The organism is Rhizobium leguminosarum (genome assembly GCF_001679785.1).
GTDB lineage: Bacteria > Pseudomonadota > Alphaproteobacteria > Rhizobiales > Rhizobiaceae > Rhizobium > Rhizobium leguminosarum_R.
The window spans coordinates 1,007,218-1,063,736 of record NZ_CP016286.1 but is presented as its reverse complement, the minus strand read 5'-3'; the positions used below and the strand labels follow the sequence as shown (position 1 = coordinate 1,063,736).

Below are 56,519 nucleotides of genomic sequence, written 5' to 3'. Positions count from 1 at the left end.
TAGAACCTTCAAGGACGATGCTGTTGACGAAGCCCGTTTCCTCAAGAGTCTGCCGCGATGTCGGCGCAGCAAGCGAATTGCTGAAGCTGATCGCCAACGCCAACCGCCTGGCGATCGTCTGCTACCTCATGGAGACGGAAGCCTCGGTCTCTGGGATGGAGGACGAACTCGGTATCCGCCAGCCGACGCTTTCCCAGCAGTTGAGCGAGCTTCGCGAGGCCGGTGTGATCGAAGGACGCCGCGACGGCAAAGCGATCGTCTATCGCGTCATCGATCCTCGTATCGAAACGATCGTGCAAACTCTGCGGGACATGTTCTCCGGCCTCGACGATGTCACCGGGCGCTTCGGAATGACGAAGCTGCCGGTCGACGAAATGATGTTCGATTGAACCCCCGATGATCGACCTTTACACCTGGATCACGCCGAACGGGCTCAAAGTATCCATCGCGCTCGAAGAGTTTGGCCTCTCCTACCGCCCCCACACGATCGATATTACCAAGGGCGATCAATTCCAGCAGGACTATCTCGCCATCAATCCGGGCGGCAAGATTCCTGTTATCGTCGATCACGAGACCGGGATCACGCTTGCCGAATCCGGCGCCATCCTGCTCTATCTTGCCGAAAAGACCGGCCGCTTCCTGCCCCGGCAGGGCGCTGCCCGGCATCACACGATCGAATGGCTGATGTGGCAGATGGGCGGCTTCGGGCCGACGCTCGGCAACGCCCATTATTTCCTGACTTACAATGCAGGCGAGGCACCGTTCGCAGAGGATCTCTTTCGCAGGGACACTCGCCGCCTCTATGAGACGTTGAACGCGCGGCTCGAAGGCCGCGACTATCTCGTCGACGATTATTCCATCGCCGATATGGCGGTCTGGCCCTGGGTTTCTCGCTTTAAACGCCACGAGATCGACCTGAATGCGTTTGCGAACGTCAAACGATGGTATCTCAGGCTTGCGGCGCGGCCACAGGTCAAGCGCGGCTATGAGGTTCCCCATTTCACATCCGAAATACCGCAGCCCTGAAGACCTTGCCGCGACGCTGTATATTGATCCCGCTCGAATTTTCGGCAATTTGATTATTTTTTATGCATATCTATTCTTGCACATTTTTCAGGCGGAGCCTTGCTAAATTTGTTGCACTGCGCCATGAATAGAGCAATGACGCATCTCGATCTGACAATTCTGGTGATCGACGAAAATGCCATTCGCGCCTCCATCATCGAAGAAGGCCTGCGCGAGGCAGGGCATACGCGCGTCACCGTCGTGCATGAGGTCAATGGCATCGCGCGAATCATCGAAACGCTGGTGCCCGATGTGATCATCATCGATATCGAAAATCCCAACCGCGACATGATGGAGCACCTGTTCCAGCTGACGCGTACGGTCAGCCGCCCGATCGCCATGTTCGTCGATCGGTCCGACACGGCCTCGATCGAGGCAGCTGTCGATGCCGGGGTCTCGGCCTATATCGTCGACGGATTGAAGAAGGAACGCGTCAAACCGATCCTCGATATGGCCGTCAGCCGCTTCAATGCCTTCAGCCGGCTGCGGCGGGAGCTTGCCGATGCCCGCTCCGCGCTGGAGGAGCGCAAGCTCATCGAGCGCGCCAAGGGCATATTGATGAAGATGCGCGGCCTCTCCGAGGAAGAGGCTTTCGCCCTGCTGCGCCAGACAGCGATGAACGAAAAGAAGAAGATGTCGGAAATCGCCCAGAGCGTCGTCACTGCCGCGGGGCTGTTGATGTAATGGCCGAGCTGATGAATTTCCGGAGGAAACCGGAGTGGATATGATGACAACGACCTCCAACGCCGGCGGCGAGCTGCCCTCACCCGTACGGGTGAACACCGAAGGACCGAAAGTGCTGCGGGCCGGTTTCATTCCGCTCGTCGATGCATCGGTACTGATTGCGGCGGCGGAATTCGGCTTCGCGCGGAAGGAAGGCCTGACGCTCGATCTCGTCAAGGACGTCTCCTGGGCGAATGTGCGCGACCGCCTGGCATTCCGCCAGTTCGACATTGCCCACATGCTGTCGCCGATGCCCGTCGCCTCCATGCTCGGTCTCGGCTCCAATCCCTCGCCGACGATCACGCCATTTTCGCTGGGGCGTGGCGGCAACGCGATCACGCTGTCGACACGGCTCTTCGACAGGATGCGGAATGACGCGGGATTGCCGGAAACGGCAAGCGCGCTCGACAATGCCGGCGCCCTGGCAAAAACATTGGCGGCAATGAAGGCCCGCGGCGAGCCGCTGCCGACTTTCGGGGTCACCTACCCCTTCTCCTCGCATAATTACGAATTCCGCTACTGGCTGGCAGCCGGCGGCATCGATCCCGACAAGGATGTCAAGCTCGTCGTCGTGCCTCCGCCCATGACTTCGGATGCGCTGGCAGCCGGTGCGATCGACGGTTTCTGCGTCGGCGCGCCGTGGAACATGGTCGCTTCAGAGCGCGGCGTCGGCCGCATCGTCGCCGCCAAACAGGATATCTGGCCGTCGGCACCGGAAAAGGTGATCGGCATGCGGCCGGACTGGGCGGAAAGCCATCCGGAAACCGTTTCCCGGCTGATCGTGGCGCTCGACGCGGCAGCCGAGTGGTGCGACCGGCCGGAAAATCACGACGCGCTGGCGGCGGCTCTTGCCGACCCGCGCTATATCGCTGCCCCCGTCGAAATCATTCGCCGTGTGCTCGCCGGCGAATTCAGCCTCGACGCAAAGGGTAACCGCCGCATCATCGCCGATTATTTCATGTTCCATTCCGGCTTCGCCAATTATCCCCGGCCGAGCCAGGCGCTTTGGATCTACAGCCAGATGATCCGCTGGGGACAGGCCGAGATCAGCCTTAACATGGCAAGGGCCGCAGCATCCGCCTACCGCCCGGATCTCTATCGCACGGCTCTCGGTGACGACAACGCACCCGAAGATGCCGATATCCGCATCGAGGGCAGTGGTGAGGGCGACCGTTTTATGGACGGCCACGTCTTCGACCCGGCGAGGCTGCCGGACTATGTCGCAGGTTTTGCCGTCAAAAGCGCCCTCCCCTTCGTTTCCGACGACGAGGTCTAACCGATGCCGGCCTGCACAAAACGCCAGCAAGCATCTGCCCGCCTCACGACAAGCGCACAAAATATTGGCATGAGCGGGTGCCGGCCCGAAAAACAAGCAGGCGGCGCGTTTCGGAAAATATCATTTGCATTCAGTGATTTGAACGTAGATCACAAAACTGGCACGCAGCTTGCATGGTCTTTGTGGCACCGGTCAATGACGATCAGCGCGGAGTGAGCGCGCGATAGACGCTCACGGAAGACACAGAGATTGCTCTTCGGATTGAAGAGGTAGGTTTTAGCTTGAGCAATTCGGCCAACGGATTGCCTCCAGGCAAATGGGCCAGAAGGCCCAAGAATTCGGCGTCCAACGGCGGGCGCCACCAGCAAAGCCGCTGATCAGGATATTTCGCGCGCCTCGTGTATGCGCGTCCTGACCAGCGGCTTTTTGTTTTAACCCTCAGCGATGGATCGGCACGACCTTGTCGGGCCTCGGAGAAGTTATGTCTGTCATCGAGAAATCACAGTCTATGTCCGCCGGCGAACCAGCCAAGGCATTGTGGATCTCCACTGTAGCCTTCACCCTCTGTTTTGCCGTCTGGACGATCTTCGCGATCATCGGCATTCGCATCAAGCAGGATCTCGGCCTGAACGAGGCCGAGTTCGGATTGCTGGTCGGTACCCCCGTGCTCACCGGTTCGCTGGTGCGCATCGTCCTCGGCATCTGGACGGGGCGTTACGGCGGCCGTCTCGTTTACACGCTCACCATGCTGGCCGCTGCATTGGCGACCTTTCTGCTCTCTTACGCCCAGACCTATACGCAGATGTTGATCGCCGGCCTCGGCGTCGGCCTTGCCGGCGGCTCCTTTGCAGTCGGTGTCGCCTATGTCTCGCCTTTCTTCCCGGCGGAGAAGCAGGGAACCGCGCTCGGCATCTTCGGTGCCGGCAACGTTGGCGCGGCCGTAACCAAATTCGCAGCCCCCTTCGTGCTGATCGCATGGGGCTGGCAGGCGGTTGCGGAGATCTGGGCCGTCGGCCTGGCGCTGATGGCAATCGTCTTCTGGTTCACCACGACCGATGATCCAGCCTTCCGTCTCCGCCGCGAACGCCGCGTTGCCACCAAGAGTTTCGTCGAGGAATTCGCGCCACTCCAGAACGTTCAGGTCTGGCGCTTCTCGCTTTACTATTTCTTCGCCTTCGGCGGCTTCGTCGCCCTGTCGCTGTGGCTGCCGCGCTATCTGGTCGGCGTCTACGGCTTCAATCTGGAAACCGCCGGCATGATCGCGGCCGCCTACTCCATCCCGGGCAGCATCTTCCGCGCCTTCGGCGGCGTGCTGTCGGACAAGAAGGGCGCGCGCAGCGTGATGTATACGATGTTTGCCGTGTCGGCCGTCGCCACCCTCATCCTTTCGCTGCCGGCCGCCGACGCCTCCGGGACGGGTCCGGCGTTCGGTATCACCCCTGTCATCTTCATCGTCGTCATCTTCGTGCTCGGCTTCTTCATGAGCCTCGGCAAGGCTGCCGTCTACAAGCACATTCCGGCCTACTACCCCGAAAACGTCGGCGCAGTCGGCGGCGTCGTCGGGATGATGGGCGGCCTTGGCGGCTTCATCCTTCCGATTGCCTTTGGCCTTCTCAAGGACATGACCGGCCTTTGGTCCAGCTGTTTCCTGCTGCTCTTTGCGATCGTCGTGATCTCTCTCATCTGGATGCACCTGTCCGTAAAGCAACTGTCGCGCCAAGGGCACTCGGCGCCCGTGGCTGCAACCTGATCTAAGGACCTGGAAATATGACCGAAAAACTTGTCATCATCGGCAATGGCATGGCGCCCGGGCGCATGCTGGAGCACCTCTTCGAGCAGGCGCCCGGACGCTATGAAGTTACGATCTTCAATGCCGAGCCGCGCGTCAATTACGACCGCATCATGCTATCGCCGGTTCTCTCCGGAGAAAAGGACTACGAGCAGATCATCATTCACGGCGATGGCTGGTATATCAAGCACGGCATCATGCTCTACAAGGGCCACAAGATCGTCAACATCGATCGCGCCGCCAAGACCGTCACCTCCGACCACGGCGTCACCGAAAGCTACGATAAGCTGGTGATCGCAACGGGGTCCGTGCCCTTCATCATCCCTGTTCCCGGCAAGGATCTGCCCGGCGTCATCACCTATCGCGATCTCGACGACGTGCAGGCGATGCTGCTTGCCGCCCAGTCGCGCGAAAAGGCTGTCGTCATCGGCGGCGGCCTGCTTGGCCTGGAAGCGGCGGCCGGCCTTGCCCAGCGCGGCATGGACGTCACCGTGCTGCACGTCATGCCGACGCTGATGGAGCGCCAGCTCGATCCCGCCGCCGGTTACCTGCTGCAGAAGGCGGTCGAGGAACGCGGTATCAAGGTCATCTGCAAGGCCAATACCAAGGCGATCGTCGGCAATGGCAAGGTCGAGGGCATCGAGCTTGACGACGGCCGTATCATCCCGGCAACGCTGGTTGTGATGGCCGTCGGCATTCGTCCGAGTGTGGGCTTGGCGAAGGACGCCGGCATTGCGGTCAATCGCGGCATCGTCGTCGATGCCGGCATGCAGACCTCGGACGGCGATATTCTCGCGCTCGGCGAATGCGCCGAGGTGGGCGGCATGGTCTATGGCCTCGTTGCGCCGCTCTATGAAATGGCCCGTATCGCCGCCTCGCATCTTTCCGGCGATCGCTCGCCCGCCTTCGTTCATGCGGATACGCCGACCAAGCTCAAGGTCACCGGCATCGAGCTTTATTCACTCGGCGATTTCGCCGACGGCGACGACCGCGAGGAGATCGTGCTGCGCGATGCCAGCGCCGGCGTCTACAAGCGTCTGGTGCTCAAGGACAATAAGATTATCGGCACCGTCCTTTACGGCGAAACCGCCGATGGTGCCTGGTTCAATGACCTGAAGAAGAAGGCAACCGATATTTCGGAGATGCGCGAGACGCTGATCTTCGGACAGGCCTATCAGGGAGGGTCGCCGCTGGACCCTATGGCGGCCGTTGCAGCCTTGCCGGATGACGCGGAGATTTGTGGCTGCAACGGCGTATGCAAGGGCAAGATCACTTCGACGATTTCAGGCAAGGGGCTGACGTCGCTCGACGACGTACGCGCCCACACGAAGGCATCCGCCTCGTGCGGTTCCTGCACCGGCCTCGTCGAACAACTCATGGCGCTGACGCTCGGCGACAGCTACAATCCGACTGCCGTCCAGCCGATGTGTACCTGCACCGAACTCGGCCATGACGACGTTCGCCGGCTGATCAAGGCGAAGGGGTTGAAGAGCATCCCTGCCGTCATGCAGGAGCTCGAATGGAAGACCTCCTGCGGCTGCGCCAAATGTCGGCCGGCGCTCAACTATTACCTCGTCTGCGACTGGCCGGATGAATATGCCGACGACTACCAGTCGCGTTTCATCAATGAACGCGTGCATGCCAACATCCAGAAGGACGGCACCTATTCCGTCGTTCCGCGCATGTGGGGCGGCGTCACCAATTCGAACGAGCTGCGCGCCATCGCCGATGTCGTCGACAAGTTCGAGATCCCGATGGTGAAGGTGACGGGCGGCCAGCGCATCGACCTTCTCGGCATCGAGAAGGAAGACCTGCCCGCCGTCTGGGCCGATCTCGGCAAGGCCGGCTTCGTCTCCGGCCAGGCTTATGCCAAGGGTCTGCGCACCGTGAAGACCTGTGTCGGCTCGGACTGGTGTCGCTTCGGCACACAGGATTCCACCGGCCTCGGTATCCGGATCGAAAGGTTCATGTGGGGCTCCTGGACGCCGGCCAAGTTGAAGATGGCCGTCTCCGGCTGCCCGCGCAACTGCGCGGAAGCAACCTGCAAGGATATCGGCGTGATCTGCGTGGATTCCGGTTTCGAGATCCATTTCGCCGGTGCGGCCGGTCTCGACATCAAGGGCACGGAGGTCCTTGGGCTTGTCCGAACCGAGGACGAGGCACTGGAGCATATCGTGGCCCTGACGCAGATGTACCGCGAACAGGCCCGCTACCTCGAGCGCATCTACAAATGGGCTAAGCGCGTCGGCCTGGATGAAATCCGCCGCCAGATCATGGGTGATGCCGAAAAGCGCAAAGCGTATTACGAGCGCTTCGTCTTCTCCCAGAAATTTGCTCAGGTCGATCCCTGGTCGGAGCGTGTTTCCGGCAAGGACAAGCATGAGTTCAAGCCGATGGCGACGATCGGCTATCCGCAGGCTGCAGAGTAAGGAGATGGACATGAACTGGATCGCAATCGGTGACATCTCCGACATCCCGTTGCGCGGCGCGCGCTGCGTGAAGACGCCACAAGGCAAGATCGCTGTCTTCCGCACGGCCGAAAACGAGGTCTTCGCCATCGAAGATCACTGCCCGCATAAGGGCGGCCCGCTCTCCCAAGGCATCGTCCACGCCAAGTCAGTCACCTGCCCGCTGCACAACTGGGTGATCTCGCTGGAAACAGGCAAGGCGCTCGGCGCGGACGAAGGCGAGGTCCGGACGATACAGGTGCTGAACGAAGACGGCAGGCTGTTCATCGCTCTGGAAAGCCTGATGATGGCGGCGGAATAGATGGCGGCTGAGGTCAAGACCACCTGTCCCTACTGCGGTGTAGGCTGCGGCGTTATCGCCACGGTCGACGAGGCAGGCGCAGTCAGCGTCAAAGGAGATCCCGAGCATCCGTCGAATTTCGGCCGGCTCTGCTCGAAGGGTTCAGCGCTTGCCGAAACCATCGATCTCGATGGCCGGCTTCTCTATCCCGAGATCGAAGGCAAACAGAGCGGCTGGGACGAGGCTCTTGACTTGGTCGCCCGCCGTTTTTCTGCAACGATCGCGGAACACGGGCCTGACGCCGTTGCCTTCTACGTCTCGGGCCAGTTGCTGACCGAGGATTACTATGTCGCCAACAAGCTGATGAAGGGCTTCATCGGCTCCGGTAATATCGACACCAATTCAAGGCTCTGCATGTCCTCTTCCGTGGCGGGGCATCGCCGCGCCTTCGGCGCCGATACGGTTCCCGGGACCTATGAGGACATCGAACTTGCGGATCTGGTGATCCTGACCGGCTCCAACCTCGCCTGGTGTCATCCCGTCATCTACCAGCGGCTTGCCGCCGCAAAGACGGCGCGGCCAAACATGCGGATCGTCGTCATCGATCCGCGCCGGACGATGACCTGCGACATCGCCGACCTGCATCTCGCCATCCGTCCTGATGGCGACGTTGCGCTGTTCATGGGACTGCTTGCCCATCTCGCGACCAGTTCGGCAATCGACCAGAATTATATCGGCGCTCATACCGAAGGTTTCGGCGACGCTTTTGCGGCTGCAGCCGCGCTCGATATCAACGATCTCCTGGAACGGACCGGCCTGCCGGCCATGCAGATCAGGGAGTTCTTCCGCCTGTTCGAGACGACGCCGAAGGTCGTGACCTGCTACAGCCAGGGCGTCAACCAATCCTCCTCCGGCACCGACAAGGTCAATGCCATCCTCAACTGCCACCTCGCGACCGGCCGCATCGGCCGTCCCGGCATGGGACCGTTTTCGCTGACCGGACAGCCGAACGCCATGGGCGGGCGTGAGGTCGGCGGCCTCGCCAATATGCTTGCCGCCCATATGGCGATCGAGAATGCCGAAGACCGAGACCGCGTGCAGCGCTTCTGGGACTCGCCCGTCATCGCCGCAAAGCCCGGCCTGAAGGCGGTCGACATGTTCCAAGCCGTGGCCGACGGGCGCATCAAGGCGCTGTGGATCATGGCGACCAATCCCGTCGTCTCGATGCCGGATGCCGACAGTGTCGAAAACGCGATCGCCGCCTGTCCCTTCGTCGTCGTCTCGGACATCCTCAAAGAGACGGATACGACCCGGCACGCAGATGTGCTTTTGCCCTCGCTCGGCTGGGGCGAGAAGGATGGCACCGTCACCAATTCCGAACGGCGCATTTCAAGGCAGCGACCGTTTCTCGCCGTCCCCGGCGATGCAAGGGCCGACTGGTGGCAGCTTGCGGAGGTCGGACGCCGCATGGGATTTGCCGCCGCCTTCGATTTTGATGCGCCGGCGGCAATCTTCGCCGAGCACGCGGCGCTTTCCGCCTTCGAAAATAACGGCAGCCGCGATTTCGACATCGGCGCGCGCGCCGGCATGAGCGGCGGGGCCTATAACGAACTGTCGCCCTTCCAGTGGCCGCAGGCGGCAGGGACAGAACCGAGCAAAACCCGCTTCTTCGCCGAGGGCGGTTTCTTCCATCCCGATCGCAAGGCGCGCTTCGTCGCGGTCAAACCGCCCGCAACCGATCGCACCAATGCCGAGTACCCCTTCACGCTGAATACCGGGCGCATCCGCGACCAGTGGCACACGATGACGCGAACAGGAAAGAGCGCGCGGCTTTCCGCGCATATCGCCGAACCCTTTGCCGAGATCCATCCGCGCGACGCGATCGAGACCGGTATATCAAGCGCCGGCCTCGTCGAGATCGACAGCCCGCACGGCAAGGCAATCGTGCGGGCGCTGGTGACCGATCGCCAGGCGCGCGGCGGCATCTTTGCGCCGATGCACTGGAACGACCAGTTCGCCGCAAGAGCACGGATCGACGCCGTGGTCGCGCCGGTAACGGACCCCATTTCCGGTCAACCGGCGTCGAAGAACGTCGCCGTCGCCATCCGGCCCTTCCGCGCCGCCCATTACGGCTTCGCCGTCTCCGCCACAAAACCCGCCACGCCCGACGCCGCCTATTGGGCGCTGGCAAAAGCCGCCGGCGGGTGGCGGCTGGAGCTTGCCTTCGGCGACAACGTCGAAGACTGGACGGCCTGGTGCCGGGCGGTTTTCGCCATTCCAGCCGAGATCGAACCGCTTGGTTATGCCGACCGGCAATCCGGCGACCTCAGGCTCGCCTTCTTCGATGGCGAGGTCCTGCTTGCGGCGCTGTTTCTCGCCCGCGAACCCGTCGCTGTCGCGCGCAACTGGGCGATATCGCAGCTCTCAGCCTCGCATGGCGACCTCAGGAAACGCTTTGCGCTCGTTGCGGGTCGTCCCGGCGCAGGCAGGCCGGATCCGGGCGCCACCGTCTGCTCCTGCTTCAGTGTCGGGGTCAACCAGATCGCTGCTGCCGTGCGCGGCGGATGTCACAGCGTCGAGGCGGTCGGCAAGGAAACCAGCGCTGGAACCAATTGCGGCTCCTGCCGTAGCGAAATCGGCAGCATCATCGATCGCTGTCTTGCCGCAGCCGCGGAGTGAACCGCGCAGAAGCAAGCAGGACGCAGCCGGAGCACTGTCAGGCCGCGTTCGGGACGATCAGCATCCTGTGATCGGGGGAGATGCGGACCGAGATCTCGTCATAGGATGAAAGCGTCGGGTGCGGCGTCTCCATCTTTTGGTGATGTGTTGCCGAGATGACCATGACATCGGCGCCCGCCGCCTCGCCGGCGGTAATGCCGGCTGCGACATCCTCGAACACCAGGCAATCCTGCGTACTGACGCCGAGGCGCTCGGCGCCGAGAATATAACATTGCGGGTCGGGTTTTCCCACCTTCACGTCCTCCGCCGTCACCATGAATCTCGGCACCGGCAAGCCTGCCGCCTCGAGCCGCCGGTGAGCAAGGCGCAACGGCGAGGAGGTGACGATCGCCCAGCGATCCGGGGGCAGTGAACTCAGAAAGGTCGCGGCGCCGGGAATGGCCACGACGTCGCTGACATCGGCGATCTCGGCCTCGGTCACCAGCTTCGATTCATGTTCGGGATCGACTCCAGGCAGGTTCAGCCGGGTGATCGTGTCAATGCCGCGCGATCCATGCATCTTCGGTAAAAAGGTGGCGACATCGAGCCCCTGACGCCTCGCCCAGTCGCTCCATACACGCTCGGCCGCACGGATCGAATTGAGGATGGTGCCGTCCATATCGAACAGGAAGGCGGCATAGGGCTTCTCGAAGCCGCGGGGCATCGGCATAGACAAAAGGCTGATCCTTCAGGGAAAGAGCCGAACGGTGGTCGCTATCGCGATGAAACGGCAAATCATAGGGTTTTGCAAGCTTTCGGGAATGGCGGTGACGCCTCCCAACCGCCTTCACCTAAAAAGCCGCAGTGCCAGAGGTGACGATCAAGTGGCAGGAAAGCCGGAGGCCGATCGGGTCGTGGCAGAGGTCATCGGCACCATCGGCGAGTTCCAGTGCGGCCGGAGCGTCGGCGCGCAGGGAGGCCTGCGTAGCCGGATCAACGCGCATCGGAGCGGCGGTCCAGAGTGAGGGACGGCTGACGTCGATTGCGGAAATTTTAGCCTTGTCATTCCTGACGGCGTAGGAGGCGACCGCCATGCCACTCATCGTCAAGGTGAGTGCAAGTGCGATCTGGAGACCGAGATCTGCGGCTTCGCGAAAGGAGATGAACATAGCGGCCTCATGCCACGGTTTTTTAGTATCTCCGCATGCAAGTAGGACATGCGCTGGCGCCGATCCAGCGACATCGCCCGTTAAGGTTTACGCCTAACCATGCCGGGCACGCCGCAGAGCTTGAATGCAGGTTTTCTGCAAATTTCGGAACAATGATTCCATCAGGCAGTTACCCCAGGGTCATCCAAGATGAAAATCAAAGGAGGATATCCTATGACTAAATCCCTCATCGCCGCTTCGCTGTTTGCCATCGGCATGGCGTCGTCGGCCTTTGCCCAATCTAACCCGAGTCCGATCGGGCCAACGAACGGCGGTTCGACCGATCCGAGTTCCGGCACCTATTCGTCCGATTACACCAATAGTGACAACGGCATTCGTCCGGTACCGGTCTCGCCGGTCGATCCGACGACGACACAGAGCATCGGCCGACCGCAGACGATGGAGTGCCCCGGCATGCCGCAACAGATGTCCGGCGTCGATACGCGCGGCGGACAGAGCGGCGCATCGATCAGCGAAGCCTGCCGCGAATACGACAACTAATCAGGCGGTTCTCCGCTCCCGGAAAAGGCCGGTTCACGCCGGCCTTATCCATGTCATGGCAGCGATGAACGCTTTTCGTTCGCAATGAAATTTTTGATCGGGCGTTCCGTACATCCCTAGCAGGTTGAAGAACACAGTCAGGGAACGCTTCATTGGCAAGGGACGCGGCAAACCGGTTATCCTTTGGTTTCGCAAGGATTTGCGCCCCTTGACGACAACGAGGCTCTCAACGCAGCCCATCTCTCCGGGCGGCAGATCATCCCGTGAATTGCGGCTGAAGGCTCACGCCACGTCAGGCGTCCGGCGCCTCCGCCTGAAGTCGGCGTCCGGCCGCTTGCAGACGTGGCGGAATGACATATCAGCACGCGCGTTTTTCACACGCGCGAAGCGCGTTGCAGCACTTTCAGCTGCTGCAAAATCTTATCCTCAAATCGGTTCCGATTTCAGGAATTATGCGGTAGCCTTTCATGCAATGGCCGGAGGCCGCCCGAGCACATCGTAGCGGATGTATCGTCGTCCCGAACCGGCAAAAAATGCCGGAGGAGGAAAGATGAGCAAGGCGCAGGACTGGAATCTGATGGCTCGTGACGCGGTGACGCTGACGGGGGAAAACATATCCCGTCTGGTGAAGGGTCTGCCCTTCAAGGCGAAGTTGGCGCTGCGCGGGCTACTGCGCATGCAGCATGGTTCGCTTGCCGTCACCCTTCCCGACGGCCGCAGGCTGCTGATCGAGGGAAAGCAGCCCGGGCCGAAGGCGGCGCTCAGCCTCAACAATTGGAACCTTGCCTATCGGGCGCTGACGAGCGGCACGATCGGGGTCGCCGAAACCTATATGGACGGCGATTGGGACAGTCCCGACATCACCGCCTTCCTTGAACTCTTCCTCGTCAACGGCGAGGCAGCACACAGCTATGCGCACGGCAAGGGCGGCGTCGGCCGCCTCTTCGAGCGCGTCCGCCATTGGATGAACGCCAATACCAAAACGGGCTCGAAGCGCAACATTTCCGCCCATTACGATCTCGGCAACGATTTCTACAGGGAATGGCTCGATCCGAGCATGACCTATTCCTCAGCACTCTATTCGACCGGCGCCAATGATCTGCAATCGGCCCAGAACGCCAAATACCGGGCGCTTGCCGAGGCGACGGGCATCGGGCCTGGCGATCATGTGCTGGAGATCGGCTGCGGCTGGGGCGGTTTTGCCGAATTTGCCGCAAGTGAGCTGAACTGCAAGGTGACGGGGCTGACGATCAGCCGCGAGCAGCTCGCCTTTGCCGAGGCGCGCATTCACAAGGCCGGCCTCGATGACCGCGTGGAATTCCGCTTCCAGGACTACCGCGATGAAGCAGGGCTCTACGACCGGATCGTCTCGATCGAGATGTTCGAAGCGGTCGGCGAAAAATACTGGCCGTCCTATTTCTCCAAGCTCCGGCAATGTCTGAAGCCGGGCGGCAAGGCTGGGCTGCAGATCATCACCATCCGGCCGGAATCCTTCGACCAGTATCGCAGCAACCCCGACTTCATCCAGAAATACGTCTTTCCCGGCGGCATGCTGCCGACGCGCAACCATCTGGCCGAACTTGCCGGCAAGGTCGATCTGTCGCTGGTCAAGGATTTCGGCTTCGGGCTCGACTACGCCCGCACGCTCGCCGAATGGCGCGAGCGTTTCTGGTCGGTCTGGGAACGCATCCGCCCGATGGGCTTCGACGAGCGCTTCAAGCGGCTCTGGGAATTCTATCTGTTCTATTGCGAGGCCGGCTTCCGTGCCCGCAATATCGATGTGCGCCAGGTCGTGTTCTCGCGCCGTTGATCATTCCGCCGCATGCGGTGTCACCGGGTGGCGACCAGCCGACGGCGGCCGCTCCCGCCAGCCGGTCACGCGGTTCACCAGCGTGAAATAGGCGCCATAGGGGAGCAGGCGCGCGAGCTTCAGCATAGCGGTGAAGCGCTTCGGGAAGGTGATCTCGAAGGCCTGCGATTTCAACCCGGCGGCAATCTCCCGGGCGGCCTCCTCGACCGATACCAGCGATGGCATCGGAAAGGCATTCTTCCTCGTTGCCGGCGTATCGACGAAGCCCGGGCTGACGAGCTGGATGCGGATGCCCATCTTGTCGAGATCGAATTTCAGGCTTTCGGCCATATTGATCAGCGCCGCCTTGGTGGCGCCATAGGCAGCTCCCGTCGGCAGGCCGCCATAGCCGGTGACGGAGGAAACGATGGCGATCTGTCCCTGCCCCTTCGCCTTCATATGGCGGATCGCCGGCAGCAGACAGTTGACGACGCCGGAAAGATTGACGGCAAAGCTCTTCTCGAAATCGGTGCGGTTCAGATCCTCGGCATGGACGGGCAGGTTGACGCCGGCATTGAGGATCGCCATGGCGAGCGTGCCGTGCTCATATTCGATGGAGGCCATGACATGTTCCATGTCCTCGGCATTGGTGACGTCGCCGTCGAGCACAATGATACTGCCCGAGAGGCCATTGGCTTCGGCTTGCAGTTCGACCAGCTTTTCATGGCTTCTGGCCGTGACGGCGACCTTGTATCCTTCGCCGGCGAGCCTCAGTGCAAGCGCCCGGCCGATGCCTGAACTCGCGCCCGAAATCCAGACGATTCCATGTTCGGGATGGGCAATGAAATCACGCATGACATGTTCCTCCGGGCTGCCTGATCAATGCGAAAACAGGTCCGGAAGTTCCTCAACCCCTCCGGATTTACGGCTCTATCACACTATTGTGGCTGCTTTCAGCCGATCAGGTCGCCGATCATCTGGCGGAAGGATCCGGTGAGCTTGACCGGTCCGTCCGAGACGGCAAAGGCGATGCACGGCCTGTCCTTTTCGGCGACCGGCCGGTGGTCGACCGTCTCGTCGGCAATGGAGATATCACCGGGACCGAAACGACCGCGTTCATCGTTGAAGGCACCGTCGAGAATGAGAATCAGCTCCATGCCTTTGTGGGTGTGCGCCGGCAAGGCGCGGCCCGGCCGGATCCACATCAGGCTGACGTCGCAGCCGTCCATGTCGAGCGAATATTCCTTAAAACCGGGCAACCGACGGCGCCAGGGCACATCTTCGGCCTCGAAGCCCAAGAGGGCGCGCAACGCTTGCGGAAACAGCGCGTTTTCCGGCCGCGCGGCCGTCCGTGGCGCCGGGACGGGAGACGCAGAGGAAAAGATTGCCGCAAGCCGCGCGTCGCGATCGGCAATAGCCGCTTCAGGCGCGTTTTCCAGGGCCTCCGCGGCCAGCAGCTCGAGGCTGTTCACCAGGCTGCGATTTTCCGGTTTCATTTCGAGATGAGACTGCACCAGCACACGCGCCGGCTCGGGCAAGGAGCCGGCGACATAATGCGCCATCAATGCATCGATCGTGTCGATCTGCTCGTGAACCATGTCGGTTTCGGTCACGCCCTGTTGCCGCGCTCCGTTTTCGCTTTGTCGTCATCCGTACGGGGAAAGTCAATCTTCGGATCACCCCTTACACGGCGGGATTGCGGGCCATGCGTCATTTCGGAGGAGGAAAGCCAAATTTTATCGCGGCCGACAGAGGTGTGGAATAGCTTTTCTTGCCAACTCAGCCTTGTGAAGGGAAAAGACCGTTCCTAAAGTAAGAATTCGAATAGAGGCAGATTCCATGACCTTCCACCCCTCCGTCCTCGACGCCATCGGCAACACGCCCCTGATCAAACTCAAGGGTGCCTCAGAGGCGACCGGCTGCACCATTCTCGGCAAGGCGGAGTTCCTGAACCCCGGCCAGTCGGTCAAGGATCGCGCCGCGCTCTACATCATCCGCGACGCAGAGCGGAAGGGGTTGCTTCGTCCGGGCGGCGTCATCGTCGAGGGTACGGCCGGCAATACCGGCATCGGGCTGACGCTGGTCGCCAAGGCGCTCGGTTATCGCACCGTCATCGTCATCCCGGAAACGCAGAGCCAGGAAAAGAAGGACGCGCTGAAGCTGCTCGGCGCCGAACTCATCGAAGTGCCCGCCGTTCCCTACAAGAACCCGAACAACTACGTGAAGGTATCCGGGCGGTTGGCGGAGCAGCTGGCGAAGACCGAGCCGAACGGGGCGATCTGGGCAAACCAGTTCGACAACGTCGCCAACCGCCAGGCGCATGTCGAAACGACGGCAAAAGAAATCTGGAAAGACACCGACGGCAAGGTCGACGGCTTTATCTGCTCGGTCGGTTCCGGCGGCACGCTGGCAGGTGTCGCCGCCGGCCTCAAGGCTTTCAAGGCAGACGTCAAGATCGGCATCGCCGATCCCGATGGCGCCGCACTCTATGAATTCTACCAGAACGGCGCGCTGAAATCCGAGGGATCCTCGATCACCGAGGGCATCGGCCAAGGCCGCATCACCGCCAATCTCGAGGGTTTCGCACCTGACTATGCCTATCGGATCCCGGATGCCGAAGCGCTTCCTTATCTCTTCGACCTCGTCGAGAACGAGGGCCTCTGCCTCGGCGGATCGACAGCGATCAACATTGCCGGCGCGGTCAATCTTGCCCGGGATCTCGGGCCTGGTCACACGGTGGTGACGATCCTCTGCGATTACGGCAACCGCTATCAGTCAAAACTCTTCAACCCGGATTTCCTGACCTCGAAGGGGCTGCCCGTTCCGGGCTGGATGGCCAAGTCGCCCGATATCCACGTTCCCTACGAGCCCGTGTGAGACCCCATGCCCGTCAATGCCCTCTATCGTGACGACTTCTATCTCTCGACGTGCGAGGCGGTCGTCACTGCCGTTCATGAAGACGGGGGCATCGAACTGGACCAGACCTGCTTCTATGCGACATCAGGCGGCCAGCCCGGCGACACCGGCGAGCTCGAGCGCGCCGACGGCAGCAAGATCGCGCTCGGCCAGACGAAGCATGGTCCCAGCAAAGATGTCATCATCCACGTGCCGCTCGAAGGTGCGCCGCGGCCCGTGGTCGGCGAGATGCTGGTGCTGCATGTCGACTGGCCGCGCCGCTACAGGCTGATGCGCATGCACACGGCCTGCCACCTGCTTTCCGTCGTCTGCTCCTATCCGATCACCGGCGCTGCCGTCGGAGAGGAGGAAAGCCGCGTCGACTTCGACATGGCCGAAACGATCGACAAGGACGAGGTGACGGCCGAGCTGATGGAACTGGTCGAGCAGAACCATCCGGTCACTCTGCAATGGATCACCGACGAGGAGCTTGTGGCCAATCCCGACATCGTCAAATCGAAGAACGTACGCCCGCCGATCGGGCTCGGGCGCGTCAGCCTCGTCTGCATCGGCGAGAACTCCTCGATTGACAGCCAACCCTGCGGTGGCACACATGTTTCCGAGACTCAGGAAGTCGGCCGGATCCATATCGCCAAGATCGAGAAGAAGGGCAAAGAGAACCGGCGCTTCCGCATTCGCTTCGGCACGCCCGGCGACGAAGCCTGACCATCAAGGGAGACCATCATGAGTGAGACCAAGAGCCGTTTCGTCGTTTCGGCCGACTGGCTGCAGTCCGAGCTCGGGAAAGCTGATCTGCGGGTGCTGGACGCTTCCTTCTATCTGCCGGCGCAGAAGCGCGATGCCGATGCCGAATATGCGGCCGGCCATATTCCCGGCGCCATCCGCTTCGACCAGGACAAGATCGCCGACCATTCGACGTCGCTGCCGCACACGATCCCCTCGCCCGATTATTTCGCCGCCGAAGTCGGCCGGCTCGGCATCAGCGAGAATGATCGGATCGTCGTCTATGACGGTATCGGCCTGTTCGCCTCGCCGCGCGTCTGGTGGCTGTTCCGGGTGATGGGCGCGAAAAACGTCTTCGTTCTCGACGGCGGCCTCGACGGCTGGAAGGCCGAGGGCCGTCCACTTGAAACCGAAACACCCAATCCTGTGCCGGCGACCTTTACGCCTGACTTCGACGAAAGCCGCGTGGTGACGTTCGATACGATGCGCGATATCGTCTCCAGTGGCGCGATGCAGATCGCCGATGCCCGCAGCGCCGGCCGCTTCGCCGCCGTCGAACCTGAACCGCGTGCCGGCATGCGTTCCGGCCATATGCCCGGCGCCCGCAGCCTGCCCTCCGGCGTCTTCGCCAGCCAGGGCCGTTTCAAATCGCTGCCCGAACTCAGGCAGACGATCGAGGATGCCGGCATCGATCTTTCAAAGCCTGTCGTCACCTCCTGCGGCTCGGGAATCACCGCCGCGATCATCACGCTGGCGTTGGAATCGCTCGGCCATCACGACAACAAGCTTTATGACGGCTCGTGGAGCGAATGGGGCAGCCGTGACGATACGCCCATCGTCGCCGGTCCGCCGACGCCGGTCAAAGTCTGATCGCCATGGGAAAGGCACCCGCTTCGCTGAAAGCTCACATCACCCGGCTCGAAATGACGGCGCCGCCGAAGGCGAGCATGCCGGTGCCCGTCAATATCCAGACGGCGATCATGCGGGCTCCCGAGATCCCATTACCCTTCTACCGCTATCTCTACCGGCAGGTGGGCGCGCGCTGGCAATGGGTGGACCGGTTGCGTATGAGCGACGAGCAGCTTGCCGAGACGCTGAACGACAAGCGTAACAATATCAGCGTTCTCTACGTGAACGGCGCGCCCGCCGGCTTCTACGAATATTTCTGCGAAGACGAGGATATGATCGAGCTCAGCCATTTCGGCCTGATCGAACATGCGCTCGGTCTCGGCATCGGCAAATGGTTCCTGCTGCAGGCGCTCTATGCCATCTGGTCGCTCAATCCCAAGCGGGTTACCACCACCACCAACAACCTCGACCATCCGCGTGCGCTGCAGCTCTACCAGATGTACGGCTTCTCCCCCGTTTCGACAGGCACCGGCATCGTCCGGCCGCTCAGTGACAAGGAACTTCTGGAGCTTGCGCGGAAAAGCTGACGCTCTTCCCGACGTAGCTAACGCTGCGTTAGGCTATTCGGGCGGCGCGGATCATTGCGGCGCTCGAAATCGAGTGTGCGGCCCGATTGTTCCTTCAGCTCTGCCACCTCCCGCCGCAGAGCCCTGAGCTCTTCCAGTATTTCCGCATTCTGTTGCGCCAGCAGCGCGAGATCGACATCGGGCATGGGCTTTTTCCTTTTCGTCATGCAGTTTTGCGGAATCCGATAGCAAATGCCAGCCATGTCGGCTTGGCCCAAAGCCGACATTCACGCTGAGCGGAAATCACCGATAAGGCACGGGGGACTGTCGCCGTGCCGGCGGCCGGTGATGAGCCATGCGCGCGAATCGAATTGAATACCGTGGGGTGTCTGGTGCTCCTCCAGCATGTCGAGCAGCCGCGCCCGTATTTCGGCTGTCGTGGCGGGACGATCGAGGGCGTTCTTCACATTTTCAAATGTCTGAATCGTCGCCAATGCAGTCTCGGGATCCGGACCGTAGAATACAGGCTCGTTGATTTCACGAAACTCAATGGCGGTGAATCCTGCCGTTTCGAGCAGTCCAGACGTTACCGAGGGTTCGCTCAGCGAAAAGGCTTTGCTGGCCGCAACCGGACCGGTTGAATCCGGATCAAGCGCCTTATGTATAGCGGTCGCCCACTCATTGTGGTCTCTGCCCTGCCAGACCATGAAAATGAAACGCCCACCGGGGCGTACGGCGTTGGCGATGTTGGCGAAAGCCACCGCCGGATCGGCGAAGAACATGACGCCAAATCGACTGATACAAAGGTCGAATTCCCCTTTTGCGAAGACATGGTTCTGTGCGTCCGCCAGTTCGAACGTCGCATTCGGTAATCCCTCCTCGGCGCTGCGTCGACGGGCAATCTCCAGCATCGTGGCGGACAGGTCTATCCCGTGCGCCCGTCCTGCTTCCGCAGCGCGAGCGGCGTCACGTGTGGTTTGTCCGGCGCCGCAACCGATATCGAGAACACGATCAGACCGCCCGACCGCAGCGGCGACCCGAAAATGCGCGTTGTGGCGAGCAAGCTCGGCATCATAGAAGTCCGCGAAGTTCAATGCCGCTTCCTCAGCCATCATCTGTCCCTCCAAACCGAAATTCATGACGCCGCCAGCCAGCGCACCCTCTCAAAACCGAGCAGCGGCCCGACCCTGTGCCACCCGATCGTGTACCACGATATGAAGACGCCAGACATACCCGGCGCGGCGACGAGAGACACGATCGAGCCGACGAGCAGCGAGAAGAAAGCTGGTCCATGACAGGCGTCGACCCGCTTGGGGGCGACCCGTGGTGACCTGCTTTTGGCGCACTCCCGCAGTGTCTGAGGTTACGCGGAGGGTGGAAGCGTGCGCTTTGAGGAAGAAGCATATTCCGCGTTTCACTCGATCGCTCAATTGCTTGCGGCGCGCAAGAATCGGGTGGCTTGTACACTCGTCCGGGTGCATTTCATGACAATCACAAAGGAGATCTGCCATGACCGCCATTCGTTTTGTCGCAATGCCGACGACCGACGCCGAACACCTCTGGAACGGCGGCCGCGACGCCTATGACAGGCTGCCCGAGACGATCGTTTCCGATGGTCCCGGTCATCCCTGCCGCCATTGCCTCGAAAATATCGATGCGGGCGAGGCGTTGCTGGTCTTCGCTTACCGGCCCTTCCCCGAGCTGCAGCCCTATGCCGAAACCGGCCCGGTCTTCCTGCACAAGCAGCCTTGTGCACGCTATGCCGCCGAAGAGATCATGCCGCCGGTGCTGACGACGAGCCGTGACTTCATCGTCCGCGGCTATAACGAAAATGACCGCATCGTCTACGGCACCGGCGCGGTGACTGCTATCGGCGATATTCCAGCCTATTGCGAAGAGCTGCTGGGACGATCTGATATCGCCTATGTGCATGTGCGCTCCGCGCGCAACAACTGCTTCCAATGCCGGATCGACAAGGTAAAGGCGCCGCCCCTGGTGGAGGCCGGCGCTTCTATCTGACCTATAGTCAGGTCTCTCACGCTACGTTCAGCACGCTTTCCGGCGCGAAAGCCTCGTAGCCCAGCGCGTCGGCGACCGGCTTGCTGGTGATGCGGCCCTTGTGGACGTTGAGGCCGTTCCTCAGATGCTTGTCTTCGGCGATGGCGCGCAGGCCGCGATCGGCAAGCGCCAGGCCATGAACCAATGTGGCGTTGTTCAGCGCGTGCGCCGAGGTGACCGGCACGGCGCCCGGCATGTTGGCGACGCAATAATGCACGACGCCGTCGACTTCATAGGTCGGATCGGAATGGGTCGTCGCATGCGAGGTCTCGAAACAGCCGCCCTGGTCGATGGCGACGTCGACGATGACGGAGCCCTTCTTCATGCCGGACAGCATCTCGCGGGTGACGAGCTTCGGAGCGGCAGCGCCGGGGATCAGTACGGCGCCGATAATGAGATCGGCTGAGAAGACTTCCTCCTCCAGCGCCTGGATGCTGGAACAGCGGGTGTGGATGCGGCCTGCGAAGATATCGTCGAGCTGGCGCAGGCGCGGCAGCGACCTGTCGAGGATGCTGACATCGGCGCCAAGGCCGGCAGCCATCCTGGCCGCATGCAGGCCGACGACGCCGCCGCCGATGACCGCGACCTTGGCCGGCAACACGCCGGGCACGCCGCCGAGCAGGACGCCGAGGCCGCCATTGGCCTTCTGCAGGGCGGTCGCTCCTGCCTGGATCGACAGGCGTCCGGCGACCTCCGACATCGGCGCCAGCAACGGCAGGCCGCCGCGCTCGTCGGTCACCGTCTCATAGGCGATCGCGGTGACGCCCGAGGCGATGAGACCCTTGGTCTGTTCGGGATCCGGCGCCAGATGCAGGTAGGTGTAGAGAAGCTGACCGTCGCGGAGCTGCGTCCATTCGGCGGGCTGCGGCTCCTTCACCTTGACGATCATGTCGCACTTTTCGAAGATATCCTTGGCGGAGGCGGCGATTTTGGCACCGGCCGCGGCATAGGCGGCATCATCAGCGCCGATACCGACGCCCGCCTTGGTCTCCACCCAGACCTCGTGGCCGTGGGCAACATATTCGCGCACCGAGGCCGGCGTCAGGCCGACGCGATATTCATGATTCTTGATTTCCTTCGGGCAACCGACACGCATGCGCGTTCCTCTCATTTTATCTCCGCAGCCGCGGATTTTTCAGATGAGGAATCCAACCATCAAGGCAGTGAAATGTCCTTGCAAAGACGATTTGCGAAGACGTGATTTTTCGGCGATTATTGCGCCTCTCCTATCTTTCTTCGAAGGTTCTTCGAATGGCCGATCTCGATACCATCGATCTTGCGATTCTCCGGGCATTGCAGGCAAACGCCCGCATCACCAATGCCGAGCTTGCCGAAAGGATCGGATTGTCGCCTTCGGCCTGTTCGCGCCGGCTCGACATCTTGGAAAGAAGCGGCGTCATCGGCGGCTACCATGCGCGGCTTTCACACAAGGCGCTCGACTACAAGATGATCGCCATCGTGCATATCTCGCTCTCCGGCCAGTTCGCCAAGACGCTGGCGGAATTCGAGGCAGCGGTGAAGCTCTGCCCAAACGTGCTCGTCTGCTACCTGATGTCGGGCGAATACGACTATATCTTGCGCGTCGCCGCCCGCGACCTCGATGACTATGAGCGGATCCACCGGGACTGGCTGTCGGCCCTGCCCCACGTCGTCAAAATCAATTCGAGCTTCGCGCTCAGAGAAATCATCGACAAGCCGAATGTCGGCCTTTGAGGCCTTGCATCTTTGCCGAAAGCCTGCCCAGACTTTCGATGCGCGTAAGCGCCTCCCCACTACAGCGCCGCGCGTCTTTTCAGACGCGCAGAGGACGCTGTAACACTTTGGACTTCTGCAAAATTTCACCCTTAAATCGGAATCGATTAAGGGTGAAATTATGCAGTAATGGCAAATCATGACATCGAAGACCCAAGGCTATATTTTCGCGCTGCTGGCGATCACCATCTTCTCCCTGCAAGATGCCATCTCGAAACATCTGGCGACGGCTTATCCGCCAGTCTTCGTGACGATGATCCGTTACTGGGCCTTTGCGCTTTTCACGATCATCCTCGCTGCGAAGATGCGCGGCGGCATCAAGGCGACGGCCCGCACCAAGCGCCCTCTCCTGCAGGTGACCCGCGGCGTGCTGCTTGCCGTCCAGGTGGTCCTCGCCATCACCTGCTTTGCAATAATCGGTCTTGCCCGTTCACAGGCGATCTTTTCCGCGACGCCGATCCTGATCGCGCTGCTGGCGATGCCGATCCTCGGCGAGCGGGTCGGGTGGCGGCGGTGGGCAGCGATCGGTGCCGGACTTTTCGGGGTGCTGCTGATCCTCAAGCCGGAAGGCGAATTTTTCGACGTGAAGCTGCTTCTCGCCGTCATTTCCTGCTTCAACTTCGCCTTCTACGTCATCGCCACCCGTCTGGTCAGCCGCGACGATTCGTCGATGACCAGCTTCTTCTATACCGGCGTCGTCGGCGGCGTCACGATGACGCTCATCGGACCGTTCTACTGGAGCTGGATGTCGTCGGGTGACTGGGGCTGGATGGCGCTCGTCTGCGTCACCAGCATTTCCAGCCACTATTTCCTGATCCGCGCCTATGATGTTCTCGATGCCGCCGCCGTCCAGCCGCTGACCTATCTGTCACTTGTCTACGCCTCGGTCATCGGCATGGCGGTCTATGACGAAACGCTCAGTCTCAACACGATCATCGGTTCGATCATCGTGGTTGCCGCCGGCATTTTCACGGTCTGGCGCGAGCATGTGGTCGGAAGCAGGGCCACCGCCGCCAATTGATGTTTCACTGCAATTTTAGCCAAGCCCCTAAAACCATTTCAATTTTCCGGCGCTATGCTCCCTCGCAATACCAAGGGAGACAGTATGACCCGCAACTTGAAAATCACGGCCCGGAAGACTGATCGGAAAAACTGCCGCGTTTTCGGCCATGTCAAATACCTGAACAGCCAGGTGGATGCCCGCATCCTCGACCTATCGCTGACCGGTGCCGCCCTGGAGATGAAGGGGCCGCTCCATGCCGCCTCCGGCAGCAAGGTGCGCATCGAGGCTGAAAACCTCGGGCTGCTCGAAGGCATCATCCGCTGGAAGCATAATGGCCGCGTCGGCATCCAGTTCGACGTGAATTCGAATGCGCGGGCGCAGATTTCCTCCTATTTCCGGTTTTTCCACAAGGAGATGCGACCGGTGCTGGCGGTACGCCAGCTGGCCAAAGCCAGCACTAATAGTGACCGGATGCCTCATTTGGCAACGTCGACGCTGAAATCGTAAGGCTGCACGGCCTTTGCGCCGAATGACCGGCTGAGATCGTTCCAGTAGCTGCGGTTGACGTTGACGTCTAGGGTGACCGAACCTTGCGTTTGCGGCAGCCTGGCGCCGAGGTTCCTGACGTCGACGGTGGCGGTATTGGTGTTGGCGCCGGACAGCAGGATCGTTTCCGTGCCGAGCGGCACGTTGACCGCGCCGGGCGCCTGGCTGCTGGAGAGCGGCTCGCTTGATATGATCTGGCCGTCTCCGCCGAGGAACTTGATATCGCAGGTCTGGCATTCGCCCTGCGTCCAGCCGGGATTGACCTTCAATTCGACCCGCGGCGGCAGGGAGCGAGTGCCATCCTGAGCATGGGCGACGCCGACGATGCCGAACAGGCTGGCGGCCGAGCTGACCTCGATCGGCCGCGGGTTGGCTGCACTCCCCTGTGCAGCGGCCATGATGAGAGCCGGTGCGCCGATGCCAAGAAGAAGCGCCTTCTGCAACTGCTGTTCGCGATAGATCAGCGCGATAGCGCCGCCGATAATGAAGAAGACGACGATGGCGGCAAGCGCGCAGGCAACTGAGATCCAAGGGTTTGCCGTCGTCGTCAGCCATTTCTCGACATCGCCGCTGTAGAGCGCCTGCGCCTTGTCGACCAGACTGGGTGCGATGCCTCCGAAACCTCCGACCAAAGCGATAACGATCTTGTTCATAATCCCATCTCCCCAATGGTTCCAACCGCCGCCACTGTACCATAAATTGTATTTCACGACCATGCCGCTATCCCGCTGGATTGTTTTGACGTCCTGTCATTTTCGCAGTGTACTCCTCGTCAAATCGTCCTAATTCTGACGGGCCGGACGATGCATGATCTTTGAAGGAGAGTTTCCATGTCTTCCATTTTCGATGTTGGTGTAATGAGCCGCCGTTCCCTGCTCGGCGGCCTTGCCGCCACTTCCGCCCTGGTGCTGCTGCACCCTTTCAGCGCGCGCGCCAGCGTCAACCAGGCCCATCTCAGGCTGATGGAAACGACCGACATCCACGTCAATGTCTTCCCCTATGACTATTATGCCGACAAGCCGAACGACACGATGGGCCTGTCGCGCACCGGGACGATCATCGACGCGATCCGCGCAGAGGCCGTCAACTCGCTGCTGATCGACAATGGCGACGTGCTGCAGGGCAATCCGATGGGCGACTACATGGCCTATCAGCACGGCATGAAGGACGGCGACGTCCACCCGGTGATCAAGGCGATGAACACGCTCGGCTATACGGTCGGCACGCTCGGCAATCACGAGTTCAACTACGGCCTCGACTTCATGTTCAAGGTGCTAGCAGGCGCGAACTTCCCCTTCGTCTGCGCTAACTTGACCAAGGGCCAGCTCGCCTCGAACCCGAAGCAGGACGATCTCTTCTTCAAGCCCTACATCATCGTCGAAAAACAGATCAAGGATGGCGCCGGCAATGAGAGCCCCGTCAAGATCGGCTTCATCGGCTTTGTACCGCCGCAGATCATGCTCTGGGACATCAAGAACCTCGAAGGCAAGGCGCAAACGCGCGACATCGTCGAGGCCGCCAAGGCCTGGGTTCCCGCCATGAAGGAAGCCGGCGCCGATATCGTCATTGCGCTCTCGCATTCCGGCATCGACGGCAGCGCACCGTCCGAAAAGATGGAAAACGCCTCGCTGCATCTCGCCGCCGTCGACGGGATCGACGCGATCTTCACCGGCCACCAGCACCTCGTCTTCCCCGGCCCGAAGAGCTGGGACGGTGTGGCCAATGCCGACCCCGTCAAGGGCACGCTGCACGGCAAGCCCGCCGTGATGGCCGGCTTCTGGGGCTCACATCTCGGCCTTATCGACCTGCTGCTCGAAAAGGACGGCAATAGCTGGAAGATCGTCGATTTCACCTCGGAAGCACGTCCGATCTATCACCGCGACGACAAGAAGAAGGTGGTTGCCGACTACGCCGACAAGAAGGATGTGGTCGAGGCCGCCAAGGCCGAGCATGAGGCGACGCTTGCCTATGTCCGCACTCCGGTCGGCAAAACCTCCGCCCCGCTCTATTCCTACTTCGCGCTGGTTGCCGACGATCCCTCGGTGCAGGTCGTCAGCCAAGCCCAGACCTGGTACATCAAGCAGATGCTCGCCGACACCGAGTTCAAGGATCTGCCGGTGCTTTCGGCGGCGGCCCCCTTCAAGGCCGGCGGTCGCGGCGGCGCCGACTACTATACCGATGTTCCGGCCGGCGATATCGCCATCAAGAACGTCGCCGACCTCTATCTCTACCCGAACACGGTGCAGGCCGTTGCCATTACCGGCGCCCAAGTGAAGAACTGGCTCGAAATGTCGGCCGGCATGTTCAATCACATCGAGGCTGGCTCGAAGGATGCGGCGCTGCTCAACAATGATTTTCCGTCCTACAATTTCGACGTGATCGACGGCGTCACCTACCAGATCGACCTGTCGCAGCCGCCGAAATATGATTCATCCGGCAAACCGATCCATCCGGACGCCAACCGCATCCAGAACCTCGCCTTCAACGGCAAGCCGATCGATCCGGCGCAGAAGTTCGTCGTCGTCTCGAACAACTACCGCGCCGGCGGCGGCGGCAATTTCCCCGAGATTACCGCGGACAAGGTGATCTTCCAGGCACCGGACACCAATCGCGACGTGATCGTCCGCTATATTCATGATCAGGGCACGATCAATCCGTCGGCCGACGCAAACTGGACCTTCAAGCCGCTCCCCGGCACGACCGCGACCTTCGAAAGCGGCCCGAAGGCGAAACAGTTCCTAGCCGAGGTCAAGAGCGTCAAGATCGAGGATGCCGGCGAAGGGGCCGACGGTTTCTCGAAATTCAGGCTGGTTCTTTAGGCGGAAGACAATATCAGCGAAGGCGCGGCACCCCCGCCTTCGTCATTCGGCCGCGAGCGGCGTACCAGCGTCCTGCAGTTCCGCTATCTGAGCATGGAAATCGGCTTGGCTCGGGCAGGCGGAAAGCCGCGTGCGGAACGCGTCGATCATCCAGGTGGCGGCAGGTCCGGGCGGGTTGGCGAGCTGACGGACCGAATATATGGGATACTCCCCTGTTCGTAGGCATCCAGATCGAGATGAACGAGCCTGCCGCTCGTCAGATCGTCATGAATCACGGAAGCCGGAAGGCCGCCCCAGCCAAGGCCGGCCGTGATGAGCTGGTGCTTCGTCGCAATATCGCTGACACGCCACGTCTTGTAGGAGAGAACGTTGAAATCGCGCCCCTTCGTCCGTCCCGACGCATCGGTGACGACGAGTTGCACTTCCTCGCGGACGTCGCCGAGCGTCAGTGGCCGGCCGATCCCGGCAAGCGGGTGGTTATGCGCGGCAACCGGCAACATGAAGGAATGACCGATCCGCTCCGTGACGATCGAATCGTCCTGCTTGACGACCGCGCCGCCAATCCCGATCGTCGCCTTGCCGCTGAGGACGAGATCCATGACCATTCCGAGCTCACCGACATTGAGGCTTAACGAAACGGATGGAAACATCTCGCGGAATTCGCGGAGGACGTCCACCAGGGCTCGCGAAGGCACCATGACACTGATGGCGACGGAAACCTCCGCTTCGAGCCCTTCCCTCAGGCTCTTGACGCGCGCGCGCATGACTTGCAGATCGCCCAGAATGCGCCGCGCATCCTCCAGCATCGCCTTGCCCGCCTCCGTCAGCTTCGGCTGGCGCGCGCCGGAACGCTCAAAAAGCGGCACTTCGAGCTGCGCCTCCAGATTGGCGATCGTATAGCTCACGACCGACTGTGCACGGTTCAGCGCCCGCGAAGCGGCCGAGAAGCTGCCGGTCTCGGCAACGGTCAGAAACACCTGCAATTGGTCCAGAGTGGGGTTTGGCAGCATCTTCTATCCATTCCATCGATAGTTTCGATCGACATTATCACCGTTTTTTCGATAGCAGGCCAGACCTATTTTCCTCATCGAGACTGCGGCTCACCTCCCAGCAACGGGCCGTCAAATCCCATTCGAAAGGAAATGCACCATGTCGTCCATCCTTCTTCTGACGTCCAGCCCGCGTGCCGAATCGCTCTCGACGCCGATCGCCGTCGATCTCGCCGAAAAGCTGAAGAGCCAGAATCCAGGCAGCGTCGTCGTTCGCCGCGACCTTGCCGCCAACCCGCTGCCGCATATCGATGACCTCTTCACCGGCGCAATCCGCAAGCCGGCCGAGGCCCGCACCGCTGAGGAAGCCGCAGCCGTCAAGATTTCCGACGAACTCGTCAACGAACTGCTCGCCGCCGACACGATCGTCATCAGCACCGGCCTCATCAACTTCAACATCTATTCGTCGCTGAAGACCTGGATCGACAACGTTGCCCGCGCCGGCCTGACCTTCAAGTACACGGAAAGCGGCCCGGTCGGCCTCGCAACCGGCAAGAAGGTTTATGTCGTGCTCGCCTCGGGCGGCGTCTACTCGCAGGGCCCGGCCGCTCCCCTGAACCATGCCGTGCCGTACCTGAAGTCGGTTCTCGGCTTCCTCGGCATCAGCGATATCGAGACCATCTATGTCGAAGGCCTGGCCTTCGGTCCGGAAGCTGCCGAAAAGGCCATCGACGCCGCCAAGTCGCGCGTCCAGGAAATCGCGCTGGCCGCCTGATCGGCTCCTAAACGCTCCGCGGAACGGCCGGTCTTCGCCGGCCGTTTTTCATTTGTCGATCGGCGACAAAACCACCGGCATCGAGATCACCATCGACGGCGGCATGACGAGCGCGCCATCCGGCGCCAAGATCTTCCTCGCTGCCTGAATGAGTTTCAGCTGAGTTTCACCACGCCGGTGCGGCCGACGACACAGTTGCGGCCGCTCTTCTTAGCTGCGTAGAGCCTGCCGTCGGCAGCCGTCAGCACGGCGGTGAAATCGACGCCGTCCTCGTCGGCGGTCGCAACGCCGATGCTGACCGTGATCGGCCTGTCATCCGGCGTCTTGACGCTGGTTGCGATCGTCCAGCGCAGGCGCTCGGCAAGCAGCAGGCCTTCCTCGTGGTCGGTGCCTGGACAGACGGCAACGAATTCCTCGCCGCCGAAGCGGAAGACGCGATCGTTCGAGCGCAGCGTCGTGCCCAATCGGGCGGCGATCGCCTTCAGCACCTCGTCGCCCTGGAGATGGCCGTAGCCGTCGTTGACATCCTTGAAGTGATCGGCGTCGAGAATGAGAACGGTGGCGTATAGCCCCTGCCTCAGCGCCTCACGCAGCATCAGCGGCGCTTCAACCTCCATGCGCGTCCGATCGTAGACGCCGGTGAGCATATCGCGGCCGGTGCGCTCCAGAAGATCGTTGTAGCGCTCGCGGAACGTCAGGTCGCCGAACACGTCGCTGATGGAGCGTGCGGACCCGGCTGCTCCGCCGCGGCGAATACGATATTCATAGAATGCGAACATCGCCGTGTAGAGGCAGACGGCAAGCATTTTCGCCTTCCATCCGCCCCAGAATGCGGCGATCGGCACATCCAGGAAGTAATGCAGCGCGGCGAAGAAACCGATCTGGTCGAAGGTCAGCAGCACGAAGCCCGAAATCAGGAAGCGCAGGACGACGCGGCGGCGGAAGAAATCGCCGAGTTTTTCGTAAAGCAGGATGATGCCGAGCGAATCGACATAGAGCAGCGCCGTGCCCCAGACCATCAGCCAGCCCATCTCCTTGAGGAAATCGACGTCGGGCGTGTGGTTGGGCGACATCTGCAGCGGCTGGTGCAGCTGCAGCACCCAGGCAATACCGACGGTGAGCAGGTTGCCGAGGAAAAGACCATAGATCGGCTGGCGCACCGTCGCGGCATCTTCCTGAAGGTAAAGCATCAGGATCATCATCAGCTTGCCGGAAAAGAAGACGGATGAGCCCGGCGACACATCCCCGAACGGCAGCGAGACATAGAAGACCGCCGCCAGATAGGTCTCCATGAAATGCATGACGCCGAGGGCCGTCAGGAAAACCCCGAGACCGAGCCGGTGACGGAAATGCAGAAGCGTCACCATCAGCACGAAATAGGCGATGGCTTCGACGACGAAGAGAGCGAGGTTGAGTGTCTCCATCATGAGACCTCGGCTCCGGACGTTCGGCCTCCTGCTGGCGCGGTGATCGCGACAGCGGATTCTTTGGTCAATCGTCCGAAACAGTCAAACACGGGGGTGTCCTGCAAATCCTGCAGGCGATACCTTTCACCGCAATCCTTTAAGATTGCGTGAGTGAGATTGCGCCCGCCGGAGGGCACCCGGGTCACACACAGGAATAGTTGCAGCCGGTATCAAGGACCTATCCTCGGATCCCGATTCAAACCTGACGAAGCTTCTCGCCGTCGCCAAAGAGCGACGAACCATGCTGATCGATGATCTGCTGCGCCTTGCGCACCGTGCATTCGAGCGCGTCATCGGATGAGGAAAACAGATCGGCGCGGATGAAATTGCGCACCAGTACCTCGTCGCCGACCTTCTTTTCGATGCGACCGGCAAGACGATACTGGCCGCCTTCCTTGCGCGGCTCGGCATAGATCGTGCAATCGCCGTAAAGCTGCGGCTCGCCGGAAGGCCCTGCCGCCTCCGCAGCCGGTTTGCCGCCGCCGGAGAACATCGAAAAGATATTTGAAATGAACGAAGCCATGCTCCGCCTTTAGCACGACCGTATCGCTGTCGCCAAGTCAAATGATCAGATTGGCGAGGATCTCGTTTTCGGTAATATCCTCGTAACCCATGCCGGCTGCTTCGAAATTTCCGATCAGCCGAGCGAAATTCTCAGGCGCCTTGGTTTCGATGCCAATCAGGATCGAGCCGAAGTTACGCGCCGATTTCTTCAGATATTCGAAGCGGGCGATATCGTCGTCGGGGCCGAGCAGATTGAGGAAATCCCGAAGCGCGCCCGGGCGCTGGGCGAGCCGCAGGATGAAGTATTTCTTCAGCCCTGCATAACGCATGGCTCTTTCCTTTACGTCAGGCAGACGCTCGAAATCGAAATTGCCGCCGGAGACGACAGCGACGATGGTCTTGCCGCGGATCGCTTGGCCGTCCATCGCGGCAATCGCCGTCAGCGACAATGCGCCGGCCGGCTCCAGCACGACGCCCTCGACATTCAGCATTTCCTGAATGGTGACGCAGATGGCGTTCTCCGGCATCAGTTGCACTTGGCTTGCCGGGAACTCGCGAAGAGCGGCGAAATTCAGGTCGCCGATCCGGGCGACCGCAGCGCCATCGACGAAATTGTCGACCTTAGCAAGCGTCGTCACCTTGCCCGCCTCGATGCTGCGCTTGAGACTCGGCGCGCCGGCGGGCTCGGTGAAGACGAAAGCCGATTTCGGCACGGTGCCGTCGAGATAGCCGGTGATGCCGGCGGCCAGTCCGCCACCGCCAACCGGCAGGACGACCATGTCGGGCACCGTTCCTTCCGGCAGCTGCTGCATGATTTCGGCGGCGACGGTTGCCTGGCCTTCGATGATGTCGGCATGGTCGAAGGGCGGCACCATGACGCCGCCGACCGCCTCCACATGTTCGCGGGCGGCCTGGTAGCACTGGTCGAAGAAGTCACCGAACAGCCGGATGGTGATGAATTCGGCGCCGAACATGCGGGTCTTGTCGATCTTCTGTTGCGGTGTCGTCACCGGCATGAAGACGACGCCCGGAACGCCGAAATGGCGGCAGACGAAAGCAAAGCCCTGGGCGTGGTTGCCGGCCGAGGCGCAGACGAAGGTCTTGCCGGCGGCACCCTGCCCGATCGCCTTGCGGAAGAAATTGAAGGCGCCGCGGATCTTGTAGGAGCGCACCGGCGACAGATCCTCGCGCTTCAGCCAGATATCGGCCTCGTAGCGGGCCGACAGATGATCGTTGAGCTGTAGCGGCGTTGCCGGAAACAGGCTGCGCATTGCCTCTTCGGCGCTTTCGACATCAAGTCTCGTCACGGGCGTGGTCCATTCTCATGAGTAGCCGCTGCCGCTATGGCACAGGCCAACCGGCAAAAGAAAGCCCGTTTCGGCCATTTCCGGTTCTCTCCCGGGAAAGCCTTTCTTAAGCCAATCGCGAAATCGGCGGCAGATGAACTGATTTTAACTGTCAATGAAAAGCCAAGCCACTAATATGAAACCATGATGATCTTCAAATTTGCAAGGCCGCTCGCCTGGCTGCTGCTCGCCCTCATCCTCTTCGTCACGGTTTCGCCGATCGGGCTGAGGCCGGAAACGGTCACTACGGTCGACACCGACCGCGGGGGCGCCTATGTTCTCGTTGGCCTCGCCTTCGCGCTCGCCTATCCGAAACAGTGGAAGATGGTGGCGGTGCTGCTGATTGCCGGTGCAGTCGCCATCGAATATCTGCAGTATCTCACACCAACACGCCATCCACGCCTGCACGATGCCGGCATCAAGGCCGCCGGCGCAGCCCTCGGGCTGCTGGCTGGCTGGCTGATCAACAGGTGGCGCGAGACCAAAGCGCCAAACGCGCTTCCGCTCACAGAGCGATGATTATCTCGAGTTAGAAATCGCGCAACTGCACTGCCCAGAAGAACAGTGGTATCGCAGCTATCGCAGTTCCGAGAACAAGTGCGACACTGGTCTTGAAGATCCGGATGCGCCGAACCCTAGTCCCACTCCAATCGTAAACCATCGTCTTACTCCCACAAGACAACACTTACTCAACCGTCGCGGCGCAATCCTTGCACCGAAAATGTCATTGTCAATCAATAACGCGCTTTTACACACAATATACAGCATATTCAAACAGGATTATGAAGGTGGTGCGGGCGACGGTAATCGAACCCGTACAGCCAACGCCGAGGGATTTTAAAGCCACCGCCAGTACCGCATCGTGCAAGAGCGACCCTTCGACCTGTCGGATACCGATGCCGCCAAAGCGTTGGAGGAATGGCTCGACCTGGAGCAATTCCACTACATTTGGCGCCCAACCTTCATCCAAATGGACTCTCCTCGCCCGTCAACTATCACGGAATATCCCAAGTTGCTGATCTCGTGGTGAGCCGTGATCGTCCTCGCCATCCTGGCACTGCTGGTTGTGATTCAGGCGCGGCTGGTCAGGCTCATCGTCCGAGTGTTGTGCGGCATCTGGGCTTGGCCCTGCTTTAAACCTCGATCATGCAGATCACAGGTGGTCCGCTATTCCGCCCCTGAAAGCTACGTTCTGATTTCTGTGAAACGACAACACAAAACCAAGTAGAACGACACTGTGACAACTGCTACCTTGAGTAATCAGACTCGTAGGAGGTGAACTTGGTCGAGAAGTTTATAGTTGCGATGCACGGAATGGGACCGAGACAGCCCACCGCGTCACATGAAGAACGCGGCATGGGACCTAGGCAGCCTGCCCCGCAGACAGGGCCTGGGCCACGACAGCCAGTTGCTCCGTCCAGGCCCTCACCAGTTCCAGCGCCGCCGCCAGTCAAGCGATGACAATCGAACGCAGCCGCGAAAACATTCATTTCAATGTTCTGAGAAACGCCCTCTACCACACGGCGCGACGTATGACGCTGGATCGTTGGAACCGTTGGTGCAGCTTCCTGGTGATCGTATTGGGTGCGGCGGCAATGGCGGACGCCTTGAAAATTTATGGTGTAGATATCCAACGCGGTTGGGTCGGTGCAGCAGTAGCGGTAGTGGGCGCAGCGCAACTGGTCTTTGATTTCGGCGGCAGAGCGAGGGATCATCAAACGCTGCAGCGCGAATATTACCATTTGCTATCTAACATCGAAGCCGAAGCCCAACCTTCTGAAGAGAGGGTGGCTGGCTGGTACAGTCAAATGATCCGGATTGCAGGCGACGAGCCGCCGATGATGCGGGCGCTCGATGCAAAGGCTTACAATGACGCCATCGATGCCAGTGGTTACTACGACCGTAGTCAGCGATTGATAATCCCCGTCACCCATAAGCTTCTCGGCCAGTTCCTTTCTTTTGAAGGCGTGCCTTATGACACGGTGGCCGAAGTCGAAGAACGTAAAAAAATCGCGGCTTGAGTCGAGATCGTTCCAAATGAAATGGATGGGAAAGGCTCGTTAGGACCCATCTTCGTCATCGCCCGCCCGAAACAGGGCCTCATAGTCTCTGCCGCCGTAGAACACATTGACGATCTCAACCGCGTCGGTGACGTGATAGGCGATCACGGCGGAATGCTCAAACGGCACCGTTCGCAAGCCGGGCGCCAGATCATCCCGAGGACGACCGCCGTTCGGGGCATCGCCGATCTTGCGGCACCTCGTCATGATGCGTTTCACGAAGCCATTGGCAATGACGTGGCTCCGACTCATATCGGCAATGTCGATATAAATTTGCCGAAGGTCGCTCAGTGCCTCGGGCCGATAGATGACCTTAGCGCGCCGCATTGCGCGACGCTTTTTCCTGACCTTTCATGAAGCGGTCCATTTCCACTTCCGCCTCTTCTGCTGTCAAACTCGGGCGCGGATCATCAAGAGAACGGCGAATACGAGCCCGCATCGCGTTGAGGCGTTCGGCATCCTCGAGCCGCTGGCGCTGCCACACCCGCACAGCATCCCGCATCGCCTCACTCGTGGTCGCAAATTCACCGGCCTCGACCGTATCGCGAACGCTCCGCAACATATCGGCCGTGAGGGTAATGGTCACCTTTTCCGCGTTTCGCATCGTCGTACACTTTCCTTGATTGCTTATAAAGTATGATAAAATCATACCTGACACCAGAGAAATTGCGATGCCATCCGCATCAGAAACGATGGTGGCGAATACACCCGGGACCGACGGCAGTTTGCGTGATGGGCTGTGCCGAGATCGCTGGACGGGTTACTTCCCGGACCATTCTGCAAATACCTTCAACAACCGATGGATATCAGTTGAGAATACCGTTTCTCTTTGTTAGCAGAAGGAACCACGCGGACGTGGTGGAATCGGTAGACACAAGGGACTTAAACAAAATTGAGTGCACCGGCGGAAACGCCGGCTGTAGAACTGCTCAAAGTCGGGGAAACCTGTCAGATGGCAATCCCGAGCCAAGCCCCGCCAGGGGAAGGTGTAGAGACTAGACGGGCAGCACCTAAGGCAAAGCTAGGGTGAAGGTATAGTCCAGACCACAAACGCCGGAAGGCGGCGGTGAAAGCCGTAGCGGTAAGAAAATCCCTCGGCCTAGGCTATGCGGGTTCGACCCCCGCCGTCCGCACCATTTTCCCCGTAACCCGGCAGGAATCATCCCTTGTCACCTGAGAGAAAACGGAAAAGGCGCGACGAGCCCCATGCCCGCCGCGCCTTTATCATTCCAGCGTCAAAGATCAGGCGAGCTTAGCAGCAAGCTTGGCGACGTGGGCGCCCTGGTATTTCGCGCCTTCCAGCTCGATCTCGGAAGGCTGGCGCGAGCCGTCACCGTTGGTGATGGTGGAGGCGCCGTAGGGCGAGCCGCCCTTGACTTCCTCGGTACCCATCTGGCCCTGGAAGGCATAAGGCAGGCCGGCAACGACCATGCCCTGGTGCAGGAAGGTCGGGATGAAGCCGAGGATGGTCGATTCCTGGCCGCCGTGCTGAGTTGCCGAAGAGGTGAAGACCGAACCGAGTTTGCCGGCGAGTTTGCCGGCGAACCAGAGACCGCCCGTCTGATCCCAGAAATTGCGCATCTGCGAAGCGACCGTGCCGAAGCGGGTGCCGGCGCCGACGATGATCGCGTCATAGTCCGCCAGTTCGTCAACGGTGGCGATCGGAGCCGCCTGGTCGACCTTGTAATAGGAAGCCTTGGCGACGTCTTCCGGAACCAGTTCCGGAACGCGCTTGACGGTGACCTCGGCGCCGGCCGACTTCGCGCCTTCGGCAACCGCATAGGCCATGGTTTCGATATGGCCGTAAGCCGAATAATAAAGGACGAGAACCTTCGCCATCTTCTATCTTCCTTGAAACATCGGGTTGAATTTCGTGTCCGACGCGATTTCTATCAGCGCGCCTGTTTGAACAAAGCCCCGTGCTAAAGAACTCAGTGCTCACCACGCGGAGACGAAAATTCGCTTGCGGTTTTCATTTCGGCAAAAATGACGCATCGCCCGAGTTAAAGAGTTAGCGCATGATGTCGTCCGAAAACCGCCTGCACTTTTCGGCATCATGCTCTGGTGTTTGCAAAGCGACTGAACGACGCTACCTATTCCCCAGCCTCACATCACGGAACATCCCATGAGCCAAGACATCGTCGTCACCGCCGCCATGCTCGCCATCGGCGACGAACTTCTCTCCGGCCGCACCAAGGATAAAAATATCGGCCACCTCGCCGATTTGCTGACGCTTTCCGGCATCGACCTCAAGGAAGTGCGCATCGTCGCCGACGATGAGGACGCGATCGTCGAGGCGCTGAACGCGCTTCGCGGCAAGTATGATTACGTCTTCACATCAGGCGGCATCGGGCCGACGCATGACGACATCACCGCCGATGCCATCTCCAAGGCTTTCGGCGTGCCCTGCGAATATGACGAAACAGCAATGACGCTGCTTGCCGAGATGTACCGCCGCCGCGAGATGGAATTCACCGAGGCGCGCCAGCGCATGGCGCGCATGCCGCGCGGGGCTGCGCATATCGCCAATCCGGTCTCGACGGCGCCGGGCTTCATCATCGGCAACGTCCATGTCATGGCCGGCGTGCCGCAGGTCTTCCAGGCGATGGTCGACAATGTGCTGCCGATGCTTCGAACCGGCACGCCGGTGCTTTCGCTCGCTATCGCCTGCCCTTACGGAGAAGGCGAGATCGGCACGCCGCTGACCGCGATCCAGAAGGCACATTCGGAAACCAGCATCGGTTCGTACCCGCGTTATATCGGCCAGAAATTCTCGACCGAGATCGTCGTACGCGGCCGCTCCCAGGCGGCAATCGATGCGGCCGGCGCCGAGGTGCAGGCGATGATCGACGCCATCCGCCAAAGGAAGGACATCGCCGAAAACCATTCCGCCGAGGCTTGAGGGCAACGCCGGAACTGGAAGCCATCCTTGATCCCGATCAAGGAACAGGAGAACGGTCTGGCGCATTCCTTCCCTCGCGCAAGCCATTTCAGCGCAAGGAGAATTGATATGTCTTACAAAACCATTCTCGCCATTCTCGATACATCAGACAATAGTTCTGCGGTTGCCGATTTCGCCTTTGCCATCGCCGCTGAAAGCGGCGCCCATGTGATCGGCCTGCATGCCGAAATCATTTCCGCCGTGCCGCTGGTGGCGCCGATGGAAATCCCCGATCCCGTTGCCGTGCAGGCGCTGCAGGACATGGCGCATAGCGAAACGATTGCCGTCGAGCGCATCTTCAGGGCGAAAGCGGAGGCATCCGGTGCCTCCTTCGAATGGCGCAGCTTTGCCACATCAACCGGTTATGGCTCCGCCCCGCTGATCGAAAGTGCGCGCAGCGCCGACCTCCTGATCGCCTCGCAGGCCGACCCGGCCAAACCTTCCGACAGCCACGTCGACGTCGACAGTTTCCTTTTCGAAACCGGCCGGCCGGTGCTGATGATCCCCTATATCATCCGCAAGCCGAAGCCGATCAAACGCGTATTGATCGCCTGGAACGGCTCGAAGGAGGCGGCGCGCGCAACCTTCGACGCGCTGCCGATCCTCAAAGCCGCCGACGAGGTGGAGATCTTTTCAGTCGATCCGGCCGACACGGCGCTGCAATCGCCGCTGACCGCCGGCGCCGACATTGCCGCGACGCTGGCGCGTCATGGCGTCAAGGCGACGCTTTCGACGGCGCAAAGTGCGGACAAGAGCGCATCGCATGTCATCGAGAACCGGCTTTCGGACAGCAGCATCGATCTTCTCGTCATGGGCGCCTATACGCATTCGTGGCTCTGGCAGATGATCTTCGGCGGCACGACGAAGACCTTGCTGCAGTCGATGACGGCGCTCACCCTGTTATCGCGTTGATTGGCTGCTCTTGCCTTTTGCCGGCAAATCCCGCTAATTGCGGCGACCGATGACAGCTTCGAGCCTCGGCCCATCTCGCGCAGTTCCGGCTGCGCGATTTGCGTTTTGCCAATCGCCGCTTCAAGCCCATCCGGTCGCCGGCAAACGGCGTGTCGTTTTTTCATGCCGCGGAGAGCAGCCCGATGTCCCTTCCCGATAAAGCCTTTCCCGTTTCCTGGGATCAGTTCCACCGCGATGCGCGCGCCCTTGCCTGGCGGCTTGCCGGCTTGAATCAGACGTTCAAGGCGATCGTCTGCATCACCCGCGGCGGCCTCGTTCCGGCTGCGATCATCTCGCGCGAACTGAACATCCGGCTGATCGAGACCGTCTGCGTCGCGTCCTATCATGACTATGTGAACCAAGGCGATATGGTGCTGCTCAAGGGAATAGCGCCCGAACTTATGGAGAATGGCGGCGAAACCGTGCTGGTCGTCGATGATCTGACAGATACCGGCAAGACCGCCGCACAGGTGCGCACAATGCTGCCGAGGGCACATTTCGCCTGCGTCTATGCCAAGCCGAAGGGCGTGCCGACCGTCGACACCTTCATCACCGAGGTGAGCCAGGATACCTGGATCTACTTCCCGTGGGACATGGGCTTCACCTATCAGGAGCCGATCGCCAAGGGTGCCGGCTGATCGCCGCCAATCAAAGCGCGCCACCCTTATATTTACCACTTGAAAATTGTTCCAGATTTTGTCGGCGAGGTTTGCTGAATCCGCTATCGGGATCTGCACATCTATTTTATCTGTTGCTTATAGACTGCTGCCTAATTCCTTCAATCGGAATCGATTCAAGGATGAAATTATGCAGCAATTCAAATGATACAGCGTCCTTTGCGGCTCTCGAAAAGACGCGCGGCGCTGAAGGGCGTGCGAATCGTATCAAATTGCGCTTAAAGCGTGCAACGATCGATACGGTACAAGGAAACAAGATGGCACGGTGGGGGCATATAAGAGCGGTTGTGACCGTCGGGCTGGCGGCCTTTCTGTTGCCGCTGGCGCCTGTCCGCGCTGAACCTGCCTATATTCCCCTCGTGCGCGACTATGTCGAGAAGCGGGTCCGGCCAATTGTGGAAACGCCATTGGTGCTGAAAGCCATTGCCGAGCAGAACGCAAAATTCGGCAATGTCAGCGAAATGGATATGCGAGTGCTCGACGAGACCTACCGGTCTGAGGTCGATCAGCACCACCTGCAGATGGTCAAGCTGCTGCTCGACAAATCCGTGTCGCATTACCTGAAAGCCAAGCAGGACGCCTCGCAGGGCGCGATCATCGAATTTTTCGTCACCGACAGCCACGGGCTGAATGTCGGGCAGAGCACCATCACCGCCGACTATTGGCAGGGCGACGAGGAGAAATATCTCAGAACCTTCGCCAACAGCTCCCGCGAGATCTTCATCGACCGGGCCGAACGCAATGAATCCACGCAGAATCTCGAGACGCAGGCGAGCTTTGTCGTCATGGACGAAGAGAACAGGCCGATTGGCGTCGCCATCGTCACCATCGCCATTGATGCGCTTTAAGAGCGCTGATCTCACCGACGAATCGGCATGCGCATTTGCGCCGGAAATGCCATCATAAGATTTGTCGCAGGACGCTTTTTTGCCATTCTAAGGTTTTCCTTAGCCGGCAACGCCTGCAAGCCATTGTAATATCAGCGCTCCCCGCCTTTCCCCAATCTCCACAGGCGCATCCACAACATGTTGTGGTTAGCAATCAATTAAAAGCCAGCCCTTGACGGAATCAGCTGTTTCAAACTTTACTGATCCTGATGTTGCGGCGGCGACAGGACCGGCGGTAACGAGCCCGGTTCCCTTTTGAAAATTAGGACGCGGAATCAGGGCGATGGACCGGGAACGGTTCAGGCCCGACGGGATTTTTGCGCGGTTTTCAGCCTCCAAAAAAAGTGACATCGGGGCTGGCGATAATAAGCTGTTAATACTATATTTAGTGTTTGCAGCCACCATCACCACAAGATACAGGAAGGACATCTCCGGATGACACCCCTGTCACAATACGGAAACGAGACTGGCTGCGCGACGACAAAGTGCCGCCGGATAGGAATTTTGCGCCGAGGTCGCGGGGACCGGGCGCCAACACGAGGTCAAGACAATGCGCATCGAACGTCGTTTCACAAAGGCCGGCCAAGGCGCCTATGCGGATATCGAATTCCGCAAGGCGACGAGCGAGATCAAGAACCCCGACGGTTCGATCGTGTTCCGCCTCGAGAACATCGACGTTCCCGCGCAGTTCTCCCAGGTCGCGACCGACGTTCTGGCGCAGAAGTATTTCCGCAAGGCCGGCGTTCCCACCCGGCTGAAGAAGGTCGAGGAAAACGATGTTCCTTCCTTCCTGTGGCGCTCCGTTCCCGACGATGCTGCGCTGAAGACCCTGTCCAAGGACGAACAGACCGGCTCCGAAATCGATGCGCGCCAGGTCTTCGACCGTCTTGCCGGCACCTGGACCTATTGGGGCTGGAAGGGCGGCTATTTCTCCTCCGAGGAAGATGCCTCGGCCTTCAAGGACGAGCTTGCCTATATGCTCGCCACCCAGCGCGTCGCCCCGAACTCGCCGCAGTGGTTCAACACCGGCCTGCATTGGACCTACGGCATCGATGGTCCCGGCCAGGGCCATTTCTATGTCGATCCCTTCACCGGCAAGCTAACCAAGTCCAAGTCGGCCTACGAACATCCGCAGCCGCATGCTTGCTTCATCCAGTCTGTGGAGGACGATCTCGTCAACGAAGGCGGCATCATGGACCTCTGGGTGCGTGAAGCGCGGCTGTTCAAATACGGCTCCGGCACCGGCTCCAACTTCTCGATGCTGCGCGGCGAAGGCGAAAAGCTTTCCGGCGGCGGCCGCTCCTCCGGCCTGATGAGCTTCCTGAAGATCGGCGACCGCGCCGCAGGCGCCATCAAATCGGGCGGCACGACGCGCCGCGCCGCCAAGATGGTGGTCGTCGATATCGACCATCCGGATATCGAGGAATACATCAACTGGAAGGTCAAGGAAGAGCAGAAGGTTGCGGCTCTCGTGACCGGCTCGAAGGTCGTCGCCAAACATCTGAAGGCGATCATGAAGGCCTGCTTCAACTGCGAAGGCGGCGATAACGGCGATTGCTACGATCCCAACAAGAACCCTGCCCTGAAGCGCGAAATCCGCGCCGCCAAGAAGGACCAGGTTCCGGAGAACTACGTCCAGCGCGTCATCCAGTTCGCCCGCCAGGGCTACAAGGATCTCCAATTCAAGACCTACGACACGGATTGGGATTCGGAAGCCTACCTCACGGTATCCGGCCAGAACTCCAACAACTCCGTCTCGATCAAGGACGACTTCCTGCGCGCCGTCGAGAATGATGGCGAATGGAACCTGACCGCCCGCAAGGACGGCCGGGTGATGAAGACGCTGAAGGCCCGCGATCTCTGGGAAACGATTTCCTACGCCGCCTGGGCTTCGGCCGATCCGGGCATCCATTTCAACACGACGATGAACGACTGGCACACTTCGCCGGCCGGCGGCCCGATCCGCGGCTCGAACCCGTGCTCGGAATACATGTTCCTCGACGACACCGCCTGCAACCTTGCCTCGCTGAACCTGCTGCAGTTCAAGGATAAGGCTACCAAGCGCATCAACATCGCCGATTACGAACATGCGGTTCGCCTGTGGACCGTCGTGCTCGAAATCTCGGTGATGATGGCGCAGTTCCCGTCGAAGCGCATCGCCGAACTCTCCTACGAATACCGCACGCTCGGCCTTGGCTACGCCAATATCGGCGGCCTGCTGATGTCGTCGGGCATTCCCTATGACTCCACGGAGGCCCGCGCCATCGCAGGCTCGCTGACCGCGATCATGACCGGCATCTGCTATGCGACCTCGGCCGAAATGGCCGCCGAGCTCGGCCCGTTCCCGAACTTCGCGCCGAACCGCGAGAGCATGCTCAAGGTCATTCGCAACCATCGCCGTGCGGCGCATGGCGAGAGCTCCGGCTATGAAGCGCTGTCGATCAACCCGGTCGCGCTGATCCATTCGGAAAACCCGGACCAGGATCTCGTCGCCCACGCCAAATCGGCCTGGGACAAGGCGCTCGAGCTTGGTGAACAGCATGGCTACCGCAATGCCCAGGTCTCGGTCATCGCGCCCACCGGCACGATCGGTCTGGTCATGGATTGCGACACGACGGGCATCGAGCCCGACTTCGCCCTCGTCAAGTTCAAGAAGCTCGCCGGCGGCGGCTACTTCAAGATCATCAACCGCGCCGTGCCCGACGCGCTGCGCACACTCGGCTATTCGGAAAGCCAGATCGCCGAGATCGAGGCCTATGCCGTCGGCCACGGCAACCTGAACCAGGCACCGGCTGTCAATCCGTCGACGCTGAAGACCAAGGGCTTCACCGACGAGAAGGTCGAAGCTGTCAACGCCGCGCTGAAGAGCGCCTTCGACATCAAGTTCGTCTTCAACCAGTGGACGCTCGGCGCCGACTTCCTGAAGGAGACGCTGAAGGTTTCCGACGAACAGCTCGCCGACATGAGCTTCAGCCTGCTCGACCATATCGGCTTCTCGAAGAAGGACATCGAAGCCGCCAACATCCATGTCTGCGGTGCGATGACACTGGAAGGCGCGCCCTTCCTCAAGAATGAGCACCTGCCGGTCTTCGATTGCGCCAATCCGTGCGGCAAGGTCGGCAAGCGCTACCTCTCGGTCGAAAGCCATATCCGCATGATGGCGGCTGCCCAGCCGTTCATCTCCGGCGCAATTTCCAAGACGATCAACATGCCGAACGAGGCGACCGTCGAGGATTGCAAGAACGCCTACATGCTCTCCTGGAAGCTTGGCCTCAAGGCCAACGCGCTCTATCGCGACGGCTCGAAACTGTCGCAGCCGCTCAACTCCTCGCTGATCGAGGACGAAGACGACGACGATACGCTGGAGGAACTGCTGCAGGCGCCGCTGGCCGCCCAGGCCGTTACCGTCACCGAGAAGATCATCGAGCGGGTGATCGAACGAGTTTCGCGCGAACGCGAGAAGCTGCCGAACCGCCGCCAGGGCTATACCCAGAAGGCCGCCGTCGGCGGACACAAGGTCTATCTCCGCACCGGTGAATTCGGCGACGGCCGCATCGGCGAGATCTTCATCGACATGCACAAGGAAGGCGCTGCCTTCCGTGCGATGATGAACAATTTTGCCATCGCCATCTCGCTCGGCCTGCAATATGGCGTGCCGCTCGAGGAATATGTCGAGGCCTTCACCTTCACCAAGTTCGAGCCGGCCGGCATGGTCATCGGCAATGACGCAATCAAGAACGCCACCTCGATCCTCGACTATGTCTTCCGCGAGCTTGCCGTCTCTTATCTCGGCCGCCATGACCTGGCGCATGTCGATACGTCGGATTTCTCGAACACCGCACTCGGCAAGGGCATCCAGGAAGGCAAGACCAACCTGCTCTCCACCGGCTGGACCCGCGGCTACAAGCCGACGCTGGTGTCCGGCACCGGCGGCGAACGCCAGGCAGGCGAACCCAAGGGTGCAGCAACCGCCGCCCCTGCGCGCGCCGCCTCCACCGGCACCGTGACTGCCTTTGCAGGCGCGGCTGCCCGCAAGCTGGAGCCGACGATTGCCGTCTCCACCTCCGAAATCGTTGCCTTCAAGCGCGACTACGAGGAGCGCGCCAAGGAACTGGCGGAAGAGATCGCCGAAGAGGTGACCGAGGAACTCACCAGCGACGCAACGGCCTTGTTCTCCGACAAGGCGGCAGCCGACGCGGCAACGGCGAAATCCGAAGCCAAGAAGCGCGAAGCCGAACGCCGCCAGCGCTCGATCATGCAGGGCTATACCGGCAACATGTGCTCGGAGTGCCAGAACTTCACGATGGTGCGGAATGGGACCTGCGAGAAGTGCGACACGTGTGGTGCTACGAGCGGGTGTAGCTAAGTAGGCTTGTTGCTCTTTAGTTCTGGAGTGAAAACCCGAAGCAAGAACTGGCCACCGCAACCGGCATTCAACAATGCAGATTTTCCAGGCACTCAAGGTGCCTGGAAATTGTCAAAGTGAGAAGGGGAGCGGCTCACAGATGGCGGCCTTGGCTGAGATTGCAAACTCGATTCGCCGAAGGCCAAGCCGACGAAAAAGTTCGATAGTGCTGATCGCGGCATCAATGGCGTCCGTGCTTACGAGCTGCTCGACCATCGATTTCGACGATCTGCAGGCTGGTACTTTCTCTGGAACGTTGATCGTCATGTGGGTTGGTGAAGGCGATAGGGCTGGCGATGGGAAATTCGTATTCGTGCCCGACCCACATGCCCCATTGACGTTCCGCCGTCCTGACGGCAACTCGGCTCCGCTCGTTCCGGATATCATGTACACTGACGGCGGCTCCGTGCCGAAGATCGTTCAACCGTTCAAGGGCTTTAACCCGTGGGGCTAAGCACCCGCCTACATGATCCATGACTGGATTTTCACCGCGCGCCACTGCCTCGATGACGGACGATGAGATCCCATCTACACTGCCATCGAGCATATCGACTTCCACGATTCGGCCGTCGTTCTCGGCGAGGCCATCCACACCTTGATGAAGAAAAATCGCGTTTCCGAGAACGACATTGCGAAACAGGCGATCACCGAGGCAGTCAACAGCCCGATCGCTGCGAAGATCTGGAAGGGGCATCACGGCCAATGCGAGAATGACGCCGTCAAGCCAGAGCATCTGCGTGAGATCGAGAGATTCCTGACAGGATCGACGGCCGACCAGGCGAAGCGACGCAACCTGAACATTGCGGGAGCCGCCAATTCACTGCGACGGCCATCGCGTGCTGTTGAGGTCGGGAGAGTGGCATTTTAGATTGCCGACATATCTATCTTCAGCTCCCGGATGACTCACCAAACTTGCCGAGTCTACGCACTTCCGACCCCGTTTCAAAAGGGCAGGAAGTCGAACAGCCGCTTGCTTGCGCTTGCCGCCCACGAGGGCTTCACGATCCCGGCCGCCAATGGCGGGCCGGACGATGGAGCCAAGGGCGATTGATAGAACCGGTTGAGCATCGCGTCGCACACGTAGTGCCCCCAGTTCGTCAAATGCTCCGTCTCCTTCGCGCCCAGAAAATGGAGATAGGTGCCGACCTCCGAGGGAACGACCGAGGACGGCGGCAGCGTGTAGGACGCGTAGGGCTTGAGCTCGACGTCCTTGCTGTCGATCGCCCAATAGACGCCGCGGGTTCTTGCGCGCAGTGTCGATTTCGCGAGATCGTCGAGGCCAAGCCTATCAGCCTGTTTTGCGGCCTTGAAGCCACCGATCAGGTCTCGGCGCCTCAACGACCGCACCTGATTGTCGGTCGTATCGAGAACGCGCTTGAGCTGGGAGAGATAGTTCCAGTATCCGTGGCTCGAGGATCGCCAAGGCGCTCCGGCATCGCTGACAAGCAGGCAGTCGCAGCGTTTCAGCGCCGGCTCGATGCCGTGATTGTCATAGACGCCGCCGTCGCTCAATATCGCCCTGCCCGGAGCAACCGTTTCGCCAACGCTGTCGTCGAGCTTTTCCCTCTTCCAGGAAAACCGCGACAGGTCCAATCGCAGCGGCGACAGCACCGGCGGGAATGCTGCCGAAGCAGCAACCGCAGTCGCGAGCGAAAGTGTCGGATGAAACGACACCCCGATCCTGTAATCCGCGATATAGCGGTTCGACATCCGGAAGAGTGAACCAGTGCTGAGATTGCTGGAGCAAAATACGAACCAGGGCAATCCCGGAAGATCACTCAGGCTTGGTGATTTTCCGTCGAAGAGATGCCGCTCGTAGAGTTTGGCGGCTTCCTCCGCCGCGCTCGAGAAGGGGTTGAACACCCCCTTCAGGAAGCTCGGCCCATCCGCAAAGACCTGGCTGAAGGCCAGGATGCGATCCAAATACTCAGCTTTGAAATTGACGGCGACCTCGTTCTCGAAGACCAGCCGTGGCCACACATAGGCCAGCAAGCCGGATGCGATAGATCCGCCCGACACCGACGAGACCATATCGAGTTTCGCCAGAAGACCGGCCTCGTTGAGTCTCGCAAGCGATCCCGCATGGAAAAGCATGGCCCGATAGCCGCCGCCCGAAAGGCAAAGGCCGAGTTGGTAGCTCCACAGGCTTCTCGGGTTCGTCGAATCCCGACAAGACGGTGTTTTCCTCGAAATGCTCGTGCTCTGACATGCTTTGTCGTGTCACGTTTAAATGGATGGCGACGATGTATACCGGATCAAGACCGACGCGAAGGAATGTCATAGCGCATTTGCGCAGAGATTGGCGATTCGGAACCATCTTACACTTCGATCCGCCAGACCGCGGAGTAGCCGAAGCCTGCCTGGGTCGGCTCCGATCGGACTTGCAAGAACATTCCTCCCGATGTTGAATAGCGATCACGAACGCGGGGGGAATCAATGCGTTACATCGTTGCTGGGTTGTTGTTTCTATGCGCATTTCCTCTGTCTGCGGCAGAGATCACGCGGCAGCCGTTGGAGAATGATACGGACCTGATCTCCGTCACGGGCGTCTTGAATGACGGTGACGAAATCATCTTCAGAAACCTGGCCACGGCCTCCAGCAAGGCCCTTGTTTTTCTAAACAGCGAGGGCGGGGATCTCAAAGCCGGGATCGAGATCGGGCGTGCCATCCGCCTTCGAGGCTTTGCAACGGCCACCCCGCCGGGGACCTTGTGTGCGTCAGCTTGCGCCCTCACCTGGCTTGCCGGGTCGCCCCGGTTTCTTCAGCCCGAGTCCAATATCGGCTTCCATGCCGCCTATCGCGTAGTGGACGGCAAGGCCAGCGAGAGCGGCGTCGCCAATGCGCTGGTCGGAGCTTATCTCAACCAGCTGGGATTGTCCGAGACTGCCATCGCCTACGTGACGTCGGCACCACCTGAAGGCATCGCGTGGCTGACGGCCGCCAAGGCGCAGACCGTGGGCATCACTTACGACGCGATTGACGAGGACGGACCTGATCCGGCGTCCGAGGGGGCAAGACGTTTCCGCACGACCCGATGGGCACGGTGACGGCATTCTACTCCGCGCTCGCAGCCGCCGATGGTGAAACCGCCTCAGCGCTGGTCGTTCCGGAGAAGCGCGGCCAAGGCCCCTTCAACGAGGCGTCGATCCACGCCTTCTTCGGCACGATGTCGGAGCCGCTCAAACTCACAGGCACGGCGCTGCGCGGTAATGATGATGTCAGGGTTTCGTACCAATACGTCACCAGTGACGGCCGTCGCTGCCAGGGTCGCGCCGATGTCCAGACCACCTACGTGTTTGGCAAGACCCTGGTCTCGAGGATCAAAGCGCTTGATGGCTGCTAAGCAGCCGTCTTACCTCGAAGGCAGCCACCGGGTGACTGCAGAACGTCGGCGTTCGCTTGACCGAAGGAGACTGACCTTCGTCTCAGACGGGCCGTTCGAAACGGACGGTCCTGATGCCATTGAAAGCACGGAGTAATGTTCCGAGCGCTGCCTGGCCGCTTCCGATTTGTCACTACATTCCCGATGTGTTGCCATAGGCCCACCGCGCTTCTCCGGATTCATTACAGTCGGTCTGCCGCTACGGTCTGACGCGGTCAGGATGCGCCACCTGGAAGGCCGGCAGTTCGGCGCATCTGGCGTCGATGTCGACGATGCGCTTGAAAGCGGTCAACTCCACTCCCCAGCGGCGGGCGTTGTAGAGCTGGGGAACGAGACAGAGGTCGGCCATCGTCGGCGCGTCCCCAAAGCTGAACGCGCCATCGGCTTCGCCGATCATCGCTTCCAGTTTCCCCAGTCCGTCGGAGATGAAATGTTTCATCCATTCCTCGCGGGCATCGGGCCTATCCGTCATGCTCATCAGATGCGACACGACATGCAGGTTGCAGATCGGATGGATGTCCATAGCGATCGCATAGGCAAGGGCGCGGACTTTCTGGCGATCGGCAATATCCGATGGCAGCAATCCACATTCCGGCCGGGTCTCGGCGAGGTATTCGACGATCGCCAGCGACTGCGTCAGTGTTTTCCCGTCGATCACCAATGTCGGCACCAGCCCCTGCGGGTTGAGGGCCAGATAGTCCGGCGTCCTGTGCGCGCCCTCCAACAGGTTGATGGACACGGTCTGATAATCGACGCCCAGGAGATTGAGCGCGATGCGGACGCGATAGCTCGCCGATGATCGCCAGTAGTCGTAAAGAACGACCTCGTTCATTGCGGCCCGGCCCCTCGGTGTTTTTCGACCGTCTGCTCGATCGCTCCGAAGATCGAATGGCCGGCATGATCCTTCATCTCGATGCGGACCTGATCCCCGAACTTCATGAAGGGGGTTCTCGGCGAGCCGGCCTCGATCGTCTCGATCATCCTGAGTTCGGCAATGCAGGAGTAGCCGCTTCCGCCGTCTTCCACCGGCTTGCCCGGGCAGCCGCCGTCGAGCTTGTTGGACACCGTTCCCGAGCCGATGATCGTGCCGGAAGCGAGATTGCGGGTTTTGGCGGCATGGGCGATCAACTGGCCAAAATCGAACGTCATGTCGATGCCGGCATTCGCCTTACCGAATAGCTTGCCGTTCAAGCTCACCAGCAGCGGGAGATGCAGCTTGCGGCCATCCCACGCATCTCCAAGCTCGTCCGGCGTCACCGCGACCGGAGAAAATGCCGATGCCGGCTTCGATTGGAAGAAGCCAAATCCCTTCGCCAACTCGTCCGGGATCAGACCGCGCAGCGAGACGTCGTTGACCAGCATCAGCAGACGGATGGCGCCGCGTGCGACCTCCGGGCTGCAACCCATGGCGACGTCGCCGGTGATGACGGCGACCTCGCCCTCCATGTCGATCCCGTAAGCCTCGTCAGCCATCACGATCGGGTCGCGCGGCGCGAGGAAAGCGTCCGACCCGCCCTGATAGATCAGCGGATCGGTCCAGAAGCTCGCCGGCATCTCGGCGCCGCGTGCCTTGCGCACCAGTTCGACATGGTTGACGTAAGCGGAGCCGTCGGCCCATTGATAGGCCCGCGGCAAAGGTGACGTTACGTCATGTTCGTGAAACCGGATCGTCGGCTGGGCTCCGGTCTCGACGCCTTCGGCAATGAGCGCGAGCCTCGGAGCCACATGCGCCCAGTCATCGAGTGCTGCCTGCAGGGTCCGGGCGATGTGACCGACCTCCGAACAGCGGGTCAGGTCGCGGGAAACGACGACGAGCCGGCCGTCCCGCGTGGAGTCTTTTAACGTCGCAAGTTTCATGTCCGAGATCCCGTGCAGGAGGATGACTTCAGTTGATGCATCACTTGATACCCCCTCACTTGATACCAGAGGTTCCGTCGAACTTGCGTTCCAGGCCGTCCCAGCATTCCAGGTAATTATCCTGCAGCGTCTCGAGCTCGGCTGCGTATTTCGTCAGTTGCTGCGGGTACCGGGTCTCGAACATGAAGGCCATGGTGTGATCGAGCTTCACCGGTTTGAGCTCGGTATTGGATGCCTTTTCGAAGGCGAGCGCATCCGGCCCGTGCGGAAGCATCATGTTGTGCAGGCTCATGCCACCAGGCACGAAGCCCTCCTCCTTGGCGTCATACTGGCCGTGGATCAGCCCCATGAATTCGCTCATGATGTTGCGGTGGTACCAGGGCGGACGGAAGGTGTGCTCGGCGACCAGCCAGCGCGGCGGAAAGATCACGAAATCGACATTCGCCGTGCCCGCATCTTCGGTCGGCGCGGTCAGCACAGAAAAAATCGACGGATCGGGATGATCGAAGCGGATCGCGCCAACAGGAGAAAATGTCCGCAGATCGTATTTGAACGGGGCGTAGTTGCCATGCCAGGCCACCACATCCAGCGGCGAATGGCCGATATCCGTGACATAGAATTTTCCGCACCACTTCACATGCACGCGGCAAGGCGTTTCCTTGTCCTCGAATGCGGCGACAGGCGTCTTGAAATCGCGCGGGTTTGCCAGGCAGTTGGCGCCGATCGGCCCGCGGTCCGGCAGGGTGAATTTCGCGCCGTAATTCTCGCATATATAGCCACGCCAGACCGTCTGCTCGCCGCCCTTCAGAATCTTGAACATCATGCCGCGCGGGATCAGGCATATTTCCAGGGGCTCGACGTCCATGATGCCCATTTCGGTGAACACTCTGATGGCGCCGAGCTGCGGCACGATCAGCAGTTCACCATCGGCATTGAAGAAGTAATCGTCGACCATGTCCTCATTGAAGACATAGGCATGGGCTGACATGCCCACCTGGGTGGCGGCATCGCCTGCCGTCGTGATGGTCCGCACCCCTTCGAGGAATGTCAGCCTTTCCGCGGGTGCGGGGATGGGATCCCAGCGAAGCTGGCCGAGGGGAAGCGAATGTTCGTCCAGGCACGGCGCGGTTTTCCAGAGCGGATAGGACGCGTTGGAGAAGCGGCGGGTATGACGCACGCTCGGGCGGATGCGGTAAAGCCAGGACCTTTCGTTGGTCCCGCGCGGCGCGGTGAACGGCGAGCCGGAAAGCTGCTCCGCATAGAGACCATAGTTGCACTTCTGCGGGCTGTTCTGGCCTTGCGGCAAGGCGCCGGGGAGCGACTCGGTTTCGAAGTCATTGCCGAACCCCGGCAAATATTTCAGCGTGTTTGCTGTCGCGGCTTCACCATCCGACGTCTGGATCGATGTCTGGTCCATGCTCACTCCTCCCCGAACACTCCAGCGCCGCGCGTCTGAAAGATGCGCGGCGCTAGTGAGTTTACTCCGCTGCAGTGCCGATGACACCACGCTTGATCTGATCGGCCTCGATCGACTCAAAGAGAGCCCGGAAATTGCCTTCGCCGAAGCCTTCGTCGCCCTTGCGCTGGATGAACTCGAAGAAAATCGGCCCGATGACGGTCTTGGAGAAGATCTGCAGCAGGATCTTCGTCATGCCGCCATTCACCACACCTTCGCCATCGATGAGGATGCCGTGTTTCTTCATGCGTTCGACAGGTTCGCTATGGCCGTTCACGCGCTCATAGGACATGTCGTAATAGGTCTCCGGCGGACCCGGCATGAAGCGCAGGCCGTTGTCGGCAAGCCTGTCGGTGGCGTCGTAAATATCCTCCGTTCCAACGGCGATGTGCTGAATGCCCTCGCCCTTGTACTTCTTCAGATATTCCTCGATCTGGCTGGTGTCGTCCTTCGATTCATTCAGCGGAATGCGGATTTTGCCACAGGGCGAGGTGATGGCGCGGCTCACCAGACCGGTGATGCGCCCATCAATATCGAAAAAGTGGATCTGCTTGAAATTGAACAGGTTGCGGTAAAAATCCCACCACTTGTCCATGTTGCCGCGAAAGACGTTGTGCGTCAGGTGATCGAGATAATAGAAGCCGATGCCTTCAGGATGCGGGTTGCGCTCGCCAAGCCAGTCGAACTCGGCCTCGTAAGCCGATCCCTTGGCGCCATAGGTCTCGACGAAATAGAGCAGCGAGCCGCCGATGCCGACAATCGCCGGGACGTCGAGCATCTTGTCGTCCCCTTCATAGGGAACAGCGCCTTTTGATACCGCGTGGTCGAAAGCGTGCTTGGCATCGACGACGCGCCAGGCCATCGATGGGGCGCAGGGACCGTGATTTGCGACGAAACGCGCGGCATGACTGCCCGGTTCGGCGTTCAGGACATAGTTGATGTCACCCTGTCTCCAGACGGTGATATCTTTCGTCTTGTGCTTGGCGACGGCGGTGTAGCCCATGCGTGTGAAGAGCTCGCGCAGCGTCTCGGGCTCAGGATGGGCGAATTCGACGAATTCGAAGCCGTCGGTGCCGGCCGGATTGTCGGCGGTGATTTCCGAGGGCGGCGCATCATGCGGGAAAGGACCCATTTTCTTTCCTCCAGAGGAGATTGCATTTGATATGCAAAGTGTGGCCCAAAACGCGTGCAAAGTTCTTGCATTCTTTATGCCATGGGAAGAGATTATGCACGATCCGTGAGTATATTGGAGATTTCGTGCAATGGATGAGCCACTCGATAAATTGGATCTGCGCCTGCTCCAGGAACTTCAAAAGGACGGCAGGCTGACGAACAACGAGTTGGGCGAGCGGATCGGGCTTTCACCGTCGCAATGTTCACGCCGGCGCACAAGACTGGAGGCTGAAGGATATATCCGCAGCTACCGCGCCTACCTCGATCGGCAGAAGCTTGGTCTCGATATGCTGGTGGTCATCTCCGTGACGCTTGCGACCCATAACAGAGACAATGCCCGCCGGTTTTCGCAACTGATCAACGGACTGCCGGAAGTTCTCGAAGCCTATGCGCTGACCGGTGAAATGGACTATCACCTGACGGTCGCGACCCGCGGACTTGCCGACCTCTCCAAATTCGTCAACGACGTGCTGTTGCCCCACGAGTCGGTGCAACACGTGAAGACGTCCATCGTCCTCGACACGCTGAAGACATTCGAAGGCTTTCCGGTGCTGATGCCGGGTCACTGATTGGCGACAGCACGCGATGATGGAGACGGCATCGCGCCCCGCAGTCATATCTAGAGTGGCAATTCGGTCGAGAATTTCAGCTCGCGCAGCACGAAGCTCGAGACGACCGTGCGCACATGCGGGTTGCGCATGAGATAGCGGGTCATGAAGGCTTCGTAGCTTTCCACGTCGCTTGCCCTTATCTTCAGCATGTAGTCGAAGGCGCCTGACAGGGCGTAGCATTCCATGATCTCAGGCCGCTCCAGCACCATCGAAGCGAAAGATGCGACCGCCTCTTCGTGGTGATTCTCCAGCGTCACATGCGCGATCACGCAGAGCTTGAGATCAAGTTTTCCTGGATCGAGCAATGTCACACGCTTGCGGATGACGCCGTCGGCTTCCAGCTCCTGGATCTTCCGCCATGCCGAGCTCTGTGACATGCCGGCCTTTTCCGCCAGGTCGGCCAGCGACAGGCTGCCGTCGGCCTGGACGAGTTGCAGAAGCTTGCGACGAAAATTCCCAGGTTCTTTCATTTTCAGCGTCACATTCGGGAAGATTTGCCACCATTATGGCGACAGCCAGCATGAAAGAAAAGAAAATCCTCCAAACTCGGATCATAATGGCAGGAATAGCGCCGTTCTCGGGAGGATCAGCCTGTGACAAAGGAAAGCAGCTACACCGCCAAACTGCCCGGCCCGGACGGTTTGTATGACTACGCTCCGGATGAAGATGCAATCTGGGGTGAACTCTACCGGCGTCAGATGAAACTGCTGGCCGATACAGCCTGCCGCGAATATCTGGACGGCGTCAAAATGCTAGGGTTGAAGCCGGATAAGGTGCCTCAGCTTCTCGACGTCAACAGACGCCTGAACGAGACCACCGGCTTCGGCGTCGAAGGCGTGCCGGCGCTCATTCCGCCCTCACGCTTTTATGAGCTTCTGTCGCAAGGCAAATTCCCGCTCGCAACCTTCCTGCGCCGTCGCGAACATATCGACTATATCGAGGAACCGGACCTGTTCCACGAGGTTTTCGGCCATTGCCCCATGCTGACCGACCAGAGCTATGCCAATTTCGTCCGGCATTTCGGCGAAACCGCCGTCCGCCTCGGCAAGGGCTATTCATGGCACCTGTTCAGGATCTTCTGGTTCACCGTCGAATTCGGCCTGATTAATACGCCGCAAGGCCGCCGCTGCTTCGGCGCGGGCATCGTCTCATCGCCAAGCGAAGCGAAGGCGGCAATGGAAGGCAAGGCGTGCGAATTCCGGCCGTTCGATCTGCTGAGCGTGCTCCGGACGCCCTATCGGATCGATATCCTCCAGCCGATCTACTATGTCATCGACGGCTTCGCCGATCTTGAAGCGATCGTGGAGCAGGATATCGAGGCCACTATCCTCAAGGCAAAATCGCTGGGTGATTTCGCCCCCGCTTTCGAAGCCAAAGCGTCGTGAACCCCGATGATATGGCGGTTTGCCTCGCCGCGGTGCGGCGAGGCAACAGTCTTGCGAGCACTATGGCATGACCGCCGCGAACCGCATCCATTTGATGATCGAGTCGATCGGTGAGTTGTCTGGCATCTTGAGAGGGCTCTGACTGGGCGTGAACCCACGCGAAAGAGCCGAGTCCGGATCCGCAAGCAGCACGCCCACGAAGGTCGACGCCACGAGACAGCTCCCGACTTCGCCCAATCGATTTCCGCCTGCAGCCTCGGCTTCGGCCAGAATGTAGAACCAGATCGGCGTACGCTCGTGGAAACGCGATGCAGTGCCGGCGAGGAAGTTCTTCAAATCGGGCTTCGCGGCGAACAATGCTGAGACATCTTGGATCGGCGAGGACTGCACCGCGCCAATTTGCCTGAGATGCTTGTGCAAAGCCTGGCCCGTCGGGAGCCTGAGATTGTAGCCCCGACGAAGGAGGAACCTTCGTCGGGAGCCTGAGATTGTAGCCCCGACGAAGGTTCCTCCTTGCCAGGTTCTTGAACAACTCCTTGAGCTGTTGGTCGGCCTGGTCCTCCCCCTCCTTGAACAGCGTATGCAATGGCGGAGCAAGCTCCGTATCGATCCTCCTGGCAAGACGGGCCGGCTCCCCATCGCTCGCATCATGGGGATCGGCTCCCGTAAAGCGCGTCCAGTCGATTATCCAATTCTTGGGCAGCTTCTTGTCGTCATCCAGCCTGCCGCCGCCGCCAGTGAATTCGAAAAGCAACTTCAAGGTGGCGCGCGGTAGAAAACCTGTGCCCGGCCGCCCAAAGTTCTTGTTGTAGTCATAGAAGGTTCTGACCATGGAATGACCGAACCGATAGGCTGCGGTGGAGAACTCCAACGGCAGAGCATTGCCGAGCCGGGTATTCTGCCTCCGGGCATCGAACTCGGCTCTGAATTTGAAGAAATGAGATGCCCGATCGTTGACGACGCGGTCCACCACAACCGGATCGCAAACGCCCTTGAGATATCCTTCTACAATCAACCATTGGTAATGAAGTCTTGTCAGAGCCTGCGCTGAGCTGAAATCGGCGATCCAGCCCGTGTCATGCGATGCAAGATAGTCGACTGCCTTGTTATGAAACCGGAGAAAGCTCAGATGGAACTGCGCGACGACAAGATTTTCATCGTTGCGATTATCCCCGATTATCGCCCGCTGGGGCAAGCTATCGGAGAATTTCTGAAACGCCTCGGGAGTCATCGCGGCCTGAGCCAGACGTAAAGCCGCCTCCCGGACAGACGACTGGACCTGGCCATAACGAGGAAGGTCGCGATGTTCGTCGAGGTTGTCTGGAAGCGGCCCCGGATCGACGGCTGTCCCTACACGCATTTTGTTTGTCAGCGTGGGGTGGCGAAGGCCGGAGATCACTTTGACAACATCTGCATCTATCCCCTCGCCGACGGCAGATCCGCCGTAGACACTATCCAGATCGAAACGGGGCGAGCGAGCATTTCTGAACTGGCTCTCCACTGTCGACGAGGCGACAGGCGGGTGAGCGTTGACCATGCTCGAGATCGCCCCTTCGCGATCAGTTCGGGCCGTCAGCTCGTGATCCAGGAATTGTCCCCAATATGTGAAGACAGGCGGGAGCGTGGAATCTTCCGTCGGATCCTCGCTCGTCGGCGTCGCGACAACATCGATCATCATTTCGCCGAGCTCATCGAGTTCCCCAAGCGTTTCCGCCGTGTTGGGAAGGTAATTCTCTGGCGCATCTAATGGCGGTACGAAATAACCGAAGTCAGCTTCTTCATCGACCGCGACGTCACCCGTCGCTGGCCGCCCGGCCCGAACGCTCGGCCCTGGAACTGCGCGCTCTTTCTCCGCACCCCCGTGCGATTGAAAAACGATTGCCATTGGCAACACCCTCCGTTTTCCAGCCCGCGGGATAATTCATACACCTAGAACGCGAAGTCAACTAATCATATTGGGCTATTATTCATCTTAAAGTTGGTAAATTACCCGTAAACAGGTCGATATATGTGCGGATTCAGCGCACTCGTTTTGTGCGCATCGTACCCCCTGCCCCGCGGTTGGCGCCTCGCTGTAAGCGGTGCCACAGCCGGCATCGCCGGCGCTTTTCGCGGCAAGTCCATTATTGCACGGCAGTATCGATAATCGGACAGGGCCTCCTCAGGCCCAAAAATAACGAGGAAAACCAATGGGAGGAGATGCAGAAGTATAGGTTACCTGAAAAGCAATGAAATGCTGACGAACATCCACTAGAATTTTCATTTGCTAACTCAACAATAAGATGTATATTTGCCGCCGAGATTTTATCTAGGGAAGTACATCCCGAAATCGACCTACAAGGTACAATTTATTATGCTTGCCTGCCGAATGCTCCAATTTTCGGACGGCGAAGCTTTGTGTTCTCGCGGCAAGTCAGCGGCAATCCGCATCGATCTACCTTTAGGGCCGCCGCTGTCCCGAACGCGAGTTTCGGCTCGATTAACGGGTATGCCGCGTCAAGCTTGCGGCTTTTGTATTGCTTTCAAACCGTGAAAGATGGGGGAGAGTTGGTATCATGGCGAAATCAACGCGAGGCAGGGTCAACGCACAAGGCGACGGCACATCGGGTCTTGGCATGGTGGTGCGATTTACACCCAAAGCAAGGAGCGAGGGTGTACAGCAAC

General features: G+C 60.2%; 56 protein-coding genes and 2 pseudogenes (1 of these 58 running past the window's edge). 34 read left to right on the top strand and 24 right to left on the bottom strand.

The annotated features are described in order from the left end of the window. Positions 1–23 precede the first annotated feature (23 nt). From BA011_RS05435 to BA011_RS05400, 8 genes are all read left to right on the top strand, one after another. The gene (locus BA011_RS05435; RefSeq protein ID WP_065282421.1) at positions 24–389 is read left to right on the top strand and encodes an ArsR/SmtB family transcription factor; all 366 of its coding nucleotides are present in this window, start codon (positions 24–26) and stop codon (positions 387–389) included. A 7-nt stretch (positions 390–396) separates the two neighbouring features. Next, on the top strand, positions 397–1,026 hold the full coding sequence (locus BA011_RS05430; RefSeq protein WP_065279692.1) for a glutathione S-transferase family protein: 630 nt from the start codon (positions 397–399) through the stop codon (positions 1,024–1,026). 135 nt (positions 1,027–1,161) lie between these two features. Then, positions 1,162–1,749, top strand: coding sequence for an ANTAR domain-containing response regulator (locus BA011_RS05425; RefSeq protein ID WP_065279691.1), 588 nt, complete (start codon positions 1,162–1,164; stop codon positions 1,747–1,749). A gap of 34 nt (positions 1,750–1,783) precedes the next feature. Then, positions 1,784–3,064: a CmpA/NrtA family ABC transporter substrate-binding protein gene (locus BA011_RS05420; RefSeq protein WP_186806505.1), complete on the top strand. Its 1,281-nt coding sequence runs from the start codon at positions 1,784–1,786 to the stop codon at positions 3,062–3,064. 481 nt (positions 3,065–3,545) lie between these two features. Continuing rightward, positions 3,546–4,814, top strand: a complete 1,269-nt coding sequence (locus BA011_RS05415; protein WP_065279689.1) for an MFS transporter — start codon at positions 3,546–3,548, stop codon at positions 4,812–4,814. A 17-nt stretch (positions 4,815–4,831) separates the two neighbouring features. Continuing rightward, complete coding sequence (nirB, locus tag BA011_RS05410; protein WP_027666079.1) at positions 4,832–7,282, top strand: nitrite reductase large subunit NirB; 2,451 nt, start codon at positions 4,832–4,834, stop codon at positions 7,280–7,282. Positions 7,283–7,286: 4 nt separating this feature from the next. Continuing rightward, positions 7,287–7,622: a nitrite reductase small subunit NirD gene (gene nirD, locus BA011_RS05405; protein WP_017960132.1), complete on the top strand. Its 336-nt coding sequence runs from the start codon at positions 7,287–7,289 to the stop codon at positions 7,620–7,622. Beyond that, a complete protein-coding gene (locus tag BA011_RS05400; protein WP_065279688.1) occupies positions 7,623–10,280 on the top strand; it encodes a nitrate reductase in 2,658 nt (885 codons plus the stop codon). A 37-nt stretch (positions 10,281–10,317) separates the two neighbouring features. Here BA011_RS05400 and BA011_RS05395 read toward each other — a convergent pair whose 3' ends face one another. Both BA011_RS05395 and BA011_RS05390 read right to left on the bottom strand, forming a co-directional pair. Continuing rightward, positions 10,318–10,995, bottom strand: a complete 678-nt coding sequence (locus BA011_RS05395) for an HAD family hydrolase (protein ID WP_065279687.1) — start codon at positions 10,993–10,995, stop codon at positions 10,318–10,320. 115 nt (positions 10,996–11,110) lie between these two features. Next, positions 11,111–11,428 (bottom strand): hypothetical protein, encoded by a 318-nt coding sequence (locus tag BA011_RS05390; protein WP_065279686.1) that lies wholly within the window; start codon positions 11,426–11,428, stop codon positions 11,111–11,113. 213 nt (positions 11,429–11,641) lie between these two features. Between BA011_RS05390 and BA011_RS05385 the strand changes: the two genes are divergently transcribed. Continuing rightward, positions 11,642–11,968: a hypothetical protein gene (locus BA011_RS05385; RefSeq protein ID WP_065279685.1), complete on the top strand. Its 327-nt coding sequence runs from the start codon at positions 11,642–11,644 to the stop codon at positions 11,966–11,968. A 550-nt stretch (positions 11,969–12,518) separates the two neighbouring features. Continuing rightward, positions 12,519–13,778: an SAM-dependent methyltransferase gene (locus BA011_RS05380; RefSeq protein ID WP_065279684.1), complete on the top strand. Its 1,260-nt coding sequence runs from the start codon at positions 12,519–12,521 to the stop codon at positions 13,776–13,778. Here the strand turns inward: BA011_RS05380 and BA011_RS05375 are convergent, their stop codons facing one another. Together BA011_RS05375 and BA011_RS05370 are read right to left on the bottom strand one after the other, a co-directional pair. Further along, a complete protein-coding gene (locus BA011_RS05375) occupies positions 13,779–14,612 on the bottom strand; it encodes an SDR family NAD(P)-dependent oxidoreductase (RefSeq protein ID WP_065279683.1) in 834 nt (277 codons plus the stop codon). Between the two features lie 98 nt (positions 14,613–14,710). Beyond that, positions 14,711–15,370, bottom strand: a complete 660-nt coding sequence (locus BA011_RS05370; protein WP_186806504.1) for a ChrR family anti-sigma-E factor — start codon at positions 15,368–15,370, stop codon at positions 14,711–14,713. A gap of 226 nt (positions 15,371–15,596) precedes the next feature. Between BA011_RS05370 and BA011_RS05365 the strand changes: the two genes are divergently transcribed. From BA011_RS05365 to BA011_RS05350, 4 genes are read left to right on the top strand one after another with little or no spacing between them, the layout of a single operon-like run. Beyond that, positions 15,597–16,634 carry a cysteine synthase A gene (locus tag BA011_RS05365; protein WP_065279682.1) on the top strand — a complete coding sequence of 346 codons (1,038 nt, stop codon included), beginning with the start codon at positions 15,597–15,599 and terminating at the stop codon, positions 16,632–16,634. Between the two features lie 6 nt (positions 16,635–16,640). Further along, complete coding sequence (locus BA011_RS05360) at positions 16,641–17,378, top strand: alanyl-tRNA editing protein (RefSeq protein ID WP_065279681.1); 738 nt, start codon at positions 16,641–16,643, stop codon at positions 17,376–17,378. A gap of 18 nt (positions 17,379–17,396) precedes the next feature. Continuing rightward, positions 17,397–18,266 carry a 3-mercaptopyruvate sulfurtransferase gene (gene sseA, locus BA011_RS05355; RefSeq protein WP_065279680.1) on the top strand — a complete coding sequence of 290 codons (870 nt, stop codon included), beginning with the start codon at positions 17,397–17,399 and terminating at the stop codon, positions 18,264–18,266. A gap of 5 nt (positions 18,267–18,271) precedes the next feature. Next, positions 18,272–18,832, top strand: a complete 561-nt coding sequence (locus BA011_RS05350) for a GNAT family N-acetyltransferase (protein WP_017960121.1) — start codon at positions 18,272–18,274, stop codon at positions 18,830–18,832. 17 nt (positions 18,833–18,849) lie between these two features. On the opposite strand, the gene BA011_RS05345 is transcribed toward BA011_RS05350, so the two are convergent. Next, positions 18,850–19,017, bottom strand: coding sequence for a hypothetical protein (locus tag BA011_RS05345; RefSeq protein ID WP_165402793.1), 168 nt, complete (start codon positions 19,015–19,017; stop codon positions 18,850–18,852). An 81-nt stretch (positions 19,018–19,098) separates the two neighbouring features. Beyond that, the gene (locus BA011_RS05340; RefSeq protein ID WP_065282419.1) at positions 19,099–19,926 is read right to left on the bottom strand and encodes a class I SAM-dependent methyltransferase; all 828 of its coding nucleotides are present in this window, start codon (positions 19,924–19,926) and stop codon (positions 19,099–19,101) included. A 394-nt stretch (positions 19,927–20,320) separates the two neighbouring features. Between BA011_RS05340 and BA011_RS05335 the strand changes: the two genes are divergently transcribed. Next, complete coding sequence (locus BA011_RS05335) at positions 20,321–20,830, top strand: DUF1203 domain-containing protein (RefSeq protein ID WP_065279679.1); 510 nt, start codon at positions 20,321–20,323, stop codon at positions 20,828–20,830. A gap of 16 nt (positions 20,831–20,846) precedes the next feature. Here BA011_RS05335 and ald read toward each other — a convergent pair whose 3' ends face one another. Next, positions 20,847–21,965, bottom strand: coding sequence for an alanine dehydrogenase (ald, locus tag BA011_RS05330; protein ID WP_065279678.1), 1,119 nt, complete (start codon positions 21,963–21,965; stop codon positions 20,847–20,849). Between the two features lie 155 nt (positions 21,966–22,120). On the opposite strand from ald, the gene BA011_RS05325 reads away from it, so the two are divergent. From BA011_RS05325 to BA011_RS05315, 3 genes are all read left to right on the top strand, one after another. Then, positions 22,121–22,582 (top strand): Lrp/AsnC family transcriptional regulator, encoded by a 462-nt coding sequence (locus BA011_RS05325; RefSeq protein WP_065279677.1) that lies wholly within the window; start codon positions 22,121–22,123, stop codon positions 22,580–22,582. 178 nt (positions 22,583–22,760) lie between these two features. After that, a complete protein-coding gene (locus BA011_RS05320) occupies positions 22,761–23,642 on the top strand; it encodes a DMT family transporter (RefSeq protein ID WP_065279676.1) in 882 nt (293 codons plus the stop codon). A gap of 84 nt (positions 23,643–23,726) precedes the next feature. Then, positions 23,727–24,131, top strand: coding sequence for a PilZ domain-containing protein (locus BA011_RS05315; RefSeq protein WP_065279675.1), 405 nt, complete (start codon positions 23,727–23,729; stop codon positions 24,129–24,131). On the opposite strand, the gene BA011_RS05310 is transcribed toward BA011_RS05315, so the two are convergent. After that, positions 24,101–24,823: a hypothetical protein gene (locus tag BA011_RS05310; RefSeq protein WP_065279674.1), complete on the bottom strand. Its 723-nt coding sequence runs from the start codon at positions 24,821–24,823 to the stop codon at positions 24,101–24,103. The genes BA011_RS05315 and BA011_RS05310 overlap by 31 nt on opposite strands. A gap of 177 nt (positions 24,824–25,000) precedes the next feature. Between BA011_RS05310 and BA011_RS05305 the strand changes: the two genes are divergently transcribed. Then, entirely contained in the window at positions 25,001–26,989 is a 1,989-nt protein-coding gene (locus BA011_RS05305; RefSeq protein ID WP_065279673.1) for a bifunctional 2',3'-cyclic-nucleotide 2'-phosphodiesterase/3'-nucleotidase, read from the top strand. 42 nt (positions 26,990–27,031) lie between these two features. On the opposite strand, the pseudogene BA011_RS05300 reads toward BA011_RS05305, so the two are convergent. Further along, a pseudogene (locus BA011_RS05300) lies at positions 27,032–27,999 on the bottom strand (LysR family transcriptional regulator). A 139-nt stretch (positions 28,000–28,138) separates the two neighbouring features. Between BA011_RS05300 and BA011_RS05295 the strand changes: the two are divergent. Next, positions 28,139–28,753 (top strand): FMN-dependent NADH-azoreductase, encoded by a 615-nt coding sequence (locus tag BA011_RS05295; RefSeq protein ID WP_065279672.1) that lies wholly within the window; start codon positions 28,139–28,141, stop codon positions 28,751–28,753. Positions 28,754–28,908: 155 nt separating this feature from the next. On the opposite strand, the gene BA011_RS05290 is transcribed toward BA011_RS05295, so the two are convergent. The 3 genes from BA011_RS05290 to ilvA all read right to left on the bottom strand — a co-directional run bounded on the left by BA011_RS05290 (position 28,909) and on the right by ilvA (position 32,030). Next, complete coding sequence (locus BA011_RS05290; RefSeq protein ID WP_065279671.1) at positions 28,909–30,180, bottom strand: sensor domain-containing diguanylate cyclase; 1,272 nt, start codon at positions 30,178–30,180, stop codon at positions 28,909–28,911. 235 nt (positions 30,181–30,415) lie between these two features. After that, positions 30,416–30,742: an HlyU family transcriptional regulator gene (locus tag BA011_RS05285; protein ID WP_065279670.1), complete on the bottom strand. Its 327-nt coding sequence runs from the start codon at positions 30,740–30,742 to the stop codon at positions 30,416–30,418. A 37-nt stretch (positions 30,743–30,779) separates the two neighbouring features. Then, positions 30,780–32,030 (bottom strand): threonine ammonia-lyase, encoded by a 1,251-nt coding sequence (ilvA, locus tag BA011_RS05280; RefSeq protein WP_065279669.1) that lies wholly within the window; start codon positions 32,028–32,030, stop codon positions 30,780–30,782. A gap of 183 nt (positions 32,031–32,213) precedes the next feature. Here ilvA and BA011_RS05275 point away from each other — a divergent pair, with 183 nt between their 5' ends. Beyond that, the gene (locus BA011_RS05275) at positions 32,214–32,588 is read left to right on the top strand and encodes a VanZ family protein (RefSeq protein ID WP_065279668.1); all 375 of its coding nucleotides are present in this window, start codon (positions 32,214–32,216) and stop codon (positions 32,586–32,588) included. Positions 32,589–32,817: 229 nt separating this feature from the next. Here the strand turns inward: BA011_RS05275 and BA011_RS44150 are convergent, their stop codons facing one another. After that, positions 32,818–33,039: a hypothetical protein gene (locus BA011_RS44150; RefSeq protein ID WP_065279667.1), complete on the bottom strand. Its 222-nt coding sequence runs from the start codon at positions 33,037–33,039 to the stop codon at positions 32,818–32,820. Between the two features lie 487 nt (positions 33,040–33,526). Between BA011_RS44150 and BA011_RS05265 the strand changes: the two genes are divergently transcribed. Beyond that, a complete protein-coding gene (locus BA011_RS05265) occupies positions 33,527–34,090 on the top strand; it encodes a hypothetical protein (protein ID WP_151343387.1) in 564 nt (187 codons plus the stop codon). A gap of 39 nt (positions 34,091–34,129) precedes the next feature. Here BA011_RS05265 and BA011_RS05260 read toward each other — a convergent pair whose 3' ends face one another. From BA011_RS05260 to wrbA, 3 genes are all read right to left on the bottom strand, one after another. Next, positions 34,130–34,456 (bottom strand): type II toxin-antitoxin system RelE/ParE family toxin, encoded by a 327-nt coding sequence (locus tag BA011_RS05260; RefSeq protein ID WP_065279665.1) that lies wholly within the window; start codon positions 34,454–34,456, stop codon positions 34,130–34,132. Further along, positions 34,443–34,733 (bottom strand): ribbon-helix-helix domain-containing protein, encoded by a 291-nt coding sequence (locus BA011_RS05255; RefSeq protein ID WP_026265193.1) that lies wholly within the window; start codon positions 34,731–34,733, stop codon positions 34,443–34,445. The genes BA011_RS05260 and BA011_RS05255 overlap by 14 nt, the downstream gene beginning before the upstream one ends. A 638-nt stretch (positions 34,734–35,371) precedes the next feature. After that, entirely contained in the window at positions 35,372–35,968 is a 597-nt protein-coding gene (gene wrbA / locus BA011_RS05250; RefSeq protein ID WP_065279664.1) for an NAD(P)H:quinone oxidoreductase type IV, read from the bottom strand. Between the two features lie 286 nt (positions 35,969–36,254). On the opposite strand from wrbA, the gene BA011_RS05245 reads away from it, so the two are divergent. From BA011_RS05245 to BA011_RS05230, 4 genes are all read left to right on the top strand, one after another. After that, a complete protein-coding gene (locus BA011_RS05245) occupies positions 36,255–37,031 on the top strand; it encodes a competence/damage-inducible protein A (RefSeq protein ID WP_065279663.1) in 777 nt (258 codons plus the stop codon). 108 nt (positions 37,032–37,139) lie between these two features. Further along, positions 37,140–37,982: a universal stress protein gene (locus BA011_RS05240; RefSeq protein ID WP_065279662.1), complete on the top strand. Its 843-nt coding sequence runs from the start codon at positions 37,140–37,142 to the stop codon at positions 37,980–37,982. 182 nt (positions 37,983–38,164) lie between these two features. Next, positions 38,165–38,659: a xanthine phosphoribosyltransferase gene (gpt, locus tag BA011_RS05235; protein WP_011651569.1), complete on the top strand. Its 495-nt coding sequence runs from the start codon at positions 38,165–38,167 to the stop codon at positions 38,657–38,659. Positions 38,660–38,955: 296 nt separating this feature from the next. Continuing rightward, positions 38,956–39,546 carry a hypothetical protein gene (locus tag BA011_RS05230; protein ID WP_065282418.1) on the top strand — a complete coding sequence of 197 codons (591 nt, stop codon included), beginning with the start codon at positions 38,956–38,958 and terminating at the stop codon, positions 39,544–39,546. A 186-nt stretch (positions 39,547–39,732) separates the two neighbouring features. Here the strand turns inward: BA011_RS05230 and BA011_RS44145 are convergent, their stop codons facing one another. Continuing rightward, positions 39,733–40,014 carry a hypothetical protein gene (locus BA011_RS44145; protein WP_186806503.1) on the bottom strand — a complete coding sequence of 94 codons (282 nt, stop codon included), beginning with the start codon at positions 40,012–40,014 and terminating at the stop codon, positions 39,733–39,735. Between the two features lie 121 nt (positions 40,015–40,135). Between BA011_RS44145 and BA011_RS05225 the strand changes: the two genes are divergently transcribed. The 3 genes from BA011_RS05225 (at position 40,136) to BA011_RS44950 (ending at position 44,858) form a co-directional block, all read left to right on the top strand. Further along, positions 40,136–43,951: a vitamin B12-dependent ribonucleotide reductase gene (locus tag BA011_RS05225; protein WP_065279661.1), complete on the top strand. Its 3,816-nt coding sequence runs from the start codon at positions 40,136–40,138 to the stop codon at positions 43,949–43,951. Between the two features lie 73 nt (positions 43,952–44,024). Next, a complete protein-coding gene (locus tag BA011_RS44955) occupies positions 44,025–44,444 on the top strand; it encodes a hypothetical protein (RefSeq protein ID WP_237352584.1) in 420 nt (139 codons plus the stop codon). Positions 44,445–44,588: 144 nt separating this feature from the next. Continuing rightward, on the top strand, positions 44,589–44,858 hold the full coding sequence (locus BA011_RS44950) for a hypothetical protein (RefSeq protein WP_237352583.1): 270 nt from the start codon (positions 44,589–44,591) through the stop codon (positions 44,856–44,858). Positions 44,859–44,932: 74 nt separating this feature from the next. On the opposite strand, the pseudogene BA011_RS05215 reads toward BA011_RS44950, so the two are convergent. Beyond that, positions 44,933–46,199 (bottom strand): annotated as a pseudogene (locus BA011_RS05215) (patatin-like phospholipase family protein). Positions 46,200–46,426: 227 nt separating this feature from the next. Here BA011_RS05215 and BA011_RS05210 point away from each other — a divergent pair. Together BA011_RS05210 and BA011_RS44945 are read left to right on the top strand one after the other, a co-directional pair. After that, positions 46,427–47,038, top strand: a complete 612-nt coding sequence (locus BA011_RS05210) for an ATP-dependent Clp protease proteolytic subunit (protein ID WP_237352581.1) — start codon at positions 46,427–46,429, stop codon at positions 47,036–47,038. Then, positions 47,035–47,334, top strand: a complete 300-nt coding sequence (locus BA011_RS44945; RefSeq protein WP_237352580.1) for a hypothetical protein — start codon at positions 47,035–47,037, stop codon at positions 47,332–47,334. Before BA011_RS05210 ends, BA011_RS44945 begins: the two co-directional genes overlap by 4 nt. 238 nt (positions 47,335–47,572) lie before the next feature. Here BA011_RS44945 and maiA read toward each other — a convergent pair whose 3' ends face one another. From maiA to hppD, 4 genes are all read right to left on the bottom strand, one after another. After that, a complete protein-coding gene (maiA, locus tag BA011_RS05205; RefSeq protein ID WP_065279660.1) occupies positions 47,573–48,205 on the bottom strand; it encodes a maleylacetoacetate isomerase in 633 nt (210 codons plus the stop codon). Further along, complete coding sequence (locus BA011_RS05200) at positions 48,202–49,230, bottom strand: fumarylacetoacetate hydrolase family protein (protein WP_065279659.1); 1,029 nt, start codon at positions 49,228–49,230, stop codon at positions 48,202–48,204. Before BA011_RS05200 ends, maiA begins: the two co-directional genes overlap by 4 nt. A gap of 55 nt (positions 49,231–49,285) precedes the next feature. Beyond that, the gene (gene hmgA, locus BA011_RS05195) at positions 49,286–50,647 is read right to left on the bottom strand and encodes a homogentisate 1,2-dioxygenase (RefSeq protein ID WP_065279658.1); all 1,362 of its coding nucleotides are present in this window, start codon (positions 50,645–50,647) and stop codon (positions 49,286–49,288) included. 61 nt (positions 50,648–50,708) lie between these two features. Next, a complete protein-coding gene (hppD, locus tag BA011_RS05190; RefSeq protein WP_065279657.1) occupies positions 50,709–51,818 on the bottom strand; it encodes a 4-hydroxyphenylpyruvate dioxygenase in 1,110 nt (369 codons plus the stop codon). A 130-nt stretch (positions 51,819–51,948) separates the two neighbouring features. Here hppD and BA011_RS05185 point away from each other — a divergent pair, with 130 nt between their 5' ends. After that, on the top strand, positions 51,949–52,428 hold the full coding sequence (locus tag BA011_RS05185; protein ID WP_065279656.1) for an Lrp/AsnC family transcriptional regulator: 480 nt from the start codon (positions 51,949–51,951) through the stop codon (positions 52,426–52,428). A 50-nt stretch (positions 52,429–52,478) separates the two neighbouring features. Here BA011_RS05185 and BA011_RS05180 read toward each other — a convergent pair whose 3' ends face one another. After that, positions 52,479–52,940 (bottom strand): Lrp/AsnC family transcriptional regulator, encoded by a 462-nt coding sequence (locus BA011_RS05180; RefSeq protein ID WP_065282417.1) that lies wholly within the window; start codon positions 52,938–52,940, stop codon positions 52,479–52,481. A gap of 123 nt (positions 52,941–53,063) precedes the next feature. Here BA011_RS05180 and BA011_RS05175 point away from each other — a divergent pair, with 123 nt between their 5' ends. Continuing rightward, positions 53,064–53,855, top strand: coding sequence for a phenylalanine 4-monooxygenase (locus tag BA011_RS05175; protein ID WP_065279655.1), 792 nt, complete (start codon positions 53,064–53,066; stop codon positions 53,853–53,855). Here the strand turns inward: BA011_RS05175 and BA011_RS05170 are convergent. Next, the gene (locus tag BA011_RS05170) at positions 53,800–55,740 is read right to left on the bottom strand and encodes a peroxidase family protein (protein ID WP_237352579.1); all 1,941 of its coding nucleotides are present in this window, start codon (positions 55,738–55,740) and stop codon (positions 53,800–53,802) included. The two genes, BA011_RS05175 and BA011_RS05170, sit on opposite strands and share 56 nt — an antisense overlap. Before the next feature lie 670 nt (positions 55,741–56,410). On the opposite strand from BA011_RS05170, the gene BA011_RS05165 reads away from it, so the two are divergent. Then, on the top strand, positions 56,411–56,519 hold the beginning of the coding sequence (locus BA011_RS05165) for a S8 family peptidase (RefSeq protein ID WP_065279654.1). Its footprint extends 1,241 nt past the window's final position; the window shows 109 of its 1,350 coding nt (coding positions 1–109); it begins with the start codon at positions 56,411–56,413; its stop codon lies beyond the right edge, outside the window.

Excerpts from the sequence above, each read along its gene's own strand:
- BA011_RS05255 (WP_026265193.1), bottom strand. The coding sequence starts at position 34,733 with ATGCGAAACGCGGAAAAGGTGACCATTACCCTCACGGCCGATATGTTG.
- hppD (WP_065279657.1), bottom strand. The coding sequence starts at position 51,818 with ATGGGTCCTTTCCCGCATGATGCGCCGCCCTCGGAAATCACCGCCGAC.
- sseA (WP_065279680.1), top strand. The coding sequence starts at position 17,397 with ATGAGTGAGACCAAGAGCCGTTTCGTCGTTTCGGCCGACTGGCTGCAG.
- BA011_RS05180 (WP_065282417.1), bottom strand. The coding sequence starts at position 52,940 with ATGAAAGAACCTGGGAATTTTCGTCGCAAGCTTCTGCAACTCGTCCAG.
- BA011_RS05185 (WP_065279656.1), top strand. The coding sequence starts at position 51,949 with ATGGATGAGCCACTCGATAAATTGGATCTGCGCCTGCTCCAGGAACTT.
- BA011_RS05225 (WP_065279661.1), top strand. The coding sequence starts at position 40,136 with ATGCGCATCGAACGTCGTTTCACAAAGGCCGGCCAAGGCGCCTATGCG.
- nirB (WP_027666079.1), top strand. The coding sequence starts at position 4,832 with ATGACCGAAAAACTTGTCATCATCGGCAATGGCATGGCGCCCGGGCGC.
- maiA (WP_065279660.1), bottom strand. The coding sequence starts at position 48,205 with ATGAACGAGGTCGTTCTTTACGACTACTGGCGATCATCGGCGAGCTAT.
- BA011_RS05425 (WP_065279691.1), top strand. The coding sequence starts at position 1,162 with ATGACGCATCTCGATCTGACAATTCTGGTGATCGACGAAAATGCCATT.
- wrbA (WP_065279664.1), bottom strand. The coding sequence starts at position 35,968 with ATGGCGAAGGTTCTCGTCCTTTATTATTCGGCTTACGGCCATATCGAA.
- BA011_RS05310 (WP_065279674.1), bottom strand. The coding sequence starts at position 24,823 with ATGAACAAGATCGTTATCGCTTTGGTCGGAGGTTTCGGAGGCATCGCA.
- BA011_RS05275 (WP_065279668.1), top strand. The coding sequence starts at position 32,214 with ATGATGATCTTCAAATTTGCAAGGCCGCTCGCCTGGCTGCTGCTCGCC.
- BA011_RS05340 (WP_065282419.1), bottom strand. The coding sequence starts at position 19,926 with ATGATGGCTGAGGAAGCGGCATTGAACTTCGCGGACTTCTATGATGCC.
- BA011_RS05285 (WP_065279670.1), bottom strand. The coding sequence starts at position 30,742 with ATGGCTTCGTTCATTTCAAATATCTTTTCGATGTTCTCCGGCGGCGGC.
- BA011_RS44145 (WP_186806503.1), bottom strand. The coding sequence starts at position 40,014 with ATGTCCTTCCTGTATCTTGTGGTGATGGTGGCTGCAAACACTAAATAT.
- BA011_RS05260 (WP_065279665.1), bottom strand. The coding sequence starts at position 34,456 with ATGCGGCGCGCTAAGGTCATCTATCGGCCCGAGGCACTGAGCGACCTT.
- BA011_RS44955 (WP_237352584.1), top strand. The coding sequence starts at position 44,025 with ATGCAGATTTTCCAGGCACTCAAGGTGCCTGGAAATTGTCAAAGTGAG.
- BA011_RS05240 (WP_065279662.1), top strand. The coding sequence starts at position 37,140 with ATGTCTTACAAAACCATTCTCGCCATTCTCGATACATCAGACAATAGT.
- BA011_RS05385 (WP_065279685.1), top strand. The coding sequence starts at position 11,642 with ATGACTAAATCCCTCATCGCCGCTTCGCTGTTTGCCATCGGCATGGCG.
- ald (WP_065279678.1), bottom strand. The coding sequence starts at position 21,965 with ATGCGTGTCGGTTGCCCGAAGGAAATCAAGAATCATGAATATCGCGTC.
- BA011_RS05390 (WP_065279686.1), bottom strand. The coding sequence starts at position 11,428 with ATGTTCATCTCCTTTCGCGAAGCCGCAGATCTCGGTCTCCAGATCGCA.
- BA011_RS05245 (WP_065279663.1), top strand. The coding sequence starts at position 36,255 with ATGAGCCAAGACATCGTCGTCACCGCCGCCATGCTCGCCATCGGCGAC.
- BA011_RS05230 (WP_065282418.1), top strand. The coding sequence starts at position 38,956 with ATGGCACGGTGGGGGCATATAAGAGCGGTTGTGACCGTCGGGCTGGCG.
- BA011_RS05265 (WP_151343387.1), top strand. The coding sequence starts at position 33,527 with ATGACAATCGAACGCAGCCGCGAAAACATTCATTTCAATGTTCTGAGA.
- BA011_RS05360 (WP_065279681.1), top strand. The coding sequence starts at position 16,641 with ATGCCCGTCAATGCCCTCTATCGTGACGACTTCTATCTCTCGACGTGC.
- BA011_RS05365 (WP_065279682.1), top strand. The coding sequence starts at position 15,597 with ATGACCTTCCACCCCTCCGTCCTCGACGCCATCGGCAACACGCCCCTG.
- BA011_RS05210 (WP_237352581.1), top strand. The coding sequence starts at position 46,427 with ATGCGTTACATCGTTGCTGGGTTGTTGTTTCTATGCGCATTTCCTCTG.
- BA011_RS05320 (WP_065279676.1), top strand. The coding sequence starts at position 22,761 with ATGACATCGAAGACCCAAGGCTATATTTTCGCGCTGCTGGCGATCACC.
- BA011_RS05315 (WP_065279675.1), top strand. The coding sequence starts at position 23,727 with ATGACCCGCAACTTGAAAATCACGGCCCGGAAGACTGATCGGAAAAAC.
- BA011_RS05325 (WP_065279677.1), top strand. The coding sequence starts at position 22,121 with ATGGCCGATCTCGATACCATCGATCTTGCGATTCTCCGGGCATTGCAG.
- BA011_RS44950 (WP_237352583.1), top strand. The coding sequence starts at position 44,589 with ATGAAGAAAAATCGCGTTTCCGAGAACGACATTGCGAAACAGGCGATC.
- BA011_RS05430 (WP_065279692.1), top strand. The coding sequence starts at position 397 with ATGATCGACCTTTACACCTGGATCACGCCGAACGGGCTCAAAGTATCC.
- BA011_RS05295 (WP_065279672.1), top strand. The coding sequence starts at position 28,139 with ATGTCGTCCATCCTTCTTCTGACGTCCAGCCCGCGTGCCGAATCGCTC.
- BA011_RS05200 (WP_065279659.1), bottom strand. The coding sequence starts at position 49,230 with ATGAAACTTGCGACGTTAAAAGACTCCACGCGGGACGGCCGGCTCGTC.
- BA011_RS05375 (WP_065279683.1), bottom strand. The coding sequence starts at position 14,612 with ATGCGTGATTTCATTGCCCATCCCGAACATGGAATCGTCTGGATTTCG.
- BA011_RS05290 (WP_065279671.1), bottom strand. The coding sequence starts at position 30,180 with ATGATGGAGACACTCAACCTCGCTCTCTTCGTCGTCGAAGCCATCGCC.
- BA011_RS05415 (WP_065279689.1), top strand. The coding sequence starts at position 3,546 with ATGTCTGTCATCGAGAAATCACAGTCTATGTCCGCCGGCGAACCAGCC.
- BA011_RS05335 (WP_065279679.1), top strand. The coding sequence starts at position 20,321 with ATGACCGCCATTCGTTTTGTCGCAATGCCGACGACCGACGCCGAACAC.
- hmgA (WP_065279658.1), bottom strand. The coding sequence starts at position 50,647 with ATGGACCAGACATCGATCCAGACGTCGGATGGTGAAGCCGCGACAGCA.
- nirD (WP_017960132.1), top strand. The coding sequence starts at position 7,287 with ATGGACATGAACTGGATCGCAATCGGTGACATCTCCGACATCCCGTTG.
- BA011_RS05350 (WP_017960121.1), top strand. The coding sequence starts at position 18,272 with ATGGGAAAGGCACCCGCTTCGCTGAAAGCTCACATCACCCGGCTCGAA.
- BA011_RS05305 (WP_065279673.1), top strand. The coding sequence starts at position 25,001 with ATGTCTTCCATTTTCGATGTTGGTGTAATGAGCCGCCGTTCCCTGCTC.
- BA011_RS05170 (WP_237352579.1), bottom strand. The coding sequence starts at position 55,740 with ATGGCAATCGTTTTTCAATCGCACGGGGGTGCGGAGAAAGAGCGCGCA.
- BA011_RS05400 (WP_065279688.1), top strand. The coding sequence starts at position 7,623 with ATGGCGGCTGAGGTCAAGACCACCTGTCCCTACTGCGGTGTAGGCTGC.
- BA011_RS05380 (WP_065279684.1), top strand. The coding sequence starts at position 12,519 with ATGAGCAAGGCGCAGGACTGGAATCTGATGGCTCGTGACGCGGTGACG.
- gpt (WP_011651569.1), top strand. The coding sequence starts at position 38,165 with ATGTCCCTTCCCGATAAAGCCTTTCCCGTTTCCTGGGATCAGTTCCAC.
- BA011_RS05345 (WP_165402793.1), bottom strand. The coding sequence starts at position 19,017 with ATGCCCGATGTCGATCTCGCGCTGCTGGCGCAACAGAATGCGGAAATA.